Raw genomic sequence first — 45,414 nt, forward strand, 5'->3', positions numbered from 1 at the left:
CACCTCATCGGTGCCGGGCCGCGCGGGCTCTGCTGCTGTTCGGGAACCCCGGTCAGGCCTTCAGGCCCGCGGCCTTCATGTCGCGGCGCAGTTCCTGCGGCAGCGAGAAGGTCAGGGTCTCCTCGGTCGCGGTGTGGATCCGGACGTCGTCGAAGCCGTGCCCGGCCAGCCACTCCAGGACGCCGTCCACCAGGACCTCGGGCACCGACGCGCCGCTGGTGACGCCGACCGTGCGGACGCCCTCCAGCCAGGCCGGGTCGATCTCGTCGGCGCCGTCGACCAGGTACGACGCACCCGCGCCGGCCTCCAGGCCGACCTCGACGAGCCGCACCGAGTTGGACGAGTTCTTCGACCCGACCACGATGATCAGGTCGGCGTCCGCGGCGATCTGCTTGACCGCGGTCTGCCGGTTCTGCGTGGCGTAGCAGATGTCGTCGCTGGGCGGGCTCTGGAGCAGCGGGAACTTCTCCTTGAGCGCGCCGACCGTCGCCATCGCCTCGTCCACGGACAGCGTGGTCTGGGACAGCCAGACCACCTTGGACGGGTCGCGGACCTCGACGGTCGGGACGTCCTTGGGGCCGTCGACCAGCGTGATGTGGTCGGGCGCCTCGCCCGTGGTGCCGATGACTTCCTCGTGGCCTTCGTGGCCGATGAGGAGGATGTCGTAGTCCTCCTCGGCGTACCGCACGGCTTCCTTGTGCACCTTGGTGACCAGCGGGCACGTGGCGTCGATGGTCTTGAGGCTGCGCTCGGCGGCCTGGTCGTGCACGACCGGGGCGACGCCGTGCGCGGAGAAGATGACGGTGGCGCCCTCGGGCACCTCGTACGCCTCGTCGACGAAGATCGCGCCGCGCTTGCGGAGCGTGTCGACGACGTACTTGTTGTGCACGATCTCGTGCCGGACGTAGACCGGCGCGCCGTAGAGGTCCAGGGCCTTCTCGACAGTGATGATGGCCCGGTCCACGCCCGCGCAGTAGCCCCGGGGGGCGGCGAGCAGGACGCGGCGGGTGTGCGGGTCGGCCTCAGTCATGGTCTCTATCGTACGGGGGCGCCCCGGCTGCGGTCGGTCCGTCGCGGGGCGGCCTGGGACAAACTGTCGGCGCCCGCCCGTAATGTGGCGGCATGGCGCTGACTACCTCTGCGGAATCCCCCATCCCCGTCTCGGAGATCTCGCGCCTCATCGGGGGATGGATCGACCGGCTCGGCACGGTGTGGGTGGAAGGCCAGATCACCCAGCTCAGCCGGCGCCCGGGGGCCGGGGTGGTGTTCCTGACGCTGCGCGACCCGTCGACCGAGGTGTCGATCTCGGTGACCTGCTTCCGGCAGGTCTTCGAAGCGGTCGCGGACATCGTCAAGGAGGGCGACCGGGTCGTCGTGCACGCCAAGCCGGAGTGGTACGCACCGCGCGGCCAGCTGTCGCTGCGGGCCGCGGAGATCCGGCCGGTCGGCATCGGCGAACTGCTGGCCCGCATCGAACTGCTGAAGCGGGCGCTCACCGCCGAGGGGTTGTTCGACCCGCGGCACAAGAAGCCGCTGCCGTTCCTGCCGCACAAGATCGGACTGGTCTGCGGGCGGGCGAGCGCGGCCGAGCGGGACGTCCTGGAGAACGCGCGGCGCCGCTGGCCGGCCGTGCGCTTCGACGTGCGCAACGTCGCGGTGCAGGGCGTGCATGCGGTCACCCAGGTGGTGGCCGCCGTCGAGGCGCTGGACGCGGACCCGTCGGTGGACCTGATCGTGGTGGCCCGCGGCGGCGGCAGCGTGGAGGACCTGCTGCCCTTCTACGACGAGTTGCTGGTCCGCACCGTCTTCCGCTGCACGACGCCGGTGGTCAGCGCGATCGGGCACGAGCCGGACAACCCGCTGCTCGACCTGGTCGCCGACCTGCGCGCGTCCACGCCCACCGACGCGGCCAAGCGGATCGTGCCGGACGTCGGCGAGGAGATGGCCCGCATCCACCAGCTTCGCGACCGGGCCCGGCACACCATCGCGATGCGGCTCGAACGCGAGGAGCACGGCCTGGCCTCGATGCGCACCCGTCCGGTGCTGGCCGAGCCGTACTGCATGGTCGAGGTGCGCGAGGACGAGGTCGAGTCCCTCGTCGGACGCTCCCGGCGGACCCTGAAGCACCGCCTCGACCACGCCGCGACCGACCTGGAGCACACCCGCGCCCGCGTCGTCGCCCTCTCACCCGCCGCCACGCTGGAGCGCGGGTACGCCGTGCTGCAGAAGGAGGACGGCCGGGCGGTGCGCAGTCCGTCCGAGGTCGAGCCGGGCGAAAAGCTCACCGCGCGGGTGGCGTCCGGCCGCCTGAACGTCGCGGTCACCGGCGAGTGATCCGGGCCCGGCAGACAGCTCAATCCGGAGCCCTGGAAGGGCACTTGTCGTACTAATCTGCCGCCATACGGGTGGATTATGTCCGTGTTTCCGGCGTAGTGACCGAACAGTCCCCTGCCCCCACTTACGTTCGGGCTTTGGACACCGTTCGGAGGGGCTGCCATGCGCCGTGCCGGTCTTCCTGTCGTCCGCGGATTCGCGCTCCCGCTGCTCGCCGCGGCCCTGCTGGCCGCCGCCGCTCCCGGCGCCCTGCCCGCGCGCCCGCACGACACCCCCGCCCGGTGGCAGCCGTCGGCCGCCGACGACTACATCAACTACGTGGCCCCGCGCGACGACATCCCGGCCGATCCACAGCCTGTGGACAACAAGGCGCGGACCGCCGCCGACCGGCGGGCGCACGACCTGGACCGCAAGTTCGCGGCCGGCAATCCGGTCGCCGCGCGCGGCCTGGCCGCCGTCGAGGCCGAAGCCGCCGCGACCGGCCGCAGCCCGCGCGAGATCCGCGCCCGCCAGGAGGCCCGCAGCGGCAAGAAGTCCGGTGCGCACGAGGCGCAACTGCTGACCATCCTGGTCGAGTTCGACGACCAGGCGAACGACGACTTCTCCGGCTTCCGGCGCCCCAAGAGCGTGCTGGACCCCACTTGCGTGACCGAGCCGCCCGGCACGCTGCTGAACGGCCCGCGGCACAACAAGTTGCCGAGCCCGCAGGGCACCAAGGACAACAACACCCTGTGGGTGCCGGACTTCTCCCCCGCGCACTACAACGCGATGCTCTACTCCGAGCGCGGCCTCACCGAGCGCGTACGCCCCGACCTGACCGGCCCCGACGGCAACCCCGGCATCGACCTGACCGGGCTGACCATGCGCAACATGTACCGCGAGATGTCCAAGGGCGCGTACAGCGTGGGCGGCGAGGCGGCCGGCTGGGTGACCGTGCCGCACTCCGAGGCCTGGTACGCGGCCGGCAAGTGCGGCGCGCAGCGCCAGGACAACAGCGGGCACCCCGACAACCCGCGCGGGGTCCGCCAGTTCGTGATCGACGCGGTCGACGCGCTGGCGGCGGAGCGTCCGGACTTCCCGTGGGCCGACTACGACCGCGAGGACCTCGGCGATGCGGACCACGACGGCAATCTGCGCGAGCCCGACGGTGTGATCGACCACCTGGTCCTGGTGCACGCCGGCCGCGACAAGTCGGCGGGCGGCGGCGCCGAGGGGACGTACGCCATCTGGGCCCATGCGAGCAATGTGCTGCGCGGCCACCGGATCCCGGGCAGCGACCTCAAGGTCGCGAACTACATCGTGCAGCCGGAGGACTCCGGAGTCGGCGTGTTCGCCCACGAGTTCGGCCACGACCTCGGGCTGCCCGACCTGTACGACAACTTCAGCGGCGGCGAGACCGACGTCGACTTCTGGGACCTGATGTCGTCCGGTTCGCATTCCGGCCCGCTGTTCCAGGCCATGCCCGCGCACATGGGCGCGTGGTCCAAGTACGTCCTCGGCTGGATCGAGCCCGAGCACGTCGAGGTCGGCGGGCCCACCCGCAGCATCGCGCTCGGCTCAGCCGCGAACCCCTATCCCGGCATGCACGATTCGGTCCGCGTCGACCTGCCCGCCGAGACGGTCCGGATCGGTACACCGCATTCCGGCACCGGCATGTGGTACTCGGGCAGCGACCAGGAATGGGCCGACACCTCCATCGTCCGCGAACTGTCCGTCCCCGCGGGCGCCAAGGACGCGGCGCTGTGGATGTGGAACGACTATCTGATCGAAGAGGACTGGGACTACGGCTTCGTCGAGGTGTCCGCCGACGACGGCCGCACCTGGACCCAGCTGCCGGTGCACGACGAGGCGGGCAACCTCGTGTCCACGCCGGCCGGATACCCGGACCCCAACCGCAATCTTTCCGAGTTCCGCAAGAGCCACGGCCTGACCGGTAGTTCCGGCGGCTGGCGGCACGACCGCGTGGACCTGACCGGGTATGCGGGCCGCACCGTGCAGGTGCGCCTCGGCCTGATGACCGACGCGGCGTTCGCCGAACGGGGCTGGTTCGCCGACGACTTCGCACTGGTCGCGGACGGCGCCACGGTCTGGTCGGACGGCGTCGAGGAGGGCGACGCCGGGTGGCGCGCGCAGCTCGGCACGTCCACGATCACCCGCGGGGCGGGCTGGTCGCGCACCTCGGGCGCGGTGGAGCGCGAGCAGTACTACCTGCTCGAGTGGCGCACCCCGACCGGATTCGACGAGGGCCTGCGGTACGCGTACACGACGGTCCGCAGCGCCGGGGACGGCACCGAGATCGCCCGGGTCCCGTACAACGTGCCGGGCCTGCTCGTGTGGCTGCGCGATGCGGAGTACCAGAACAACGGCGTGCGCTTCAATCTGGACGCCCCGCCCAGCCACGGCCCCAAGGGCCAGGTGCTGCTGGTCGACGCGCACGTGGACCCGCTGCGCTGGAGCGGCGAGGCCGGTGCCGCCTACGCGAGCACGCGCAATCCGCTGAAGAACCTGGAGAACCGCGCGCAGTCGTCCAACGCCGCCTTCTCCCCTGACCCGACCGCGCCCTTCAAGGCCTGCCACACGCAGGGCAAGGCCTGCCAGGACTTCCCCGCGCTCGGCGGCCTGCCGGAGTTCACCGACTCCCGCGGCTGGGCGGCCGGCGTCGAGTATCTGGACGGGCGGCCGCTGGACCGCTTCCGGGACGGCGGCACCGTGGTCCCGGCCCGCGGCCCCTACTCGACCAAGGTGCTGCTGCCGGACGGATCGCCGGACACCGCGCACTACGGGGAGCCGTTCGGCGGCTCGGTCCTGGGCACCGGCGACCCGGAGCCGGGCCAGGCCTACGGCGTCTCGGCGCGCGTGGTGGCGCCCTTCCCGGACGACCGCGGCGCGCTGGTCTCGGTCACCCCGGCGCGTCGGTGACGCCGCATAGTCTGGAGCGCATGGCGAAGAAGAGTGTGGACGCCGGGGTCGACTCCGGCGAGGAGTCCCTGGGATACGAGCAGGCCCGCGACGAACTGATCGAGGTCGTGCGGCGGCTGGAGACAGGCGGCATCACGCTCGAGGAGTCGCTCGCGCTGTGGGAGCGCGGCGAGAAGCTCGCGACCGTGTGCCAGCAGTGGCTCGACGGTGCGCGGGCCCGGCTGGACGCGGTCATGAAGGCGCAGGCCGAGGACGCTCCCGAGTAGGGCGTCCCCGGGCGGCGGCTCAGCCGTCCAGCACCGCGACCGCGATCATCAGGGCCAGCAGCACCAGCGCGGTGGCGCCGCCGAGCACCACCCAGCGCAGCGGGGGCAGGACCTCCCAGCCCTCGCCGGGGCGTTCGGCGACCGGCCGCCAGCGCTGCGCGTAGCCGCGGGCCCGCTCGGCGGGCCCCGACCGCGGCCCGCCGCCCGGCCCGGGCAGGCCGCCGCCTATGTCCCGGGTCACAGGGCCACCCACGCCGGCACGTACGGCTGCCCGTCCGGAGTGAACTGCGGAGGCGGCGGCACCGCCGGGCGGGCCGGTTCGTACCGCAGGTGCAGATGCGGCTCGCCGTCGACGACCGAGCGGCCGCCCATCGCGACGAAGCCGCGCTGCTCGAACCACGGCGCGCTGCGCACGAACACGTCGGCGATCAACGGGCGGCCTTCGGCGAGCATGACCGCGTGCTCGACCAGCGTCGTGGCGTGGCCGTTGCGGCGTTCGGCGGGGGCGGTGCAGAGCCGCCCGAGCCGCAGGATGCCGGACGGCTCCTCGGTCAGCCGGAGCGTGGCGACCGGCACGCCGTCGCGCTCGCCCCACACATGGAGGGTGGCGGGCTCGATGTCGAGCCCGTCGGGTTCGTGCCGCGCGCGCTGGCGGGCGACCACGAAGACCTGGCTGCGCAGCGCGAGCAGGCGGTAGAGCCGCTCGGCGCTCAGCTCGGCGAGTGTTCCGCAGAAGTACGAGACGTCCACCGCGGAAGGCTGACACCGGGATCAAGACGTGCGGGCGTCTCCGGAGTGAACTCTCGATGCCGGACCGCGGAACGCCCGGAACGGGGCAATCCGCGACAGCCTCGGCGACCGGTCAGGGTGCGGCAGGCGTGCTGCCCGGCGTCCCGCCCGGCACTGCGGACGGCGAGGTGCTCGGCGCGGTCACCCAACCGGCCAGCGGCGGCGCGGTGCGCAGCGCGGCGGCCAGCACGGCGAGGTCGTCGAAGGTGGCGGTGCCGGTGACGATCGTGGTCACGCCGTCCTCGGTGCGCACCAGCGAGCGGTACTTCGGCCCGTCGTACGAGGCCCACGGCTTGCCCGCCACGTCGACGGTGCCGACCTGCGCGCCGCCCTTGCTCTTCGCCTTCACGAACTGCACCGGGTCGCCGTTGCTCTGCTCGACCGCGGCGTACTCGTCGTTCGGGTTGATGAAGCCGATGTGCCATGTGGTGTCGGCCGGCTTCATGCCGTCGTAGTAGGCGGACGTCGCACGCCACTGGTCGGGCAGTCCGGCCGGGCCGAGCAGCGGGTACGGCGCGTCCTGGCTGGCCTGCTGGAATTTCAGCGAATAATCGATCCGCTTCACCGGGTCCTGCGCGCTGTGCTGGCCGAAGATCAGCAGCAGCACCACGGCGATGCCCACGACACCCAGCGACAGGACCATGTCCCGGACCGTCTCGAGACCACGCTTCTTTGCCACGGCACCATGGTCCCCCATCGCGCACTATGCCCCGACACCGGGTGCATCGGCCATCGCATCTGCAAGGACTTGTAGATACATCCCATTGCAGATGCCAGGAATGATTGGAGTATGGTCCCGCTCATGCCCACCTACCGCATGGGCCGGGTCGCGCAGCTTCTCGGCGTGAGCCCGGACACCGCCCGCCGCTGGGCAGACTCGGGACGCCTGCCCACGTCCCGGGACGAGCACGGCCACCGGGTCGTCGAAGGCGCGGCGCTCGCCGCGTTCGCGGTCGCCCTCGCCGAGGACGCCGCCGGGGTGCCGGACACCCCGCGGATGTCGTCGGCCCGCAATTCCTTCCCCGGGATCGTCACCAAGGTGATCCTCGGCGACGTCGCGGCGCAGGTGGAGATCCAGGCGGGACCGCATCGGGTGGTCTCCCTGCTGACCCGGGAAGCCGTCGAGGAGCTGGGCCTGGCGCCCGGCGTCGAGGCGGTGGCCGCGGTCAAATCGACCAACGTGACCGTGGAGTTGCCGTGAGATCCCTGCGCCGTGCCGCCGCCCCGATAGCCGCCGTGTCCGCAGCCCTGCTGCTGGTCGCGGGCTGCGGGGACGACGACAAAGACGACAAGGGCAAGAAGGACGACAAGAGCACCGGGCAGACGCCCGGCGGCTCCGGTGCGCCGTCCGCGCCGGCCGACAAGCCGGCCTCGACCATCACCGTGCTGGCCGCGGCGTCGCTGACCTCGGCATTCGAGGAAGCCGGCAAGGCGTACACCAAGAACCACAAGGACCAGAACGTCAAGTTCTCCTTCGCCGGCTCGCAGGAGCTCGCCGCGCAGGTGAAGCAGGGCGCGCCCGCCGACGTCATCGCGACCGCGGACACCAAGACCATGGACGGGCTCGCCGCGCAGGTGAACGCGCCGCAGGTGTTCGCCAAGAACAAGCTGACCATCCTGGTCGCGCCGGGCAACCCGAAGAAGATCACCTCGCTCGCCGACCTGTCCCGCGGCGACCTGACCGTGGTGCTGGCCGGCCCGACCGTCCCGGTGGGCCGCTACGCCCGCGAGGCGCTCGGCAAGGCGGGCGTGGCGGTCAAGCCGAAGTCCGAGGAGGTCGACGTCAAGGCCGTCGTCACCCGGGTGCGGATGGGCGAGGCGGACGCCGGCATCGTCTACACCACGGACGCCAAGTCGGCCGGCGAGGCGGTCGCCTCGGTCGAGATCCCGGACCAGCACAACGTCGTCGCGTCGTACCCGGTCGCGGTGATCAAGGAGAGCAAGCAGCAGGACCCGGCCGCCGCGTTCACGCAGTGGCTGCGCACCCCCGAGGCGCAGGAGATCCTCAAGAAGTACGGGTTCGCCGCACCGTGATCGGCAAGCCCGGGAGCGGCGGCCGCGCCGGGCATCGGGAGACCGGTGCCGGCGCGGCGGCCGCCCCTGCCCCCGCGCCGGGCTCCGCCGCACCGGCCCGCGTGCCGCGCATCCCGCGCACCCGGGTCCCGGTGCTGCTGTTGCTGCCGTCCCTCGTCGGGCTGGCGTTCGTCGTCCTGCCGCTGGTCGGCCTGCTGGTCCGGGCGCCGTGGCAGTCCGTCCCCGAGCGCCTCGGCGACCCGGCGGTGCGCACCGCGCTGCGCCTGTCGATCCAGTGCTCGTTCGGGGCGCTGGCCATCAGCCTGGTCCTCGGGGTGCCGCTGGCCTGGCTGTTCGCCCGGGTGGACTTCCCCGGCAAGGCGCTGCTGCGGGCGCTGGTGCTGCTCCCGCTGGTGCTTCCTCCCGTGGTGGGCGGCGTCGCGCTGCTGCTCGCGTTCGGGCGGCGCGGCGTCCTCGGGCCGTGGCTCGAATCGATGGGCGTGCGCCTGACGTTCTCGATGACCGGCGCGATGCTGGCCGGGGCGTTCGTGGCGCTGCCATTCCTGGTGCTGTCGGTCGAGGGCGCCATCGCGGGCCTGGACCGCAAGTACGAGGAGACCGCCGCGACGCTCGGCGCGGGCCCGCTGCGGGTCTTCTGCACCGTCACGCTCCCGCTCATCGCGCCCGGCCTCGCGGCCGGCTCGGCGCTCGCCTGGGCACGCGCCCTGGGCGAGTTCGGGGCCACCATCACCTTCGCGGGCAACCTGCCCGGCGAGACCCAGACACTCCCGCTGGCGGTCTATCTGATGCTCCAGGACGACCCGGACACCGCCGTCGCGGTCAGCCTGATGCTGCTCGCCGTCTCGGTGGTCGTGCTGGTCGCGCTGCGCGGCCGCTGGCTGTCGCCGACCCGCAAGCAGCCGTACGTGCCCGAACCGGACGAGGCCGGCCGGTGACCGCCGCCCTGCAGGCCCGCACCGAAGGCCTGATCACCGCCGAACTCGCCGTCTCGGCAGGCGAAGTGGTCGCCGTCGTCGGCCCGAACGGAGCCGGCAAGTCGACGCTGCTCCGGGCCCTGGCCGGACTGCCCGGTCCGGCGCGGGCCGCGGTCGCCATCGACGGCCGCGACGTCGGCACTCTGCCGCCGCATCTGCGCCGCATCGGCTATGTGCCGCAGGACGGCGCGCTGTTCCCGCATCTGACCGCGGCCCGCAACGTCGCGTACGGGCTGCGCGGCCGCGGCCTGAGCCGGGCCGGGGCCCGGGAGTCCGCCCGGGAATGGCTGGACCGGCTGGGCCTGGCCGGGCTCGCCGGGCGCCGCCCCGGGCAGCTGTCCGGCGGCCAGCAGCAGCGCGTCGCACTGGCCCGCGCGCTGGCCCCCGAGCCGCGCCTGCTGCTGCTCGACGAGCCGCTGGCCGCACTGGACGTGGAGACGCGCGCCTCGGTGCGGCACACGCTGCGCGCGCATCTGGGCCCGTACGACGGCGCCTGCCTGATCGTCACGCACGATCCGGTGGACGCGCTGAGCCTCGCGGACCGCATGCTGGTCGTCGAGTCCGGGACGGTCGTCCAGGACGCGTCCCCGGCCGAGGTCACCCGGGCGCCGCGCTCGGCGTGGGTGGCCCGCATGCTCGGCCTCAACGCGTACACCGGGGTCAGCGGCCCGGACGGTGTGCACCTCGCCGACGGCCGCGTGATCGCAAGCGCCGACGACGTGCCGGCCGGCCCGGTCCTGGTGACCGTGCACCCTGACCACGTGACCCTGCACCGCGAGCCGCCGGCCGGCAGCGAGCGGAACGTGTGGGCCGGCACCGTCGCCGAAGTGACCGGCACCGGCACGCGGTTGCGCATCACCGTGCGCCCGTCGGCAGGCCCGGGGCCGGGTCCCGGGGCGGGCCCCGACCTGGTCGCCGAGGTGACCGCGCAGGCCGCCGCCGAACTCGCCCTCGGCGAGGGCCTGCCGGTGTGGGCGGGCGTCAAGGCCACCGCGGTGCGCCTGACCGCGCTGTGACAGCGCCGTCACGGGGCTGCCCGATGCGGATCCGTCCCCCGGGCTACCTGCACCGATGCACGCCCGTGCGGATAACATCGGGGCAATCCCGTTGGAATCCGTCCGGGCCCGGGGCCGCGTAGTCCGTGTGCAGCCCGCACCGCAGGACGAGCACGGCCACCGGGGATCAGGGCACCCCTCGTGGTCTCGGCCGAGATTCCCCGACAGGAAGGGCCCGCCACTATGACGGACCAGTCCGTACCGCCGCAGCTTGTCGTCGACCCCGAGGCTCCGGACCGGAACCTCGCACTCGAACTCGTCCGCGTGACCGAGGCGGCCGCCATGGCCGCCGGCCGCTGGGTCGGGCGCGGTGACAAGAACGGTGCCGACGGCGCCGCGGTCAAGGCCATGCGCACCCTCATCGGCACCGTCTCGATGAACGGCGTCGTCGTCATCGGCGAAGGCGAGAAGGACGACGCGCCGATGCTCTTCAACGGGGAGCGGGTCGGCGACGGCTCCGGCCCCGAGTGCGACGTCGCGGTCGACCCGGTCGACGGCACGACGCTCACCGCGAAGGGCATGAACAACGCGATCGCGGTCATGGCGGTCGCCGAGCGCGGCACGATGTACGACCCGTCCGCGGTGTTCTACATGGAGAAGCTCGTCACCGGCCCGGAGGCCGCGGACGTGGTGGACCTGACCGCGCCGGTCGGCGAGAACATCCGCCGCGTCGCGAAGGCCAAGAACTCGGCGCCCGAGGACGTCACGGTCTGCATCCTGGACCGGCCGCGCCACGAGTCGATCGTCAAGGAGATCCGCGAGTCCGGCGCGCGCATCAAGTTCATCACCGACGGCGACGTCGCGGGCGCCATCATGGCGGCCAAGGACGGCACCGGCGTCGACCTGCTGCTCGGCATCGGCGGGACGCCGGAGGGCATCATCGCGGCGGCCGCCATCAAGTGCATGGGCGGCGTGATCCAGGGCCGGCTGTGGCCCAAGGACGAGGCCGAGCGCCAGAAGGCGCTGGACGCGGGCCACGACCTGAACCGCGTGCTGCTGACCGACGACCTGGTCTCCGGCGACAACGTCTTCTTCGTCGCGACCGGCATCACCGACGGCGAGCTGCTGCGCGGCGTGCGCTACCGGTCCAGCACGGCGCACACGTCGTCGCTGGTCATGCGCTCGAAGAGCGGCACCATCCGGAACATCGACAGCCAGCACCGGCTGTCGAAGCTGCGGGCCTACAGCGCGATCGACTTCGACCGCGCGCGCTGACCGGACACCCTCCCGGTCCGCACCGGTCCGCACCGGCCTGCACGGCACGGCGCAGACTCCGCGGTACGCACGACGGCCGGGCCGCTCCTTCGGGGGCGGCCCGGCCGCCGCCGTTCCGGGACCGCCCGGGTAGGCCGAGCGAGCGACTCCCTCCGGGCAACTGAGAAGTTTTTATCTGATTTATCCGGTTCCTGGGTATAGCTGCCGTCAGCCCCGCAGCAGATCCGCAGCGGATCCTAGGAGGAGGAGCCGGATGACCGCGACCGCCGAAGCGCCGCCCGCGGCCCGCGAGGACCAGAAGCTCTGGCTCATCTTCACCGGCCTGATGCTCGGCATGCTGGTCGCCGCGCTGGACCAGACGATCGTGTCCACCGCGCTGCCGACCATCGTGGGCGACCTGGGCGGGCTGAACCACCTGTCGTGGGTGGTCACCGCGTACCTGCTGGCGTCCACGGTGAGCACCCCGCTGTGGGGAAAGCTCGGCGACCTGGTCGGCCGCAAGACGCTCTTCCAGGCCTCGATCGTCATCTTCCTGATCGGCTCGGCGCTGTGCGGCATCGCGCAGAACATGCCGCAGCTCATCGCCTTCCGCGGGCTGCAGGGGCTGGGCGGCGGCGGGCTCATGGTGCTGTCCCAGGCGATCATCGGCGACGTCGTGCCGCCGCGCGAACGCGGGCGATACACCGGTCTGTTCGGTGCGGTGTTCGGTGTCACCAGTGTGGCCGGGCCGCTGCTCGGCGGCTTCTTCGTGGACAACCTGTCGTGGCGCTGGGTCTTCTACATCAACCTGCCGATCGGCGCGGTCGCCCTCGTGGTCATCGCGATCGCGCTGCACACCGACAACATCCGCGGGAAGCCGTCCATCGACTACTGGGGCATCGTGCTGCTGGCCGGCGCGACGACCTGCCTGGTGCTGCTCAGCACCTTCGGCGGGTCGACGTACCCATGGCTGTCCGCCGAGATCTTCGGCCTCGGCATCGCCGCGGCGGTCCTGCTGGCGCTGTTCGTGATGGTCGAGCGCAAGGCCGCCGAACCGGTCCTGCCGCTGCACCTGTTCGGCCAGCCGATCTTCCGGATCACCTCGGCCATCGGCTTCGTGGTCGGCTTCGCGATGATGGGCGCGCTCAGCTTCCTGCCGCTGTTCATGCAGGTGGTCAACGGGGCCTCGGCCACCGAGTCCGGCCTGCGGCTGCTGCCCATGATGCTCGGCCTGCTGGTCAGCTCGATCGGCAGCGGCCAGCTGATCACCCGCCGGGGCCGCTACAAGATCTTCCCGATCCTGGGCACCGCGGTGATGGCCGTCGGGATGTTCCTGCTCTCCCGCATGGACGAGTACACGACCACCGCCGCGTCGTCCCTGTACATGCTGGTGTTCGGCCTCGGCCTGGGCCTTGTCATGCAGGTCATCGTGCTGGCCGTGCAGAACTCGGTGGACTACAAGGACCTGGGCGTGGCCACCTCGGGGGCGACGTTCTTCCGCTCCATCGGCGGCTCGTTCGGTGCCGCGATCTTCGGTTCGATCTTCAACGCGCAGCTCACCGAGAACCTGAAGGACGCCGCGGAGCAGGGCCTGCAACTACCGCCCGGCGTCGACCCCAAGGCCGCGGCGTCCAGCCCCGCGGAACTCGACAAGCTGCCGCCGGAGACGCACCAGGGCTTCATCCACGCGTACGCCGAGTCCCTGCAGACGGTGTTCCTGATCGCCGCGGCGATCATCGTGGTGGCGTTCCTGCTCAGCTTCCTGCTCAAGGAGATCCCGCTGCGCAAGTCGACCGGCACGGACGTGCTGGACGCGTACCGCCCGGCCTCGCGCACCTCGGTGCAGGAGGTCGAGCGGGCCATGACGCAGCTGGCGCACCGCGAGAACGGCTGGACCCGCTACGAGCGCATGATCGAGCGCGCCGGGCTGGAGATCTCGGTGCCGTGCGCCTACGGCCTGGTGCAGCTCGACAACTTCGGGCCCATCTCGGACACCGACCTGGCCAAGAAGCTGCACGAACCACTGCCCTCGGTGCAGAAGTACGCGGCGCAGCTGGTCGACGCCGGGCAGGCCGCGTTCGATCCGAAGGGCCGGCTGGCGGTGACCGCACCGGGCAAGGACATCGTGGAGCGCCTGGTGGAGGCGCGGCGCGAGCTGCTCGGCGAGGTCATCGCCGACCTGTCCCCCGAGCAGCACGCCGAACTGACCGCACTGCTGGGCAAATTGGCCCGCCTGACGACGGACACTCCGCGGGACCACCTGGTGGACGAAGGCGAACGCCGCGGCGCGTGACCGGTTCGGGCCCGGGGGTTCCGGACGGGCTCAGCGCCCGGCGGACCGCCGGCTGCCCCGGCGTCGGCGCCGGCGGGCGATCGCCCGCTGCTCCTCGGGGGCCAACCCGCCCCGTACTCCGGTGGGTTCGGCACCGTCGGCCAGGGCCGCGGCCCGGCATTCGAGGAGCACGCCGCAGCAGGCGCAGATGCGCTTGGCCTCCTCTTCGCGGGCGATCCGGGCGACCGCGGGCTCCCCCGGCATGCCGAGGAACAAGCGCAGGTCCTCGCTGCGGCAGGCGCCGGCGGCCGGAGGGATCCAGGTCGTCGCGCGCGGTGCCGGTTCGGCGATGTCTCGGGCGGAGGAGGGCAGATCACTCCGGTCGGGCACGTTTGATCTCCTCGCGGCAGAGGGGACCCCCGCCGGCAGGCGGGGGTGGAGTCGTACGTCCCACCATCCGCCTACCCGGCCAAATCCCGGTACATGCCGCGAGTCCCGACAACTGACGGGAAAGCAACAAACCACGAATCGCGGTCAGTCGTCGTCTTTGTCCGGCCCGCGGCCGAGATGCTTGCGCCGGCCCTTGGCGCGCTTCGGCCGGATATCGATGCCGCCGAACACCGCGGCGCCCTTGACGATCACCACCGGCGCGTCCGGGTCCTCGGCCTCCTGCTGCTGCACCTCGAACGAACCGAAGATCCCCGCCCCGTGGCCGCGGACCGTGACGCCCTCGGGCACCCGCACGTCGATGCCGCCGAACACCGTCGCCACGTGGATCACCAGCACCGGCGACTCGAACGTCGCCTCGGACAGGTCGATCTCGATGCCGCCGAACACCGCCGCGGCCCGCAGCCGCCTGCCGATCCGGCCCGGGCCCTTGCGCTCCGCGCTGCCGAACACCGCGACCAGCGAAGGCGATTCGGCCGGGTGGTCGCCGGTCGGCGCGACCCGGTACGCGAACGCCCGCGGTGCGGGGACCGAGCGCGGCTTGGTCAGGTCGGGCCGCCGCCCCGCCACCGGCAGGTCGAAGGTGAGCGGCTCCAGCTCCCCCATCGTCTTGGCGGCATACAGCGCCTCGATGCGCTCGGAGTGCTCGTCGATGGTCAGCCGGCCTTCTTCGAACGCGGTGCGCAGGATCTGCGCGACGCGGTCGCGGTCGGCGTCGGACGCGCGCATGTCGGCCGCCGCGACGGGCCCGGTGGGCACCGTCGACACCGGCCGCGGGGGCGCGGCAGGCGGCGCCGCCGCGGACGGCGGCTCGGCCGGCTGCGGCGGAACGGCGGGGACAGGGTTCTCCGGGCTCTCCGAGGGCTGCTCCACGCCACGACCTTATCCGCCGCACCCCGCGGTCCGGCATGCTCGGCCCACTTCGGCTCGCTTCGGCGGACCCCGGAGGACCCCGGCGTGCCTCAGCGCACTTCGCGGCAGGCCTCGGCCAGCCGGCGGATCGCCTCGCGGAGTTTGTCCTCGGGATGCGACGCATATCCCAGCACCAGCGCGGGCGGCGCCTCGTAGCCCTCCTCGCGCATCGGGCCGACCGGCTCGACCCGCACGCCGCGCGCCGCGGCGGCCGCCACGACATCGGCCTCCTTGCAGCCGTAGGGGAGTTCGATGTACAGGTGCAGGCCGGCCCGGATGCCGTCCGGCCGCACCTCGGGCAGGAACTCGGCGAAGGCGTCGGCGACCGCGTCGCGCCGGGTCCGGTAGCGCAGCCGCATGGCCCGCAAGTGCCGGTCGTAGCCGCCGCTTTCCAGCAGCTGCACGAAGGCGAACTGGTTGATCACCGCGGATCCCAGGTCGGCGTACTGCTTGAGCTCGCGCACCTGTTCCAGCCACACGTGCGGCACCACCGCCCAGCCGAGGCGCATGCCGGGTGCGAGGGCCTTGCTGGTCGACCCCAAGTGCACGACGCGGTCCGGGTCCAGGCCCTGCAGGCAGCCGACCGGGTCGCGGTCGTAGCGGAACTCCGCGTCGTAGTCGTCCTCGATGATCAGCCCGTCCACGTCGCGCGCCCAGGCGGTCAGCCGGGCCCGGCGCTCGGGCGAGAGCACGACCCCGGTGGGGTACTGGTGCGCGGGCGTGACCAGCACCGCGCGGGCGCCGGTGCGGGCCAGCGCCGCGACGTCGAGGCCCTCGGCGTCCACCGGGACGCCGGTGACCGGGATGCCGTTGCTGCGCAGCAGGCCGCGCTGCGTGTTGCTGGACGGGTCCTCGACGGCGAGCAGCGTGTGGCCGCGCGCGGCGAGCGCCTGCACGACCAGTGCGATGCCCTGCGCGACCCCGCCGACGACCACGATGCGGTCCGGCGAGGCGTTCGCGGCCCGCACCCGGCCCAGGTAGGCGGCGAGCGCGGTGCGCAGCTCCGGCACTCCGCCCGGGTCGCCGTACGACAGGCGGCTGTGCGGCACGGTCGCGAGCGCGTGCCGCGTCGCGGCCAGCCAGGCGGCCCGCGGGAACGCCGACATGTCGGAGGTGCCGGGCTTCAGGTCGTACGGCAGTGCCGAGATGCCGTGGTCGTCGCGCGGCTGCTCGGGGCCCGGGGCAGGCCGCTCGGGGATGTCCGCGACGCGCGTGCCGGATCCGTGACGGCTCGTCAGATAGCCCTCGGCGACCAGCTGTTCATACGCCTCGACGACCATGCCGCGGGACACGCCGAGGTCCGCGGCCAGGGTGCGGCTGGACGGCAGCCGGTCGCCCGGGGCCAGGCGCCCGGTGCGCACCGCCTCGCGCAGCCCGGAGGTGATCTGCGCCCCGACGTTGCCGCTGCCGCGGTCGATTCCGACCAGCAAGTCCTTCATTGCCGCCCCTCGTCGTGCATAAGTGGTCCTCTGCCAGGACGTATGGGTGGCCCTGTGTTGCGATCCACCTGCTTCCTAACGTAGCTGGTCATGAGGCCTTCCGGTCAGGCGCCGTCCGTCGGCGCAACGTTCGCAGCGCTCTCCCAGGTCCTCGTCGGCATGGCGGCCGGCGTCTCGGCGGCGCTGGTCCACTTCCCCGTCGGCGGCGGCCAGGCCGTCCGGTACGCGCTCGCCGCAGCGGCGATGTACGCGGTGCTGCGAATGCGCCGGACGCCCCGGATCCGGATCGGCCTGCGGGACTGGGGCCTGCTCTTCCTGCTCGCGCTGCTCGGGCAGGCCCTGTTCAACCAGTTGCTCATCGGCGCCCTGGAGCACGCCGACCCGGCGACTGTCGGCAGCATCCTGGGCTGCGCTCCGGTGGTGCTCGCCGTGGCGGCACCGCTCATGGCCCGCCGGCGCCCGGGTGCGCGGATCGTGGCCGGATCGCTGCTGGTGGTCGGCGGCGCGGTCGCGGTCGAGGGCTTCGGCAGTTCCTCCGCCACCGGGCTTGTCCTGGCCCTGGGCGTGCTCGGGTGCGAACTGGCCTTCTCGCTGCTGGCCGTTCCCCTGCTGCCGCGGCTCGGCCCACTGCGCGTCGCGACGTACTCGACCATGCTGGCCGTACCGCAGTCGCTGGCGATCGGCGCCGTGACGGACGGCACCGGGCTGCTCCGCATGCCGACTCCGGCCGAGGCCGCCGCCCTGGTCTTCATCGGGTTGGTCGCCACGGTCGCCGCGTTCCTGCTCTGGTACAGCGCCCTGGGCACCCTGGGAGCCGAGCGGGCGGGCCTGTTCTGCGGCCTGATCCCGGTCTCCGCGGCGCTGTCCGCACTGCTCCTGGGCACCGGCGAGGTACGCGCCCTGCAGTTGGCCGGAAGCCTGCTGGTGGGCCTCGGCGTCGCGGTCGGCATGAGCCGGCGCCGCACCCCGGAGCCGCCGCCGCGAACGGCTCCGGCGACCGCAGAGCCGACCAGGAAAGTCGAGGCGCTTGCTGGCTAGAACGCATGTTCCCGGCCGTGGCAAGCTAACCCGCCATGGACGGGGAGACTGCACGCATCACGGCCTCGGACGCCGAATTGGCCCAGCGGGTCCGCGATGCCCGGCCGGACGCGGACACCGCGTTCGCCGCCCTGCACAACCGCCACCACGCCGCCGCGCTGCGGCACGCCCGCCGCATCGAGCCGGATCCGGACGCCGCCGAGGACCTCGTCTCGGACGCCTTCGTCGAGGTCCTCGCCCAGCTCCGGCGCGGCGGCGGGCCGCGCGAGTCGTTCCGTGCCTACCTGTGCGCGACGATGCGCAATGCCCAGATCGACCGGGTCCGGGCCCGCAAGGCCGTGGTGCTGACCGACGACGACGCCGAGCTGGACAGCCTCGGCGGCCCCGCCCCGCAGGCCACCGAGGCGCTGCCGGACCTGCTGATGGTCCAGCAGGCCTTCGGCTCGCTGCCGGACCGCTGGCAGGCCATCCTGTGGCACACCGAGGTCGAGGGCGAGAAGCCGCGGCACATCGCCGGCCTGATGGGCATGACGCCCAACGCGGTCTCGCAGCTCGCCGTCCGGGCCCGCGAGGGCCTCAGCGAGGCGTTCCTCAAGGCGCACATCGGCCGCCTGCCCGAGCACTGCCGCGACTACGGCACGCGGCTGGGCGGGTACGTGCGCGGCACCCTGCGGATCCGCGACCGGCGGGCCCTGGACGACCACTTGGCGGGCTGCCCGACCTGCACCCGGGTGTGCGCCGAACTCGCCGCCACCAATGCCCATCTGCGCGTCGTGCTGCTGCCCGCGGTGCTGGGCGCGGCGGCGGCCACCGCGGCCGCGGCCGAGGCCCTCGCGGCGGCGGGCGCGGGAGCAGCCGCGGGCACGGCTGCGGTCACGGGCGGCGGCGCGGCCGCCGATCCCGTCGCGTCCCAGACCGCCGACCTCGCGGTGAAGGCCGGCATCAAGGCCGCGAAGCCCCTCGCGGTCAAGGCGTCCGTAGGCGGCGGGGTGCTGGCGGCCGTCGCCGCCGCGGTGGCGCTCGCCGCGATGCTGACCGGCGGCACACCCCGCCCGGCGGCTCCCGACGATCGCGCCGACCTGGTCGCGGAGCCCGCACCCCGCGCGGCTCCGGCCGCATCCGCCTCCGCCCCTGCCGAAGCCGCACCGTCCGCCTCGGCGCCGCCCACCGCTCTGCCGACCCCGGCCGCCATACCCTCGGCGTCCCGGCCGCCGGTCGGGACGCCGCCGCCGGACGCCGGGCCGACCCGCAGCCCGCAGGCCCCCGCGAGCACACCCGTACCGCCCGGCACCGCGGCCCCGGAGGTCCCGCCCGCGCGACCCGCGACGACACCCCCGGTCCGGCCCACGACCGCGCCGCCGAAGACCGACCCGCCGCCCCCGACCGTGGCCGTCGTCCCGCCGGTCAAGGCCGCGGACGACAGCATCACCGTCGTCGCGGGCCAGTCGGTCTCCTTCAATCTGCTCGCCAACGACCAGGGCGAGAAGCTGTACGTCGTCGGCTCGCCGATCGCGCTGGGCCTGTACGGGAACATCGCCTGCAACAAGAGCTCCGGGGCCTGCACCTACACGACCTGGACCTCGCTGTTCTCCGGCACGGACGTCTTCTCGTACACGGTCCGGGACGCCCAGAACCGGTACTCCACCGCCTCGATCCGCATCAAAGTGACCGCGCGCTGACCGTCCCGCAGCAGTGCGGACCGGAGGCGGATCGGAAGCGGACCGGAAGCTGAGGCCGACCTCACATCCGGAGCGGTGCCCGGAGCGTTCTACGCTGGATGGCGCCTATTACCGCCGAGTGAGGATGGCCATGCCCCCCGCCGACAGTTCTTCCAGCTCGTACACGGACCTGCTCCCGCTGGGCGAGGACACCACCCCGTACCGCCTGGTGACCAGCGAGGGCGTCTCGACGTTCGAGGCCGGCGGGCGCCGTTTCCTCCAGGTCGAGCCCGAGGCGATGACGCTGCTGGCCCGCGAGGCGATGCGCGACATCGCGCACCTGCTGCGCCCCGGGCACCTCGCGCAGGTCGCGAAGATCCTGGACGACCCGGAGGCCTCGCCCAACGACCGCTTCGTGGCGCTCGACCTGCTCAAGAACGCCAACATCGCGGCCGGCGGCATCCTGCCGATGTGCCAGGACACCGGCACCGCGATCGTGATGGGCAAGCGCGGCCAGAACGTCCTCACCGACGGCCGCGACGAGGAGCACCTCTCGCTCGGCATCCGCAACGCGTACACCGAGCTGAACCTGCGCTACTCGCAGATGGCCCCGCTGACCATGTGGGACGAGAAGAACACCGGCGACAACCTGCCCGCGCAGGTCGAGCTGTACGCGACGGCCGGCGAGGCGTACAAGTTCCTGTTCATGGCCAAGGGCGGCGGCAGCGCCAACAAGTCGTACCTGTACCAGGAGACGAAGGCCATCCTGAACCCGGCCGCGATGCTGAAGTTCCTGGACGGCAAGATCCGCTCGCTCGGCACCGCGGCCTGCCCGCCGTACCACCTTGCGGTGGTCATCGGCGGCACCAGCGCCGAGTTCGCGCTCAAGACCGCCAAGTACGCGTCCGCGCGCTACCTCGACACCCTGCCGACCACCGGCTCGCCGCTCGGCAACGGCTTCCGCGACGTGGAGCTGGAGGCCGAAATCCTCAAGCTGACCCAGGACATGGGCATCGGCGCGCAGTTCGGCGGCAAGTACTTCTGCCACGACGTGCGCGTGATCCGCCTGCCGCGGCACGGCGCCTCGCTGCCGGTCGCGATCGCCGTCTCGTGCAGCGCGGACCGCCAGGCGCTCGCCAAGATCACCGCCGAGGGCGTGTTCCTGGAGCAGTTGGAGACCGACCCGGCGAAGTACCTGCCGGACACCACGCACGAGGACCTCTCCGACGACGTGGTGCACATCGACCTCAACCGGCCGATGTCCGAGATCCGCGCCGAGCTGTCGAAGTACCCGGTCAAGACCCGGCTTTCGCTGTCCGGCCCGGTCGTCGTGGCGCGCGACATCGCGCACGCGAAGATCAAGGAGCGCCTCGACGCGGGTGAGGGCATGCCGCAGTACCTGCGCGACCACGCGGTCTACTACGCGGGCCCGGCGAAGACCCCCGAGGGCTACGCGTCCGGCTCGTTCGGCCCGACCACCGCGGGCCGCATGGACTCCTACGTCGAGCAGTTCCAGGCGGCCGGCGGCTCGTTCGTCATGCTCGCCAAGGGCAACCGCTCGCAGCAGGTCACCGACGCATGCGGCAAGCACGGCGGCTTCTACCTCGGCTCGATCGGCGGCCCGGCGGCGCGCCTCGCGCAGGACTGCATCAAGTCGGTCGAGGTGCTGGAGTACCCCGAACTCGGCATGGAGGCGGTCTGGAAGATCGAGGTCGAGGACTTCCCGGCCTTCATCGTGGTCGACGACAAGGGCAACGACTTCTTCGCGGACGTCACCACGCCGACCCTGCAGATCGGCAAGCGCCCGTAACCGCACCAGTGTTCGCCACGGCCGAGGGCCGGACCCCGCGATGGGGTCCGGCCCTCGGGCGTAGGCGGCGCGGTCAGTAGCGCTCGACGACCGGAGTGAGCGGCGGCGGGGCCGCGGCCTTGCCGAGCGTCGCCTGGTAGATCTGCTGCCAGGTACCGTCCTTGAGGGCACGGTCGACGGCATCGTTGAGGGCGGTGCGCAGCGCGGTGTCGCCCTTGCCCAGGCCGATGCCGTACTTCTCGGTCGTGAAGGGCTCCCCGACCACCTTGAGCCCGGGATCGCGGGCCGCATAGCCCTTGAGGATCGACTCGTCGGTGGTCAGCGCGTCCACCTGGCCGGTGAGCAGGCTGTCGACGCACTGGCTGTACGTGTCGTACTCGACGAGTGTGCTGTCGGGATATTCGACCTTGATCTTCTGCGCGGGCGTCGAGCCCTTCGCCGAGCAGACCTTCTTGCCCTTGATCGTGTCCTTGCCGGTGATGGACGTGTCGTTCTTCTTCACCAGCAGGCTCTGGCCCGAGACGTAGTACGGGCCCGCGAAGTCGACCGTCTCCTTGCGCTTTTCGGTGATGCTGTAGGTCCCGATGTAGAAGTCGATGTCGCCGCGCTGCAGCGCAGCCTCGCGGTTCGCCGACGCGACGGTCTTGAATTCGATCGTCTTCGGATCGAAGCCGAGGGCCGCGGAGAGCATCTTGGCCATCTCGATGTCGAAGCCGGAACGCTCTTTGGTGGCCGGGTCCATGATGCCCAGGGACGGCTGGTCCTCTTTGGCGCCGATGATGAGGTGGCCGCGCTGTTCCGCCCTGCCCCAGGTCGGCGAGGCGGACAAGTCGACGCCCTGCGCCACGGGATAGGAACCAGCCGGGCCCGGGGCGCCGGACGACGGGGGCTTGCCGCCGCCGCTCGGGGTGGCGTCCTTGGGCGCCGTGCTGGACGCGCCCGGCCCTGCCGCGCTGCCGGCGTCGTCCTTCTTGTCGTCGCCGCCGAGCACGACGATCAGCGTGGCGACCAGGGCGACGACCGCCGCCACCGCGATACTTCCGGCGATCACGACGGACTTCTGGACGCCGCGCGAGGACGGCGGCGCCGGATGCGGAGAAGGTGCGCCGTACTGGCCCACGTAGGGCCCGCCGTACTGACCGCCATAGGGCGCCCCGGCCACCGGGCCGGGGAACGGCGGCGGCACCGGCTGTTCCCCGGGCGGCTGCGCCGCCATGCCCGGCGGGGGCACCGGGCCTGCGGCGCCCGCAGGTTGCTGGGTTCCGGGCAGTGGCGCGGGGCCGACGGTCGGCGGACCCGCGGGCATCGGCGGCGGGCCGGAGCGGCGCTCGGCGGACCGGGTGGGCTCGTCCGGCGGCGGGGCCGGTATGCGCGGCAGCGACGGGTCGCCGTCCTGCGGCGGTCCAGAGGGCGGGTGCGACACGGGACCTCCAAGTTGCCTGCGCCGGTGGCAGCAACCCTGGCACAAACCGGCCGGGCAAATCCGAGTGGAGAGCGAGCCGATACCGCTCTGTTGCCCGCGTGCGGCCGGGACTTCGGGGGCGGCGAGCAGACGGCAAGCGGAGGGGCGGCGGGCCGTCGGCCTGCCGCCCCTCCTTGTTCAGCGCCTACTGCTCACGGGAGTACCGCGTCCGGTCAGTACGCGTCGTACGGGATCGGGCTGAACCCCAGCGGTACGGCCGCCCCCGGGGCCCAGGTCTGGCCCGAAGTGCCGTTCGCCGCCTGCTGGGTGACCGCGCCGTTGCCGCCGCCGGGGGCCGTCACCCGCAGCCCGGAGACCCGGCTGACCAGCGCTCCGGCGACGGAGTCGAACCGCAGGTTGTCGCGGTACGCGCCGACGCCGTCCTTGCACGACCAGATCCCGACGCCGCTGCCAGCCGCGGTGGTGCCGCGGTTGTCGAGGCAGAAGTTCGGGTCCTTGAGGCTGTGCACCTGGCCGCTCGCCGGGTTCACGAACCACTTCTGGTTGGTGTTCCCGGTGCAGTCCCAGGCCAGCACCGCGGTGCCGTTGGCCATTGAACCGGCATTGATATCCAGGCACTTGCCGGTATTGCCGGCCTTGAGCTCGGTGAACACCGCGGCCTGGTGCGGCTCGGCGGCGTACCGCTGGGCCGCCGACCCGTTGCACGCCGCGAGCACCAGCTTGGCGCCGAGGGTCGGGTCGGTGCCGGCCGGAGTGACGCACAGCGTCTGGGCGTTGGCCGGGCGGAGCGTGCCGCCGGTCAGCACGAAGCGCTGGTTGTCGCCGCCGTTGCAGTTCCACAGGACGATCGGCGTTCCGGTGCTGCGGCTGCCGCCTTGCGGGTCCAGGCAGCGGTCGTGGCTGAGCTCGATGTGCACCGACTGGTACGTCGGGTCGAGCCAGAAGCCCTGGTTGCGGCCGCCCTGGCAGGGCCACAGTTGCAGCGGCGTGTAGTTGCGCGACGAGTACCCGTAGGAGTCGGCGCACAAGCCGGTGGCTTCGTTGCGCAGTTGCCGGAAGTCCTTGACCCCCTCGGTCAGCACCGCGCTTCCGGTGCTCGCCGGGTCCACGCAACCCGCGTTCTGGTAACCAGAGTTGTAGAACTGGGTCAGACACGAGGCGAAGGCGATATGGCCGCGCTCGTTGGGGTGGAACGACTGCCGGGTGGTGTTCTCGTCGAACAGGTCCAGGTTCGCGAACCACAACCCGCGCACCCACGTGTTGTCGGTGCACACTTCATGCCCGTCGAACAGCCTGCTGTTGTCGAGGTACATGGCACCGGTGTTGGCCGCGGCCTGGCGCTGCGCCTCGGCGAACGTCGGCACCGCCTCGTTGCGGCCCCACGCCATGTCGCGCAGGTAGCCGAGGCAGCCGCCGCCGTACCAGCCCGGGAAGTTCGGGTTGTCCTCGACGTCGGGGCTCATCGGCGTCGGGTAGCCCATGACCACGAGCTTGTAGTCGCCGTTCGCGTATCCGGCGTCCGTCATGACGGTGCGCAGGTCGCGGATGGTCTGCTCGACCTTGGGACGCAGCGCTTCGAGGCGGGCCTTCCACACCGGCTGGTAGATGCCGTAGCACTCGCCTTGGAAGAACACCCGGCGCGTCACGCAGTCGGTGATGGTCGGGCCGAACTGCAGGTCGTCGTTGGCGCCGGCGACCAGCAGGATCATCTTGAGCCTGGTGTTGCGGGCCTTGATGGCCAGGCTGTCGGACTGCACCAGTTCGTCGGCGTACTGCTTGCTGCCGCCGATCTGGATGTTCACGCTGGAGGCGCCCGAGCAGGCCACGTTGTACGTCAGGTCCACGGGGATGCCGGTGCGGTGGATGGCCGCCTGGGGCGACCGGTGGCACCAGTTCGTCGGACCGTCGGTGGGCGCCTCGTACGTCCCCACGCCCTCGCCGGAGATCTCGCTGTCGCCCAGCGAGATGATCGACGACTTGCGCTGGTCGACCGGGCGGATCACCGGACTGCCGTACAACTGCTGCGCCTCGGCGGCGCGGATGGCCTCCAGGTCGGCCCGCAGCGGCGCGGGCGCCGCGGCATTCGCCTGGGGGCCGGACAGGAGGCCGAGCCCGCCGACCGCGAGGACCATCGCGGTCAGCGTCCCGACGGCCCGGCGGCCGAACCTCGCCGGACCGGCCGGACCCGGTCGGCGCAGTTGTGCGGTCCCGGATTTCGCGCGCACAGGTGAAGCCATGTTCCCTCGCCTTCGTCATACCTTGACGGGGATTTACCAGGGGTAACAGGAACACGTGCGGACGCAACCTACCTGCCGGTAGGCAAGATCTGAACAGGTCTGGGGGGTTCCGTCCCGGTGTCGACACGTGTCACCGGAATCTCCCGCACCGAAAGGGCTTCCCGCGGGCCGCGCGGACGGCTCAGGAGACGATGTCCTTGCGTTCGAAGTGCCGGAACGCCAGCGCCAGGAACACCAGCGAATACGACAGCGACACCGCCGAGCCTTTGACCATGCCGGCCCACTCGATGTCGAACTGCAGGGCGTCGATCCACGCGTACTGCCAGTGCGTGGGCAGGAAAGCGCGCCAGGACCCCAGCGCCGTGACGGCGTCCACGATGTTGGACACCACCACCATGCCCACCGCCCCGCCGACCGCGCCCAGCGGTGCGTCGGTGACCGTGGAGAGCCAGAACGCCAGGGCGGCGACCACGAGTTGCGTCATCATGCCGTACGCCACCACGACCGCCATGCGGCCCAGCGCCGCGCTGCCGGACAGTTCGCCGCCGCTCGGGACCTCCAGCGGGCCCCAGCCGAACGCGACGGTGCCGGCCAGCAGCGCCATCGCGGGCAGCAGGACGAGCGCGGTCGCGCTGTAGGCCAGCGCGACCGCGAGCTTGACGCGCAGCAGCCGGCCGCGCGGCACCGGGGCGGCCAGCAGATAGCGCAGCGACGACCAGCTCGCCTCGCCGGCCACGGTGTCGCCGCAGAACAGCGCGACCGCGACGACCAGCAGGAATCCGGTCGAGACGAACAGCGCGAACGCGGTCAGGTTCAGCGCGCTGCTGGTCGCCACGTCGACCAGGCTGGCGCCGCCCTCGCGCTCCGGTTCGCCGCCGACCGTGAAGGCCAGCACCAGGAGCCATGGCAGGAAGGCGAGCAGCCCGAGCATGACCAGCGTGCGGCGGCGCCGCAGTTGGCGCAGCGCCTCGACGCGGAACGGCAGCGTGTGCCGGGGCCGGTAGCCGTGCGCGAGGGTCGGCGCGGCGCTCGTGGCGGCGGGCTTCACGACTGCTCTCCGATCAGGGTGAGGAACGCGTCCTCGAGGCGGCGTTTGGCGGTCACCCGGTCCACCGGGACTCCCGCGCCGACCAGTTCGGCCACCACCTCGGACGCCTCGGCGCCGGCCAGGTACACGATCACGCCTTCCCCTTCCGGGACCACCGAGGCGATGCCCGGCCGGCCTTCCAGCACCTCGACCGCCTTGGCGGGCACCGGGGTGCCCACCGCCAGCGTGTTGCCGTCGCCGGTGATGTCGCCGACCGGGCCGGTCGCCACCACCCCGCCGCGGTGCATCACCACCACGTGCGTGCAGGTCTGCTCGACCTCGGCGAGCAGGTGGCTGGAGACCACGACCGTGCGGCCGTCGCGGGCGTACTTGATGAGCACGTCCCGCATGGCGCGGATCTGCGGCGGGTCGAGCCCGTTGGTCGGCTCGTCGAGGACCAGCAGATCGGGCAGTCCGAGCATGGCCTGCGCGATCGCGAGGCGCTGCCGCATGCCCTGCGAGTACGTGCGCACCTTGCGGTCCAGCGCCTCGCCGAGCCCGGCGATGACCAGCGCCTCCTCGAAGTGCGCGTCCTCGCGCGGGCGCCCGGTGGCCTGCCAGTACAGGTCGAGGTTGTCGCGCCCGGACAAGTGCGGCAGGAAGCCGGGGCCTTCGACGAACGAGCCGAGCCGGGAGAGCACCGGCGCGCCGGGGGTGACCGCGTGGCCGAAGATGCGGATGACGCCCTCGTCCGGGTGGATCAGGCCCATCAGCATGCGCAGGGTGGTGGTCTTGCCCGCGCCGTTCGGGCCGAGCAGCCCGAGGACTTGGCCGCGGTCCACCTGGAAGGACACGTCGTCGACGGCGAGCTTGCCGCCCTTGTAGCGCTTGGTCAGCCCGTCGATGCGCAGCGGGACGTCGCGCAACTCGGCAAGCGGGGCCCGGGACTTCACCTTGCGCCGCCCGGTCGCCACGAGGAGGGCGGCGAGCACGGCCGCGCCGGCCGGCAGCCCCCAGGTCCACCAGGGGTACGACGGCGGCGGCAGCTTGACGCCGGGCACCGAGGGCAGCGTGACCGGCGAGGCGAGCGCGACCTGGAACGCGGACGGCGCGGGCGGCGTGGCGAAGCCGAGGTCGGTGGTGGTCAGCACGAGGCGCAGCCGGTGCCCGGCGTCGATCTCGCGGTCGATCACCGGCAGCCGGATCTCGATCTCCCGGCCGTCGCGCGCGCCTTCGACGCGGACGGGTGCGGTGATGCGGTTCGGCAGCACCGTCGAGCCGCTCGGGCCCATGTCGTACAGCTTGGCGAAGAGCACCATGTCGTCGGCGCCGGACACCCGCACCCGGACGGTCGGCCCGCCGGTGATGCGCACCGCCTTGTCCAGCGGCTGCGAGGTGAAGAACGCGCTCTGCCCGGGCATGTCGACGGAAAGCGCGCCGGCCGACAGGCCGTCGCCCAGCTCCGCGAGGTCGGCGAGGAAGCCGAGGCCGGGCAGCGTCGACACGGACGGCGGCGCCCCGCCGGGCGGGTTGACCACGGTCTGGGTGCCGCCTTCGAGGGCCAGCTCGCGCCGGACCGTCCCGTCGATCCCGGGGTAGACGGGCCCGTCGGCGATCCGGATGACGCGTTCGCGGGTGCCGCTGTCCACACCGCCGAACCGGGTGACCAGGAACGGCCCGGCGGGGACCGGTCCGGCCGCGGCGCCCTGCCTGCGGGCCTCGGTGGCCTGCGCGCCGGCGTCGGACATCAGCCACCGGTCGAACCAGGCGGCCGTCCGCTCGCGCACCCAGTCGGTCTGCGACCGGCCGCCGTCGTGCCCGCCGGAGGTCCAGGCGACCTCGACCGGGAAGCCGTTGCGGCTGACCGCCTGCGCGGTGCGGTCCGCCTCGCCGAGCGGGAAGAGCGAGTCGTTCTTGCCCTGGATCATCAGCGCCGGGACCTTGAGCCGGTCCGCGACGGTGGCCGGGCTGGCCCGGCGCATCAGGTCGACCGCGGCCAGGGTGGCCCGGCCGGTGCGCGCCACCTCGTCGTAGATCGCGCAGACCTCGGGGGTGAAGCGGCCGCAGACGCTGGCGGTCGCACCGCCCTCCGGCACGCCGGGCGCCGGGGCGCCGCCGATCGAGCCGGCCCCGGCGGAGAAGAAGACCCCGGCCCACATCTTCTTGAAGACGCCGGTCTCCGGTCCTCCGCCGGACGCGTTCGGGAAGAGCGAGGCGGCCAGGTCGTTCCACGTCCACTGCGGCGCCACCGCGTCGATCCGGGGGTCGTAGGCGGCGAGCAGCAGCGCGAGCGCCCCGCCGTACGAGACGCCGGCCGCCCCGACCCGCGGGTCGCCGGGCCGGTCGAGCCGGACCTCCGGGCGGGCCGCCAGCCAGTCCACGAGCACGCGGGCGTCGGCGACCTCGTAGTCCGGCTGGTCCAGGGCGATGCGGCCGCCGGACAGGCCGAAGCCGCGCGCCGACCAGGTGAGCACGACGTAGCCGCGGCGGGCCAGCTCCTCGGCGTCGGACCGCACGCTCGCCTTGCTGCCGCCGAACCCGTGGCCGAGCAGCACCGCGGGGGCGGGGCGCCCGGCCTGCGGCCAGAACACGGTGGTGTCCAGGGCGATCCGGGCGGCGCTGCCGGGCGCCTCGGGCACCTCGATCCGCTGCTCGCTGCTGCGAACGGGCGATGCTGCGCCGCCGTCCGAGCCCCGTGCCACCACCGCGGCCGCAAGCACCAGGAGCACGGCCGCGACGGCGGTCAGGACCCGGGCCCGCCGGGTCGCGGGCAGGCGGGCGGCGAGCGTCGTCCTCCACGTCATGGGGCCGACGATACGGCGTGGAACGGCCGGGTACGGGCAACAGTCCAGAGCAAGTACCGGGCAACCAGGACGTAATGGCATGGCAATGCCCGGGCAATGGGCACAGCGCGGACGGCGGCGGCGCGCGCCGGGCGGTGCAGCCCGACCGCCTTTAGAGTCGATCAAGGAGGTGACTCGTGCGGATCGCCCTTTTCATCACCTGCTTCAACGACACGATGTTCCCGGACACCGGGAAGTCGGTCGTCCGGGTGCTGCGCCGCCTCGGCCACGAGGTGGAGTTCCCGTACGGCCAGACGTGCTGCGGCCAGATGCACTTCAACACCGGGCACCGGCGCGAGGCCCGTCCCATCGCGCGCGGATTCGCCGAGACCTTCGCGCCGTACGACGCCGTCGTCACTCCTTCGGGCTCCTGCGCGGCGATGGTCCGCGAAGGGCATCCGGTGCTCGCCGAAGGCGCCCGCGGCAAGGGCGCCGACCGGTTCCGCGCGCAGGTCGCCGAGGTCGCGCCGCGCGTGTACGAATTCAGCGAGTTCCTGGTCGACGTGCTCGGCGTGACGGACGTCGGGGCGTACTTCCCGCACTCGGTCACGTACCACCCCACCTGCCATTCGGCGCGGGTGCTCGGCGTCGGCGACCGGCCGGTGCGGCTGCTGCGCGCGGTCCGCGGGCTGCAGCTGGCGCCGCTGCCGCGGGCCGCGGAATGCTGCGGATTCGGCGGCACCTTCGCACTCAAGAACGCCGAGACGTCCACCGAGATCGGCCGCGACAAGGCCGCCGCGGTGCTGGAGTCGGGGGCGCAGGTGCTGTGCGCGGGCGACAACTCGTGCCTGATGCACATCGGCGGCCTGCTGTCCCGGCAGCACGCGGGGGTGAAGATCATGCACCTGGCCGACATCCTCGCCGCGACCGGGCCGCATCCGGACCTCCCGGCGTTCCCCTCGGGCGATCTGGCCTACCCGGTGCCGGACCCGGTGCACCCGGGCCCGCTGCCGCCCGACGCCGCGGCGGCCGCCGCGGCCCGGCACGAATTCCCGTTCGAGAAGGGAGCGGCACGATGACCGCGGTCCGCCCGGAGCCGACGTTCCTCGGCATCCCGCCCTTCCCGGAGGCGGCGCACACCGCGCTCGCCGACCTGCATCTCCGCGCGAATCTGCGCAAGGCCACGCACACCATCCGGGAGAGGCGCGCCGCGGTGGTCGGCGAGATGCCGGACTGGGAGAAGCTGCGCCGCGCGGGCGCCGCCATCAAGGACGACGTGCTGGCACATCTGCCGCGCTACCTGGAGCAATTGGAGGCATCGGTGACCGCCGCGGGCGGCACCGTGCACTGGGCGCGCGACGCCGCGGAGGCCAACGCGATCGTGGTCGGCATCGCACGCGAACACGGCACCGACGAGGTCGTCAAGATCAAGTCGATGGCCACCCAGGAAATCGGCCTCAACAACGCCCTGGCGGCGGCCGGCATCCGCGCTTGGGAGACCGACCTCGCCGAGCTGATCGTGCAGTTGGGCCACGACCTCCCCTCGCACATCCTGGTGCCCGCGGTGCACAAGAACCGTGCGGAGATCCGCGACATCTTCGCGGCCGGGATGGGCGACGCCGGCCGCCCCGCGCCCGACGGCCTGACCGACCGGCCCGCCGACCTCGCCGAAGCGGCCCGGCAGCACCTGCGCGAGAAGTTCCTGCGCGCCAAAGTCGCGGTCAGCGGCGGCAACTTCGCGGTCGCCGAGACCGGCACCGTCTGCGTGGTGGAATCCGAGGGCAACGGGCGCATGTGCCTGACGCTGCCCGACGTGCTGATCACCGTGCTGGGCATCGAGAAGCTGCTGCCGACCTGGCAGGACATGGAGGTGTTCCTCCAACTCCTGCCGCGCTCCTCGACCGGCGAGCGGATGAACCCGTATACCTCGATGTGGACCGGCGTCACCGAGGGCGACGGGCCGCGGAGCTTCCACCTGGTCCTGCTCGACAACGGCCGCACCGACGTGCTGGCCGACCCGGTCGGCCGCCAGGCGCTGCGCTGCATCCGCTGCTCGGCCTGCCTGAACGTGTGCCCGGTGTACGAGCGCACCGGCGGGCAGGCCTACGGCTCGGTCTACCCCGGCCCGATCGGCGCGGTCCTCACCCCGCAGCTGCGCGGCATCAACCAGCACGACGTCGACCCGCAGACCGCCTCGCTCCCGTACGCCTCGACGCTGTGCGGCGCGTGCCGCGAGGCCTGCCCGGTGGACATCGACATCCCGGCCATCCTGACCCGGCAGCGCGCGCAACTCGCCGACCTGGGCCGCGGCCCCGTCCACCGCGGCGAACAGGCCGCGATGAAGGCCGCCGCGGGCGCCTTCGCGGAGCCGTGGCGGCTCGGCCTGGCCCAGCACGCCGCGTCGTTCAGCCGCCACTTCATCGGCCGCAAGGGCAAGATCGGCAAGGTCCCGCGGCTGCTGGCCGGCCCGCTCGCCGGCTGGACCGCCTCACGCGATGCCCCGGCTGCCCCGCCGGAGTCCTTCCGCTCGTGGTTCAAGCGCACCGACGGCGGTCTCACCGAGGGCGATCCGGCCACCGCCGGATCCCCTGCCGACGGCGGACTGGAGGAGTTGTGACGACCACGCCGGCACCGGGGGCGGATCCGTACCCCGACTCGCATACGCCGCTGCAGCACGTGGACCTGACCGACACCGGGCTGCCGCATGCCGACCTGCAGCACCCGGGGCTGCCGCACACGTACCCCGGGCTGCCGTCGGGCGCCAAGGCCGAGATCCTGACCCGGTTGCGCGGCGCGCTGTCCGGCGAGGGGCGGCCGGAGCGCGTCGAGGTGGACCGCTCGTACCGCCGTACACGCGGCGAAGGCACGGATCTGGCCGGGCTGTTCGCCGAGCGGGTCATGGACTACAAGGCGCTGGTGCTGCGCGCGGATCCGCACACGATGGTGGACTCGGCGGCCACGATGCTGCGCCGCGCACAGGTACGCAAGCTGGTCGTGCCGCCCGGCGACCGGCTCGGCTGGCTGGCCGCCACCGGCGCCGAACTGGTGCTCGACGACCCGCCGCTGACGATCGATCAGCTCGATGCCGCGGACGGTGTGGCGACCGGCTGCGCGCTCGCGATCGCGGAGACCGGCACGATCGTGCTGGACGGCGGTCCCGACCAGGGCCGGCGGGTGGTCTCGCTGCTGCCCGACTACCACCTGTGCGTGGTGCGTGCGGACCAGATCGTGGGGACCGTGCCGGAGGCCATCGCGCGGCTGGATCCGACCCGGCCGCAGACCTGGATCAGCGGGCCTTCGGCGACCAGCGACATCGAGATGGACCGCGTCGAGGGCGTGCACGGGCCGCGCACGCTGAACGTCCTGCTGCTGGCCTGACGCGGCCCGGAGGCGGGGCCGGGCCGGGAACAAGAGCGGCGGCCCGGGAGGTTGCCGCAATCAGGAGCAGGCGCAGAAGCGGGCGGCGCAAGCGGGGAACGCACGAGGGAGACGGCCATGGGCAGCGACGAGCGCGCCGCGGACGGCGCGTACCGCATCGAGCACGACTCGATGGGCGAGGTGCAGGTGCCGGTGCACGCCAAGTGGCGGGCCCAGACGCAGCGTGCGGTGCAGAACTTCCCGATCTCGGGCGGCACGCTCGAACACGCGCACATCGCCGCGCTGGCCCGCATCAAGGCCGCGGCCGCGAAGGTCAACGCCGAGATGGGCGTGCTGGACAAGGACGTCGCGGCCGCGATCGAGGAGGCTGCCGCAGAGGTCGCGGCGGGCCGCTGGGACGGCGAGTTCCCGGTGGACGTCTTCCAGACAGGCTCGGGCACGTCGTCCAACATGAACATGAACGAGGTGCTGGCCACCCTCGCCGGCGAGAAGCTCGGGCGCGCCGTGCACCCGAACGACCAGGTGAACGCCTCGCAGTCCTCGAACGACACGTTCCCCTCGTCGATCCACGTGGCCGCGGTCACCGCGGTCACCCGCGAGCTGATCCCGGCGCTGGAGCACCTGTCCGGCGCGCTGGGCCGCAAGGCCGAGGAGTTCGCGGACGTGGTGAAGTCCGGCCGCACCCACCTCATGGACGCCACCCCGGTCACCCTGGGCCAGGAGTTCGGCGGGTACGCGGCACAGGTCCGGTACGGCGTCGAGCGCCTGGAGTCGGCACTCCCCCGGGCCGCGGAACTCCCGCTCGGCGGCACCGCGGTGGGCACCGGCATCAACACCCCGCCGGGATTCTCGGCCCGGGTCATCCGCGAACTCGCGGCGGCCACCGGCCTGCCGTTCACCGAGGCCCGCGACCACTTCGAGGCGCAGGGCGCGCGCGACGCGCTGGTCGAACTGTCCGGCCAGCTGCGCACCATCGCGGTGGGCCTCAACAAGATCGCCAACGACATCCGCTGGATGGGCTCCGGACCGCGCACCGGCCTCGCCGAGATCCACCTGCCCGATCTGCAGCCGGGCAGCTCGATCATGCCGGGCAAGGTCAACCCGGTGGTGCCGGAGGCGGTCGGCCAGGTCGTCGCGCAGGTGGTCGGCAACGATGCCGCGGTGGCCTTCGGCGGCGCGGCCGGCAACTTCGAGCTCAACGTCATGCTGCCGGTGATCGGCCGCAACCTGCTGGAGTCGATCCGGCTGCTGGGCAACGTGTCGCGCGTCCTCGCGGACCGCACGGTGGACGGCATCACCGCGGACGTGGCCCGGCTGCGCGAGTACGCGGAGAGCTCGCCGTCCATCGTCACCCCGCTCAACCGGTACCTGGGCTACGAAGAGGCCGCCAAGATCGCCAAGCAGGCCCTCGCGGAGCGCAAGACCATCCGCCAGGTCGTGGTCGAGCGCGGCCACCTGGAGTCCGGCGTCCTGACCGAGGCACAGCTGGACGAGGCGCTGGACGTCCTGCGGATGACCCGCCCCTGACGCGCCCCGCATGACAGCCGGGTGAATTTCCGTTCGCGAAGCGCAGCAAAACCGACAATCCGCGAAGCAAACGGTTGGCGGAAGTCCTCCGCGGCGCGAGCCGGGGCCGTAACATCCGTGCATGACGGAGGCCGACGAAGCGCAGCACGGGCAGCCGGGAGCGTGGGCCCCCGGCGACCAGATCCTCTGGCGCTACCTCAGACACGGGCGGGTCCTCGACTGCCGCCCGGTGACCGTGGTCCGCGACGACCCCGACCAGCTCGCGGTCTGGCTCGCGGGCGGCACGCGCCGCGTCAAACCGGTGCTGCCGGACGGCTCGGACATCCGCACGGTGCCGGTGGACCGGCGCTTCCGGCTGGGCCGCATCCCGGCCGTCCAGGAGTGGTTCGGCGGCGGCGTGCTGATGCTCGCGCGCCCCGGCGAGCCGTGGTCGGTCTGGCTCTTCTGGGGCCCCGACTGGCGCCTCAACGGCTGGTACGTCAACCTCGAACGCCCGCGCGAGCGCTGGTCCGGCGGAGTGGACACCGAGGACCTGGTCCTCGACGTGTGGGTCACCCCGGACCGCCGCTGGCACTTCAAGGACGAGGACGAGCTCGCCGCCTCGCGCGAGGCCGGCCGCTTCACCGACGCCGACGTCGCCGACATCTACGCGATCGGGCACCGCGCGATCGCCGTGGTGAAGGCCTGGGGCCCGCCCTTCTCGGACGGCTGGGAGCACTTCCGGCCGGACCCCGCGTGGCCGCTGCCCGACCTCCCGGACGGCTGGGACGCCGAGCCCCGCATCGCCTGAGCCGCAGCCCGACCGGCCCCCTGCCCGGCATCCCGTCCACCCCCGCAGCCACACCCGTCCCGCCCCCGCCATTCCTCCTCGCGGGCGAATCACGCAGACTGGGGCGATGCACGACGATGTCGATATATCCGCGCTGCGCCGCCGTCGGACCGTCAAGTGGCGGTCGGTCGAGGACGACGTGCTGGCCGCCTGGGTGGCCGAGATGGACTTCGCAGTCGCCGCACCGGTCCGCGAGGCGGTCCTCGACGCGGTCGGCCGGGACGACTTCGGCTACCCCGACGACGATGCGGCCACCGGCCTCCCGGAGGCCTTCGCCGCCTATGCCGCGCGCACCTGGGACTGGCCCGTCGACCCGTCCCGGGTCGGCCTGGTCCCGGACGTCGTGCGCGGCATCGAGCTCGCCCTGGAGGCGTTCTCGCCGCGCGGCTCCGGCGTCGTGGTGCCGGTCCCGGCGTACCCGCCGTTCTTCGACATCGTGACCCGCTCCGGCCGGCCCGTCGTGCCGGTGCCGCTGACCACCGCCGAGGTGCCCGGCGACCGGCCGATCCTCGACATGGACGCCATCGCGGGCGCCCTCGCGGACGGTGCCCGCACCGTCGTGCTGTGCAATCCGTACAACCCGGTAGGCCGCGTCTTCACCCGCCCCGAGCTGCTCGAACTCGCCGGGATCGTGGACTTCTACGGGGCGCGGGTGATCGCCGACGAGATCCACGCACCGCTGGTCATGCCGGGCGAGACGCACGTGCCGTACGCCTCGATCCACCCCTCGGCCGCGGCGCACAGCGTCACGGTGACCTCCGCCTCCAAGGCCTGGAACCTGGCCGGCCTCAAGTGCGCGCAGGTCGTGCTGGGCGACGCCGGGACCGCGGCGACCTGGTGGTCGCTGCCCGGTATCGCCCGCAACGGCGCCACCACCATGGGCATCGCCGCGCAGATCGCCGCGTACGACCACGGCGGACCGTGGCTGGCCGGGACCATCGCGTATCTGGACGGCAACCGCCGGGCGCTGGCCGCGGCGGTCGAGGAGCGCATGCCGCAGCTCGTCCACCGGATGCCCGAGGGCACCTACTTGGCGTGGCTGGACTGCCGGGCGCTCGGACTCGCCGACCCGGCGGGCTTCTTCCTGGAGAAGAGCCGCGTCGCGCTTTACGACGGACGGCGGTTCGGTGCCGTCGGCGAGGGATTCGTCCGGCTCAACCTGGCCACCTCGCGCACCATCCTCGACGCCATCGTCGACCGGATGGCCGACACCCTGGACGCCTCGGGCCGGTAGCCGCGCCGCCGGGACCTGCCTCTGCAACCTCCTGCCGGAAACTCCGCTCGATACCGGGTGAGAGCGAGGGGGACGCATGAAGCGAGAGCAGGACTTCACCGAGTACGTACACGCCAGGCAGGACCGGTTGTTCAGAACCGCGTACCTGCTGTGCGGCGACCGCGAACGCGCAAAAGACCTGGCCCAGTCGACGCTGGCCCGGCTCTTCCGGCACTGGAAGAACGCCCAGCGCGCCGACAACATCGACGCGTACGCACGGTCGGTGATGGTGCGCATCTACATGCACGAGCAACGCCGCGCCCGGCACGAACGCGAGCTGCACGAACGCCTCGACCCGCCGGCCGCCCCGGAGCACACCGACGTCAGGCTCACCCTCCTCGAAGCACTGGACCTGCTGCCACCCAAGGCGCGCGCCGTCGTGGTGCTGCGCTACTGGGAGGACATGAGCGTCGAGACCACCGCCAAGCTGCTCGGCTGCAGCGAAGGCAACGTCAAAAGCCAATCGTCGCGCGCCCTGGCCCGGCTGCGCGACATGCTCCCGGCCCATCTGCTGGCCGGCACCGAGCCGTCCGCCGCCGACATCTGAGCGCGGACTCCCGTCCGGCACCGCACCACTGACTTCCCGTCATATCTGGATCCCCGGGTGCCGCCTGCCCGGAATCGGAGGCAAAGATGCACCAGGAAGACCGAGTCCGCCTTCTCCTCGCCGAGGCCGCCGACGACCTCGGCCCCACCCCCGACCTCGCGCCGGGCGCCCTGCGCGCCGGCAAGCGGGCGGTCGTGGCCGGCCGGTTCCGCACCGCCGGCATCAGCATCGCCGCCGCGGTCGCCGTGCTCACGCCGGCCGCGCTGGTGGCCCCCTGGCCCGGCGGGTCGTCCGGCCCGGCCGCGCAGTACACGCAGTCGATGCCGCTGTTCCCGGCCGCCTGGCCGAGCGACTCGCCGCTCGAGGCGCCGACCACCGCCTACCCCGTCGTGCACGTCAAGCCCACCAAGGACGAGGGCGATCGGCCGGTCCTCACCGACGACCAGCGCCAAGTCCAGTACGCCTTCAAGCAGAAGGCCGCGGACGTCCTGCAGCAGCTGCTGCCCGCGGTACTCGGCACGATGAAGGTGCCGGACCGCGACGTCATGTCCCTCCAGGTCGGTACCGACAGCCGGACCTACGCGATCACCTTGCGCGTGGATCCGGGCGGCGACATTCCGACCTTGGACTGCGGCACCAACCCGTCCTGCCTGAACGGAACGATGCCCGACGGCACCCGCGTGGCGGTGAGCAGCGGCAGCGCGGCGCCCCCGGGAAGCGGCGTCAATGCGGGGACCGTGCACCAAGCGTTCTTCAGCTACAAGGGCAGCAACGTGATCTTCGGGGTCTTCCCGGCCGACGACGGGAGCCTGCCGATCAGTGCACAGCAACTCCTGGCCGTCATCACCGACCAGCGGTTCGCCGGCCTGCTCGACTTCGCGGTGCGCTACCCGGCCCTGATGCACTCGGGCTACGGCAACACCCCGGGCGAAGCAGTTCCGGATCCCGCTGCCTCGCACAGCTGACCTTCCCCTCCCCGCAAGGCCCTTCCCCGCTCCCCGGGGGAAGGGCCTTGCCTTGTTTCCCGGTTCACGGGACCCGAGTGGAACCCAACCGGCGCGACAGCACTCTGGACGGGGTGACACGAAGGGGGAGGTCGATGCCACCGGAAAACACCTGGGACTTCGAGAGTTACGCACGCGCCCGGCAGCAGCAGCTCTACCGGACCGCGTATCTGCTGTGCGGCGATGCGCACCGCGCCCAGGACCTCACGCAGACCACACTCGCCAAGCTCTTCCAGCACTGGCGCAAGGCGAGCCGCGCGGACAACCTCGACGCCTACGCCAAGACCGTGCTGACCCGGACGTTCATCTCCGAGCAGCGCTCCCGGCGCCGCGAGCGCGAACTGCACACGCCCGTGGCCCCGTCGGCCCGCAACGCCCGCGGGGGCGACCGCGCCGACCTGCGCGTCACGCTGCTCGACGCGCTCGCCGAACTCAACCCGAAGGCCCGCGCGATGGTCGTCCTGCGCTATTGGGAGGACCACAGCGTGGACGCCGTCGCCGACCAGCTCGGCTGCAACCCCGGAACCGTGAAGAGCACGTGCTCGCGAGCCCTGGCGCGGCTGCGCGAACGGCTCGGGAACGACCTCGACCTGTACGCGACGGAGGCCTGACGCCGTGGAGACGCCCATGCCCGGACGACCGCTGAAGGAACTGATGGAGCACACCGCGGACGATCTGCCGCCGCTGCCCGATCTGGTGCCGGGCGCAGTCGCCTTGGGGCGCCGCCGCCGGAACCGCAGTCGCGCGCTCATGGCACTGAGTGCGGCATGCGTCGCCGGGGTCGCGGCGTTCGCGGTGCCGGCCGCCCTGCCGGACGACAACGCCGCCGGACCGGGACCGGCGTCCACGCCGGTCATCGACACTCCCCGGCCGACCTACTCGGTGGTCCCGGAGCAGGACGGCAACAAGCCGGGCGTGGACCAGCTGCCGCCCCTGGACAAGGTCGAGGTGCAGGAGTTCAAGCAGCTCGCCGCCGACATGATGCAGCAGGTGCTGCCGCCTGCGATGGGCGAGATCCGGCTGGTGAACTCGCATGCGGCGGCGTTCCGCGCGGTGTCAGGAAGCAAGACGTACGAGATCACCTTCGGCGTGGACAAGATCCCGTACGGCACCCTGCGCGAGCAGGTCTGCAGCCCGTCGGGCCGGATCGCCGCGTGCAAGGCAGGTACCCTGCCGGACGGCACACCCGTGGCCGCCGAGCGCGAGAACACCGGCGAGGGCAGCCAGATGGTCGGCGTCGGCTTCCCCTACAAGGGCAAGTGGGTGCAGTTCATGTTGTTCCCGGGCGGCTTCGGCTCCGGACCGAACCCGCCGGTCACCGTGGAGCAGATGCTCACCGTCGTCCAGGACCCGCGGTTCATCGAGTTCATCGACTACGCCGTGGCGCACCCGCTGAACACGCCGCCGCCGCAGACCGAGGCTCCGAACCCGTCCGCCTATACCGGCCCGCCGCCGTCCTGGAACTGCGTGCCGGCCACGCCCCTGCCCGCCGGGCAGACGCCGGACAAGGACACGCCGATGAACTGCACACTGCCGACCGGCCCCCTGCCCAGTTGGCTCGCGCCGCCCAACTGACGCATCACCGATGCCGACCGCCGGCCCGCCCTCCGACCACCCGTCGGCGCGCGGGCCGGCGCCGTCTCAGTCCCGCACCACCCGCACCGGCAGCTCCCGCACCGCGGTTCGCAGCGACTCGGCAAGCTGGGCGAACTCCGCGGCCCGCCCGGTGCTGGCCCGGATGACCAGGCCGACCCGTCGGAACGGCGCGGGCTCTGCGAACCGGGCCACCTCGAGCCCCGAGCCCGGCCGCGTCTCGACGGCGATCGCGGTCTCCGGCAGCAGCGTCACGCCGAGGCCCCCGGCCACCAGTTGGACGAGCGTGGGGAGGCTCGCCGCGCGCGTCGCGCCGGCCTCCCCCGCTCCGACCTCGCGGCACACGTCCAGGGCCTGGTCGCGCAGGCAGTGGCCCTCGTCGAGCAGCAGCACGTCGAGGTCGCGCAGCGCCGAGCGCGGCAGGTCCGTGCGCCCGGCCGGCGCCGACCCGGCCGGCACCACGAGCGTGAAGTCCTCGTCGTACAGCGGGATTTCCTCGACCCCCGCGACACCCGCGGGCAGCGCGAGGACCAGCAGGTCCAGGCGCCCGGTGGCCAGGCCGTCGAGCAGCGAGTGGGTCTGCTCCTCGTGCACGTACAGGTCGAGCTCGCGGTAGTCCTCGCGGACCAGCCGCAGGAGCGCCGGGAGCATGTACGGAGCCACCGTCGGGATCACCCCGAGGTGCAGCGGACCGGTGAACGGGCGGCGCGCGGCCTCGGCCTCGTCGACCAGGTCGTCCAGCGCGTCGAGCACTCTCCGTGCATGCCGGGCGACCCTTTCTCCGGCCGGAGTCAAGAGGACACGCCGCGTGGTACGTTCCACAAGCTGTGCCCCCAGAGTCTCCTCGAGCGCCGCGACGGCACTCGACAGCGCCGGCTGGCTCATCCCGATCACCGCGGCCGCATCGCGGAAATGCAAGTGGTCGGCGACCGCCGAGAAGGCTTTGAGCTGGGCAATCGTGGGGGTGCGGGTACTGATAACTACTCCCTATCAAATGATCAGGAACAGTCTATTTCTCTGATCAATCCAAACGTGACACGGTGTTCCGCGTACGTCCGACCGGCCGCCCCAGGGCGGGCCGGGCACCATGCGCGGAGGAGACCCAGTGCTTACTGTCGGTAACCAGTTCCCCGAGTACGACCTGACCGGTGTCGTGTCGATCGACGCCGACAAGGCGTTCGAGCAGATCACGAACAAGTCGTACGACGGCAAGTGGCGGGTCGTGTTCTTCTGGCCGAAGGACTTCACCTTCGTCTGTCCGACCGAGATCGCCGCCTTCGGCCGCCTGAACGAGGAGTTCGCGGACCGCGACGCGCAGATCCTCGGCGTCTCCACCGACTCGGAGTTCGTGCACCTGGCCTGGCGCAAGGACCACCCGGACCTGACCGACCTCCCGTTCCCGATGCTGAGCGACCTCAAGCGCGAGCTGGCCGAGGCCTGCGGCGTGCTGAACGCGGACGGCGTCGCGGACCGCGCGGTCTTCATCGTCGACCCGAACAACGAGATCCAGTTCGTCATGGTCACCGCCGGCTCGGTGGGCCGCAACCCCGACGAGGTCCTGCGGGTGCTCGACGCGCTGCAGACCGACGAGCTGTGCCCCTGCAACTGGCAGAAGGGCGGCGACACCCTGGACGCCGCCGCGCTGATGGCGGGCTGACCCATGGGTCTGGACGTCCTGAAGGCCGAACTCCCGGAGTTCGCCAAGGACCTGAAGCTCAACCTGGGCTCGGTCGTGGGCAACTCCAAGCTTCCCGAGCAGACGCTCTGGGGCACCGTGCTGGCCTGCGCGATCGCGTCGCGCAGCCCTAAGGTGCTGCGTGAGCTGGAGCCGGAGGCCAAGAGCCACCTCTCCGAGGAGGCGTTCAACGCCGCCAAGGCCGCCGCGGCCATCATGGCGATGAACAACGTGTACTACCGCGCCATGCACCTCATCGGCGACCCCGAGTACGGCAACCTGCGTGCCGGGCTCCGCATGAACATCATGGCCAACCCGGGCGCCCCGAAGGCCGACTTCGAGCTGTGGTCGCTCGCGGTGTCCGCGATCAACGGCTGCGGTCGCTGCCTGGAGTCGCACGAGCAGGTCCTCCGCAAGGAAGGCGTGCCGCGCGAGACCATCCAGGAGGCGATCAAGATCGCTGCCGTGGTCAACGCGGTCGGTGTGACCCTGGAGTCCGAGGCCCAGCTCGTCTGAGCCGCAGGCCGTTCCGCGTTCCCGGACCGTGCAGACCGCGCAGGGCCGCTCAGGTCGCGCACGCCCGCTCAGGACCGCCGCGCGCCGATGCCCGCCAGGGCGATCTCCTGGTAGAGCCCCGCGACATCGCGCACCCCGATGCCGCGGAACCCGCCGCTGCTCGTCGAGATCGCGGTGCGCACCACGCGCTGCACGAACGCGGGGTCCAGGTCGGCGCGGAACCGGCCCGCGCCGATGCCGTCCGCGATGGCCCGCGTCCAGATGCCCTCGACCGACCCCAGCAGGCTGTTGAGCTCGGCCCGCGGGACATCCTCGGCGGACCGCTCGTTCAGCAGTATCACCGCGGCCACCCCGTGCCCGGCCAGCACCTCGACGGTGCTCGCGATCAGCCCTTCGACGCGCTCCAGCGGCCCGGGCGCGGCCACCGCGTCCTTGTCGAACGCGGTCAGCAGCTCCTGGAAGAAGCCGGTGAGCATCTCCGCGAGCAGGCGCTCCTTGCTGCCGATGTGGTGCGCGAGGCTGCCGAGCGGCACGTCGGCCAGCTCGGCGATCTGCCGCACCGTGGTGACCGCGTACCCCTGCTGCGCGAAGAGCAGCCCCGCCGCGTAGCCGATGCGCATGCGGGCGTCGGCGCCGTCCGGCACCAGCGCCATGCGCGCGGCGAGCGTCCCGTAGCGGCCCGGGTCGACGCCGACCGCCGCGCCCGCGGCCCGCGCGGGGCCGAGGATCTCGCCCAGGCTGCGGGAGCGGTACGCCTCGGGCCGGGCGATGCCGCGCACGAAGAGGTCGACCAGTACGTCGGCGGCCTCGTCCGGGTCGTACCGGCCGCCCGAGCGGTACCACTGGGCCATCGCCCAAACGCCGGTCTGCACGAGGCGCGCGGTGGTCTCCGGGCGCAGGTCCGGGCGCAGCACCCCGGCGCGCACGCCGTCCGCCATGACGCCCTGCCACATCGCCGAGGTCTGCGCGGTCTGCTCGGCCAGCCAGCGGAACCGCTCGGTCTGGGCCAGCCGGCGGCACTCGCCGACCACCACCAGCGACGCGTCCGGATTCTCCGCGATGACGGTGAGGCTGTTGCGGATGAGACCACGCAGAGCGACGACGGGATCGCGCGTACCGGCCAATGAGGCGCGGTGCCGGGCCAGCGTCTCGGCGAAGAACTCCTCCATGATCTCGAGGAGCATCGCCTCTTTCGAGGGGAAGTGGTGGTACAGGCTGCCGGACAACAACTGTGCGGCATCCGCGATCTGACGGACTGTCGTGCCCCCGTAGCCCTGTCGGGCGAACAGTACGCACGCGTGTCCGAGGATCTGCGAACGCCGATCCGCGGGCCTGACGTACTGCTGCCGCCGCCGGCCGCCCCCCTCGCTGTTCACACTACGAAGCGTAATCGGACTCGGCTCATCTTCCACTCCTGTCCCACTGCGAGTTCTGTCACCAAGTGCCACAAAAGTCGACTCGGCCAGGGATAAGTCGACATTTGTAAATCCCGGCCAGGGTCGGGCTGCCGACGAGTACGGCAAGGGTCTTGTAGGCGCCGCCGCCGAGTCGTACCGTGATCAGGCATATCCTTGACCAAGTCACAGAAAACCCGGCGGTCCGCACTCTCCAGACGAGGCCGGAACCACCAGACGAGAAGGAGCGCAGCGTGGGCAACCCCGTCATCGTCGAGGCCGTACGCACACCCATCGGCAAGCGCAACGGCCACCTGGCCGGGCTGCACCCGCTCCAGCTGCTCAGCAAGGCGCAGCGGGCGGTCGTCGAGCGGTCCGGTATCGACCCCGAGCTCGTCGACCAGGCGATCGGCGGCTGTGTCACACAGGCCGGCGAGCAGTCCGGCGACATCGTCCGGCACGCGTGGCTGTACGCGGGCCTCCCGCACCGCACCGGCGGCACCACGATCGACTGCCAGTGCGGCTCCGCGCAGCAGTCCGTGCACCTGATCGCGGGCCTGATCGCCACCGGCGCGATCGAGGTCGGCGTCGCCTGCGGCATCGAGTCGATGAGCCGCAACCCGCTCGGCCACACCGCCAAGCCGGGCCAGCGCTCCAAGCCGGACGACTGGACGCTGGACATGCCCGACCAGTTCACCGCGGCCGAGCGCATCGCCAAGAACCGCGGCATCACGCGCGCCGACGTGGACGCCCTGGGCCTGCGCTCGCAGGCCAACGCCAAGCGCGCCTGGGAAGAGGGCCGCTTCACCTCCCAGGTCGCCCCGGTCGAGGCGCCCATCCTGGATGCCGAGGGCAAGCCGACCGGCGAGACCCGCCTGGTGAGCGTCGACCAGGGCCTGCGCGACACCACCGCCGAGGGCCTGGCCAAGCTCAAGGCCGTGCTGCCGGACGGCATCCACACGGCCGGCAACTCGTCGCAGATCTCCGACGGCGCCGCCGCGATCATGCTGATGGACGAGGACAAGGCCCGCGCGCTCGGCCTGCGCCCGCGCGCCCGCATCGTGGCCCAGGCCATGGTCGGCTCGGACCCGTACTACCACCTGGACGGCCCGAACGACGCCACGGACCGCCTGCTGGCCCGCTCCGGCATGAAGCTGTCCGACATCGACCTCTACGAGGTCAACGAGGCCTTCGCCTCGGTCGTGCTGTCCTGGGCCCAGGTGCAGGGCGCGGACCTGGACAAGCTCAACGTCAACGGCGGCGCGATCGCGCTCGGCCACCCGGTCGGCTCGACCGGCGCCCGGCTGATCACCACCGCGCTGCACGAGCTGGAGCGCACCGGCGGCAGCACCGCGCTGATCACGATGTGCGCGGGCGGCGCGAACGCCTCCGGCACCATCATCGAGCGCATCTGACCCGGCCCCGCAGTCGTTCCCCTGCCCGGCGCGCGATCCGGGGATATTGCTCACATAGGGGCGGTTTGCCCCGCGGACCGCCGGGTATCAAGCCTCCTGTACGCCCCGGGCCCTTCCGCCCCGGCGTACGCCTCACCCGGTCCGGGCGGTGCGCTGGTCACCACCCCCGGACGACGGAAAACCGCAGAGCATCAACCTGCCGGCATCGGCCGAGGTTTTTCGGCGCTGGGAAGCGCCGGGACGCACGTACGAGCGCGGCACCGCGCAGGCAAGCGTCTACGCCGACGAGCCCGGTGCGGGCCTCCTTGCGGAGGCCCGCACCGGGCTCGTCGCGGTTCCGAGCGGACGGCCGGCCCCTCAGGGCCGGGTCCGGCTCAGTACCAGTGGTTCTTCTGCCAGAACGACCAGGCGCCGCAGGGGCTGCCGTAGCGCTTGTTCATGTAGTCCAGGCCCCACTTGATCTGCGTCGCGGGGTTGGTGCGCCAGTCCGCGCCGGCCGTGGCCATCTTCGACCCCGGAAGCGCCTGGACCAGGCCGTACGCGCCGGAGGACGGGTTGGTCGCGGTGACGCGCCAGCCGCTTTCCTTCTGCACGATGTTGCTGAAGCAGGTGAACTGCGTCTCGTTCATCATCGAGCGCGCGATCGCCTTCGGGTCACCCGTGGTGACCGGAGTGCGCGTCTCGGAGCGGCTCGCGGCCTGGGCCGCGCGCTCGGCGGCGGCCTTGTCGGCAGCAGCCTTGTCGGCCGCGGCCTTGTCCGCGGCGGCCTTGGCGGCAGCCTGGTCGGCGGCGGCCTTGTCGGCCGCGGCCTGCTGCTCGGCCTGGATGCGGGCCGCCTCGGCGGCCGCGAAGCGCTGCGCCTCGTCGTAAGCGGCGGTCTGGGCGTCCGCCTGCTGAAGGACGCCGTCGCTGACCTGCTGCACCTGGGCGGTGCCCGGCACGTCAAGCAGCTTGGTCGTGCTGCTCGCGGTGTCGACCGTCTGGGCGTTGGAGGTGGACGCACCGGTACCCGTGATACCGACGACAGCGCCGACCGCCGTCACGGCCGTGGCAGAGGCCACGGCTATCCCCCGGACCGAAACCCGGCTCACACAATTTCCTTCCGCAGTCGCCCGCAGCCTGACGGCGGCAGACGTGCCTCACCCCTTGTCGCGGGCCTCCCCATCGTGCTGGTCACGGGAGGCGCTGGCCCGGCACGCCCCGAAGCGGGGCGGGCACTGACTCGGGCGGCGTACGGCGCCGAACTGTTCACTTGCGTGGAGCTTGGTGGCGAGATGTCGCCCTCGCGCCCTCCTTGCGGCGGGCACGCTCAGCCGTACGCGGGGTCCTACAAGTCATCGAGCCTGCCCCAGCCCGGCGGCCGAAGGCAATTTTCGCAGGCGTGTCGAAAGTCACAGCAGGGCGGCGCGGGGCAACAAATCGGTTCCGCGGCGGGGGACTTCCGACAGGGATTACGCTCACCTGTTTCGCCCCGGCATCGCGGCCGTGCACCGAGTTTCGCACATGTCGGCATAAAGGCGGGATCAACTCCCCGCGCTGTCCCAGGACATCCCGAATCGGGACCTTGGTCCTGCCGCGGGAAGGGCTTTCGCACAGGTCGGGGGGGGGGGCCCCCGGCGGGCCCCCCCCCCGGGGGAAACCGGGGGCCGGGG

The 45,414-nt window shown here is 72.3% G+C and carries 37 protein-coding genes and 1 pseudogene; 24 read left to right on the forward strand and 14 right to left on the reverse strand.

The window, feature by feature from the left end:
- Positions 1-52: 52 nt before the first annotated feature.
- Positions 53-1,030 (reverse strand): 4-hydroxy-3-methylbut-2-enyl diphosphate reductase, encoded by a 978-nt coding sequence (locus tag LZ495_RS13070; protein ID WP_235052324.1) that lies wholly within the window; start codon positions 1,028-1,030, stop codon positions 53-55.
- A gap of 92 nt (positions 1,031-1,122) precedes the next feature.
- Here LZ495_RS13070 and xseA point away from each other — a divergent pair, with 92 nt between their 5' ends.
- The 3 genes from xseA to LZ495_RS13085 all read left to right on the forward strand — a co-directional run bounded on the left by xseA (position 1,123) and on the right by LZ495_RS13085 (position 5,519).
- Positions 1,123-2,334: an exodeoxyribonuclease VII large subunit gene (xseA, locus tag LZ495_RS13075; protein WP_235052325.1), complete on the forward strand. Its 1,212-nt coding sequence runs from the start codon at positions 1,123-1,125 to the stop codon at positions 2,332-2,334.
- A 162-nt stretch (positions 2,335-2,496) separates the two neighbouring features.
- Positions 2,497-5,253: an immune inhibitor A domain-containing protein gene (locus tag LZ495_RS13080; RefSeq protein ID WP_235052326.1), complete on the forward strand. Its 2,757-nt coding sequence runs from the start codon at positions 2,497-2,499 to the stop codon at positions 5,251-5,253.
- 20 nt (positions 5,254-5,273) lie between these two features.
- A complete protein-coding gene (locus LZ495_RS13085; RefSeq protein WP_235052327.1) occupies positions 5,274-5,519 on the forward strand; it encodes an exodeoxyribonuclease VII small subunit in 246 nt (81 codons plus the stop codon).
- Between the two features lie 19 nt (positions 5,520-5,538).
- On the opposite strand, the gene LZ495_RS13090 is transcribed toward LZ495_RS13085, so the two are convergent.
- From LZ495_RS13090 to LZ495_RS13100, 3 genes are all read right to left on the reverse strand, one after another.
- On the reverse strand, positions 5,539-5,760 hold the full coding sequence (locus tag LZ495_RS13090) for a hypothetical protein (RefSeq protein ID WP_235052328.1): 222 nt from the start codon (positions 5,758-5,760) through the stop codon (positions 5,539-5,541).
- Positions 5,757-6,269, reverse strand: a complete 513-nt coding sequence (locus LZ495_RS13095; protein WP_235052329.1) for a GNAT family N-acetyltransferase — start codon at positions 6,267-6,269, stop codon at positions 5,757-5,759. The genes LZ495_RS13090 and LZ495_RS13095 overlap by 4 nt, the downstream gene beginning before the upstream one ends.
- Positions 6,270-6,381: 112 nt before the next feature.
- Positions 6,382-6,987 (reverse strand): DUF4245 domain-containing protein, encoded by a 606-nt coding sequence (locus tag LZ495_RS13100; protein ID WP_235052330.1) that lies wholly within the window; start codon positions 6,985-6,987, stop codon positions 6,382-6,384.
- 123 nt (positions 6,988-7,110) lie between these two features.
- Between LZ495_RS13100 and LZ495_RS13105 the strand changes: the two genes are divergently transcribed.
- From LZ495_RS13105 to LZ495_RS13125, 5 genes and pseudogenes are all read left to right on the forward strand, one after another.
- On the forward strand, positions 7,111-7,509 hold the full coding sequence (locus LZ495_RS13105; RefSeq protein ID WP_235052331.1) for a TOBE domain-containing protein: 399 nt from the start codon (positions 7,111-7,113) through the stop codon (positions 7,507-7,509).
- Positions 7,506-8,342, forward strand: coding sequence for a molybdate ABC transporter substrate-binding protein (gene modA / locus LZ495_RS13110; protein WP_235052332.1), 837 nt, complete (start codon positions 7,506-7,508; stop codon positions 8,340-8,342). Before LZ495_RS13105 ends, modA begins: the two co-directional genes overlap by 4 nt.
- 101 nt (positions 8,343-8,443) lie before the next feature.
- Positions 8,444-10,332, forward strand: a pseudogene (locus LZ495_RS45265) (ABC transporter permease).
- Between the two features lie 222 nt (positions 10,333-10,554).
- Positions 10,555-11,586, forward strand: coding sequence for a class II fructose-bisphosphatase (gene glpX, locus LZ495_RS13120; RefSeq protein WP_235052333.1), 1,032 nt, complete (start codon positions 10,555-10,557; stop codon positions 11,584-11,586).
- Positions 11,587-11,764: 178 nt separating this feature from the next.
- Entirely contained in the window at positions 11,765-13,858 is a 2,094-nt protein-coding gene (locus LZ495_RS13125) for an MFS transporter (protein ID WP_308268108.1), read from the forward strand.
- A 30-nt stretch (positions 13,859-13,888) separates the two neighbouring features.
- Here LZ495_RS13125 and LZ495_RS13130 read toward each other — a convergent pair whose 3' ends face one another.
- The 3 genes from LZ495_RS13130 to pdxR all read right to left on the reverse strand — a co-directional run bounded on the left by LZ495_RS13130 (position 13,889) and on the right by pdxR (position 16,635).
- Positions 13,889-14,227 carry a WhiB family transcriptional regulator gene (locus LZ495_RS13130; protein ID WP_235052335.1) on the reverse strand — a complete coding sequence of 113 codons (339 nt, stop codon included), beginning with the start codon at positions 14,225-14,227 and terminating at the stop codon, positions 13,889-13,891.
- 144 nt (positions 14,228-14,371) lie between these two features.
- The gene (locus LZ495_RS13135) at positions 14,372-15,013 is read right to left on the reverse strand and encodes a DUF1707 SHOCT-like domain-containing protein (RefSeq protein WP_268822771.1); all 642 of its coding nucleotides are present in this window, start codon (positions 15,011-15,013) and stop codon (positions 14,372-14,374) included.
- A 233-nt stretch (positions 15,014-15,246) separates the two neighbouring features.
- A complete protein-coding gene (pdxR, locus tag LZ495_RS13140; RefSeq protein ID WP_235052337.1) occupies positions 15,247-16,635 on the reverse strand; it encodes a MocR-like pyridoxine biosynthesis transcription factor PdxR in 1,389 nt (462 codons plus the stop codon).
- A gap of 90 nt (positions 16,636-16,725) precedes the next feature.
- Here pdxR and LZ495_RS13145 point away from each other — a divergent pair, with 90 nt between their 5' ends.
- The 3 genes from LZ495_RS13145 (at position 16,726) to LZ495_RS13155 (ending at position 21,141) form a co-directional block, all read left to right on the forward strand.
- Complete coding sequence (locus LZ495_RS13145) at positions 16,726-17,673, forward strand: DMT family transporter (protein WP_235052338.1); 948 nt, start codon at positions 16,726-16,728, stop codon at positions 17,671-17,673.
- 35 nt (positions 17,674-17,708) lie between these two features.
- Positions 17,709-19,352, forward strand: a complete 1,644-nt coding sequence (locus tag LZ495_RS13150) for a sigma-70 family RNA polymerase sigma factor (RefSeq protein WP_235052339.1) — start codon at positions 17,709-17,711, stop codon at positions 19,350-19,352.
- Positions 19,353-19,482: 130 nt separating this feature from the next.
- A complete protein-coding gene (locus tag LZ495_RS13155) occupies positions 19,483-21,141 on the forward strand; it encodes a fumarate hydratase (RefSeq protein WP_235052340.1) in 1,659 nt (552 codons plus the stop codon).
- A 73-nt stretch (positions 21,142-21,214) separates the two neighbouring features.
- On the opposite strand, the gene LZ495_RS13160 is transcribed toward LZ495_RS13155, so the two are convergent.
- The 4 genes from LZ495_RS13160 to LZ495_RS13175 all read right to left on the reverse strand — a co-directional run bounded on the left by LZ495_RS13160 (position 21,215) and on the right by LZ495_RS13175 (position 28,632).
- A complete protein-coding gene (locus LZ495_RS13160) occupies positions 21,215-22,153 on the reverse strand; it encodes a glutamate ABC transporter substrate-binding protein (protein ID WP_268822772.1) in 939 nt (312 codons plus the stop codon).
- Positions 22,154-22,776: 623 nt separating this feature from the next.
- Complete coding sequence (locus LZ495_RS13165; protein WP_372498568.1) at positions 22,777-24,696, reverse strand: ricin-type beta-trefoil lectin domain protein; 1,920 nt, start codon at positions 24,694-24,696, stop codon at positions 22,777-22,779.
- 286 nt (positions 24,697-24,982) lie between these two features.
- Positions 24,983-25,849, reverse strand: coding sequence for a DUF2705 family protein (locus LZ495_RS13170; RefSeq protein WP_235052342.1), 867 nt, complete (start codon positions 25,847-25,849; stop codon positions 24,983-24,985).
- Positions 25,846-28,632 (reverse strand): alpha/beta fold hydrolase, encoded by a 2,787-nt coding sequence (locus LZ495_RS13175; RefSeq protein ID WP_235052343.1) that lies wholly within the window; start codon positions 28,630-28,632, stop codon positions 25,846-25,848. Before LZ495_RS13175 ends, LZ495_RS13170 begins: the two co-directional genes overlap by 4 nt.
- A 176-nt stretch (positions 28,633-28,808) precedes the next feature.
- Here LZ495_RS13175 and LZ495_RS13180 point away from each other — a divergent pair, with 176 nt between their 5' ends.
- From LZ495_RS13180 to LZ495_RS13225, 10 genes are all read left to right on the forward strand, one after another.
- Complete coding sequence (locus LZ495_RS13180; protein ID WP_235052344.1) at positions 28,809-29,690, forward strand: (Fe-S)-binding protein; 882 nt, start codon at positions 28,809-28,811, stop codon at positions 29,688-29,690.
- Entirely contained in the window at positions 29,687-31,228 is a 1,542-nt protein-coding gene (locus tag LZ495_RS13185; protein ID WP_235052345.1) for a LutB/LldF family L-lactate oxidation iron-sulfur protein, read from the forward strand. Before LZ495_RS13180 ends, LZ495_RS13185 begins: the two co-directional genes overlap by 4 nt.
- Positions 31,225-31,989, forward strand: a complete 765-nt coding sequence (locus tag LZ495_RS13190; RefSeq protein WP_308268045.1) for a LutC/YkgG family protein — start codon at positions 31,225-31,227, stop codon at positions 31,987-31,989. Before LZ495_RS13185 ends, LZ495_RS13190 begins: the two co-directional genes overlap by 4 nt.
- A 117-nt stretch (positions 31,990-32,106) precedes the next feature.
- Positions 32,107-33,516 carry a class II fumarate hydratase gene (locus LZ495_RS13195; RefSeq protein WP_235052346.1) on the forward strand — a complete coding sequence of 470 codons (1,410 nt, stop codon included), beginning with the start codon at positions 32,107-32,109 and terminating at the stop codon, positions 33,514-33,516.
- A gap of 121 nt (positions 33,517-33,637) precedes the next feature.
- Complete coding sequence (locus tag LZ495_RS13200; RefSeq protein ID WP_235052347.1) at positions 33,638-34,306, forward strand: ribonuclease FAU-1 family protein; 669 nt, start codon at positions 33,638-33,640, stop codon at positions 34,304-34,306.
- Positions 34,307-34,412: 106 nt separating this feature from the next.
- Positions 34,413-35,579: a MalY/PatB family protein gene (locus LZ495_RS13205; protein ID WP_235052348.1), complete on the forward strand. Its 1,167-nt coding sequence runs from the start codon at positions 34,413-34,415 to the stop codon at positions 35,577-35,579.
- Positions 35,580-35,655: 76 nt separating this feature from the next.
- Positions 35,656-36,165: a SigE family RNA polymerase sigma factor gene (locus LZ495_RS13210; protein WP_235052349.1), complete on the forward strand. Its 510-nt coding sequence runs from the start codon at positions 35,656-35,658 to the stop codon at positions 36,163-36,165.
- A gap of 86 nt (positions 36,166-36,251) precedes the next feature.
- Positions 36,252-37,130, forward strand: a complete 879-nt coding sequence (locus LZ495_RS13215) for a hypothetical protein (protein ID WP_235052350.1) — start codon at positions 36,252-36,254, stop codon at positions 37,128-37,130.
- A 134-nt stretch (positions 37,131-37,264) separates the two neighbouring features.
- Positions 37,265-37,780: a SigE family RNA polymerase sigma factor gene (locus LZ495_RS13220; RefSeq protein WP_235052351.1), complete on the forward strand. Its 516-nt coding sequence runs from the start codon at positions 37,265-37,267 to the stop codon at positions 37,778-37,780.
- A 16-nt stretch (positions 37,781-37,796) separates the two neighbouring features.
- Complete coding sequence (locus LZ495_RS13225) at positions 37,797-38,744, forward strand: hypothetical protein (protein ID WP_235052352.1); 948 nt, start codon at positions 37,797-37,799, stop codon at positions 38,742-38,744.
- A 66-nt stretch (positions 38,745-38,810) separates the two neighbouring features.
- On the opposite strand, the gene LZ495_RS13230 is transcribed toward LZ495_RS13225, so the two are convergent.
- Positions 38,811-39,740, reverse strand: coding sequence for a LysR substrate-binding domain-containing protein (locus tag LZ495_RS13230; protein ID WP_235052611.1), 930 nt, complete (start codon positions 39,738-39,740; stop codon positions 38,811-38,813).
- Between the two features lie 127 nt (positions 39,741-39,867).
- Between LZ495_RS13230 and LZ495_RS13235 the strand changes: the two genes are divergently transcribed.
- Complete coding sequence (locus LZ495_RS13235; protein ID WP_235052353.1) at positions 39,868-40,419, forward strand: peroxiredoxin; 552 nt, start codon at positions 39,868-39,870, stop codon at positions 40,417-40,419.
- A 3-nt stretch (positions 40,420-40,422) separates the two neighbouring features.
- Positions 40,423-40,953, forward strand: coding sequence for an alkyl hydroperoxide reductase (locus tag LZ495_RS13240; protein WP_235052354.1), 531 nt, complete (start codon positions 40,423-40,425; stop codon positions 40,951-40,953).
- 68 nt (positions 40,954-41,021) lie between these two features.
- On the opposite strand, the gene LZ495_RS13245 is transcribed toward LZ495_RS13240, so the two are convergent.
- Positions 41,022-42,329 (reverse strand): TetR/AcrR family transcriptional regulator, encoded by a 1,308-nt coding sequence (locus LZ495_RS13245; protein WP_235052355.1) that lies wholly within the window; start codon positions 42,327-42,329, stop codon positions 41,022-41,024.
- A gap of 272 nt (positions 42,330-42,601) precedes the next feature.
- On the opposite strand from LZ495_RS13245, the gene LZ495_RS13250 reads away from it, so the two are divergent.
- Positions 42,602-43,762 carry a steroid 3-ketoacyl-CoA thiolase gene (locus LZ495_RS13250; protein ID WP_235052356.1) on the forward strand — a complete coding sequence of 387 codons (1,161 nt, stop codon included), beginning with the start codon at positions 42,602-42,604 and terminating at the stop codon, positions 43,760-43,762.
- A 374-nt stretch (positions 43,763-44,136) separates the two neighbouring features.
- Here LZ495_RS13250 and LZ495_RS13255 read toward each other — a convergent pair whose 3' ends face one another.
- A complete protein-coding gene (locus tag LZ495_RS13255) occupies positions 44,137-44,853 on the reverse strand; it encodes an aggregation-promoting factor C-terminal-like domain-containing protein (RefSeq protein WP_505011342.1) in 717 nt (238 codons plus the stop codon).
- Between the last annotated feature and the right edge of the window lie 561 nt (positions 44,854-45,414).

The organism is Yinghuangia soli, assembly GCF_021502675.1.
In the GTDB taxonomy this organism is placed as follows: domain Bacteria; phylum Actinomycetota; class Actinomycetes; order Streptomycetales; family Streptomycetaceae; genus Yinghuangia; species Yinghuangia soli.

Coding starts and splice junctions, on each gene's coding strand:
- LZ495_RS13070 (WP_235052324.1), bottom strand. CDS start 1,030: ATGACTGAGGCCGACCCGCACACCCGCCGCGTCCTGCTCGCCGCCCCC.
- xseA (WP_235052325.1), top strand. CDS start 1,123: ATGGCGCTGACTACCTCTGCGGAATCCCCCATCCCCGTCTCGGAGATC.
- LZ495_RS13080 (WP_235052326.1), top strand. CDS start 2,497: ATGCGCCGTGCCGGTCTTCCTGTCGTCCGCGGATTCGCGCTCCCGCTG.
- LZ495_RS13085 (WP_235052327.1), top strand. CDS start 5,274: ATGGCGAAGAAGAGTGTGGACGCCGGGGTCGACTCCGGCGAGGAGTCC.
- LZ495_RS13105 (WP_235052331.1), top strand. CDS start 7,111: ATGCCCACCTACCGCATGGGCCGGGTCGCGCAGCTTCTCGGCGTGAGC.
- glpX (WP_235052333.1), top strand. CDS start 10,555: ATGACGGACCAGTCCGTACCGCCGCAGCTTGTCGTCGACCCCGAGGCT.
- LZ495_RS13135 (WP_268822771.1), bottom strand. CDS start 15,013: ATGCGCGCGTCCGACGCCGACCGCGACCGCGTCGCGCAGATCCTGCGC.
- pdxR (WP_235052337.1), bottom strand. CDS start 16,635: ATGAAGGACTTGCTGGTCGGAATCGACCGCGGCAGCGGCAACGTCGGG.
- LZ495_RS13145 (WP_235052338.1), top strand. CDS start 16,726: ATGAGGCCTTCCGGTCAGGCGCCGTCCGTCGGCGCAACGTTCGCAGCG.
- LZ495_RS13150 (WP_235052339.1), top strand. CDS start 17,709: ATGGACGGGGAGACTGCACGCATCACGGCCTCGGACGCCGAATTGGCC.
- LZ495_RS13155 (WP_235052340.1), top strand. CDS start 19,483: ATGCCCCCCGCCGACAGTTCTTCCAGCTCGTACACGGACCTGCTCCCG.
- LZ495_RS13165 (WP_372498568.1), bottom strand. CDS start 24,696: ATGGTCCTCGCGGTCGGCGGGCTCGGCCTCCTGTCCGGCCCCCAGGCG.
- LZ495_RS13175 (WP_235052343.1), bottom strand. CDS start 28,632: ATGACGTGGAGGACGACGCTCGCCGCCCGCCTGCCCGCGACCCGGCGG.
- LZ495_RS13185 (WP_235052345.1), top strand. CDS start 29,687: ATGACCGCGGTCCGCCCGGAGCCGACGTTCCTCGGCATCCCGCCCTTC.
- LZ495_RS13195 (WP_235052346.1), top strand. CDS start 32,107: ATGGGCAGCGACGAGCGCGCCGCGGACGGCGCGTACCGCATCGAGCAC.
- LZ495_RS13200 (WP_235052347.1), top strand. CDS start 33,638: ATGACGGAGGCCGACGAAGCGCAGCACGGGCAGCCGGGAGCGTGGGCC.
- LZ495_RS13205 (WP_235052348.1), top strand. CDS start 34,413: ATGCACGACGATGTCGATATATCCGCGCTGCGCCGCCGTCGGACCGTC.
- LZ495_RS13210 (WP_235052349.1), top strand. CDS start 35,656: ATGAAGCGAGAGCAGGACTTCACCGAGTACGTACACGCCAGGCAGGAC.
- LZ495_RS13215 (WP_235052350.1), top strand. CDS start 36,252: ATGCACCAGGAAGACCGAGTCCGCCTTCTCCTCGCCGAGGCCGCCGAC.
- LZ495_RS13220 (WP_235052351.1), top strand. CDS start 37,265: ATGCCACCGGAAAACACCTGGGACTTCGAGAGTTACGCACGCGCCCGG.
- LZ495_RS13225 (WP_235052352.1), top strand. CDS start 37,797: ATGCCCGGACGACCGCTGAAGGAACTGATGGAGCACACCGCGGACGAT.
- LZ495_RS13240 (WP_235052354.1), top strand. CDS start 40,423: ATGGGTCTGGACGTCCTGAAGGCCGAACTCCCGGAGTTCGCCAAGGAC.